The organism is Rhizobium sp. 2YAF20 (assembly GCF_052114685.1).
Classification (GTDB): domain Bacteria; phylum Pseudomonadota; class Alphaproteobacteria; order Rhizobiales; family Rhizobiaceae; genus Rhizobium.
This window is the reverse complement of record NZ_JBFRFF010000046.1, coordinates 1-42,596: the sequence shown is the minus strand read 5'-3', so window position 1 is coordinate 42,596 and position 42,596 is coordinate 1. Positions and strand designations below refer to the sequence as shown.

The 42,596-nt window shown below is 59.3% G+C and carries 38 protein-coding genes and 2 pseudogenes; 17 read left to right on the top strand and 23 right to left on the bottom strand.

Translation table 11 applies throughout. From position 1 onward, the window contains the following. From AB4Z52_RS31240 to AB4Z52_RS31210, 7 genes and pseudogenes are all read right to left on the bottom strand, one after another. On the bottom strand, positions 1-465 hold a 465-nt coding region (locus tag AB4Z52_RS31240; RefSeq protein ID WP_442221745.1), incomplete at its 3' end, for a helix-turn-helix domain-containing protein. 90 nt (positions 466-555) lie between these two features. Next, positions 556-1,641 (bottom strand): hypothetical protein, encoded by a 1,086-nt coding sequence (locus AB4Z52_RS31235; RefSeq protein ID WP_442221749.1) that lies wholly within the window; start codon positions 1,639-1,641, stop codon positions 556-558. Then, entirely contained in the window at positions 1,641-1,943 is a 303-nt protein-coding gene (locus AB4Z52_RS31230; protein ID WP_442221748.1) for a DUF2092 domain-containing protein, read from the bottom strand. The genes AB4Z52_RS31235 and AB4Z52_RS31230 overlap by 1 nt, the downstream gene beginning before the upstream one ends. Positions 1,944-2,055: 112 nt before the next feature. Then, a pseudogene (locus tag AB4Z52_RS31225) lies at positions 2,056-2,292 on the bottom strand (DUF2092 domain-containing protein); the annotation flags it as partial. A 586-nt stretch (positions 2,293-2,878) separates the two neighbouring features. Beyond that, positions 2,879-3,661 carry a 3-hydroxybutyrate dehydrogenase gene (locus AB4Z52_RS31220; protein ID WP_442221744.1) on the bottom strand — a complete coding sequence of 261 codons (783 nt, stop codon included), beginning with the start codon at positions 3,659-3,661 and terminating at the stop codon, positions 2,879-2,881. Positions 3,662-3,687: 26 nt separating this feature from the next. Beyond that, complete coding sequence (locus tag AB4Z52_RS31215) at positions 3,688-4,446, bottom strand: acetoacetate decarboxylase (protein ID WP_442221743.1); 759 nt, start codon at positions 4,444-4,446, stop codon at positions 3,688-3,690. A 27-nt stretch (positions 4,447-4,473) separates the two neighbouring features. Further along, on the bottom strand, positions 4,474-5,622 hold the full coding sequence (locus AB4Z52_RS31210) for a patatin-like phospholipase family protein (RefSeq protein WP_442221742.1): 1,149 nt from the start codon (positions 5,620-5,622) through the stop codon (positions 4,474-4,476). A 157-nt stretch (positions 5,623-5,779) separates the two neighbouring features. Between AB4Z52_RS31210 and AB4Z52_RS31205 the strand changes: the two genes are divergently transcribed. The 8 genes from AB4Z52_RS31205 to AB4Z52_RS31170 all read left to right on the top strand — a co-directional run bounded on the left by AB4Z52_RS31205 (position 5,780) and on the right by AB4Z52_RS31170 (position 13,982). Next, a complete protein-coding gene (locus AB4Z52_RS31205) occupies positions 5,780-6,466 on the top strand; it encodes a TetR/AcrR family transcriptional regulator (RefSeq protein ID WP_442221741.1) in 687 nt (228 codons plus the stop codon). A gap of 107 nt (positions 6,467-6,573) precedes the next feature. After that, on the top strand, positions 6,574-7,020 hold the full coding sequence (locus tag AB4Z52_RS31200; protein ID WP_442221740.1) for a hypothetical protein: 447 nt from the start codon (positions 6,574-6,576) through the stop codon (positions 7,018-7,020). 778 nt (positions 7,021-7,798) lie between these two features. After that, complete coding sequence (locus tag AB4Z52_RS31195; RefSeq protein WP_442221739.1) at positions 7,799-8,521, top strand: FadR/GntR family transcriptional regulator; 723 nt, start codon at positions 7,799-7,801, stop codon at positions 8,519-8,521. Continuing rightward, positions 8,518-9,693: a PLP-dependent transferase gene (locus AB4Z52_RS31190; RefSeq protein WP_442221738.1), complete on the top strand. Its 1,176-nt coding sequence runs from the start codon at positions 8,518-8,520 to the stop codon at positions 9,691-9,693. The genes AB4Z52_RS31195 and AB4Z52_RS31190 overlap by 4 nt, the downstream gene beginning before the upstream one ends. Positions 9,694-9,734: 41 nt before the next feature. Then, entirely contained in the window at positions 9,735-10,997 is a 1,263-nt protein-coding gene (locus AB4Z52_RS31185; protein WP_442221737.1) for an ABC transporter substrate-binding protein, read from the top strand. Between the two features lie 136 nt (positions 10,998-11,133). Next, entirely contained in the window at positions 11,134-12,069 is a 936-nt protein-coding gene (locus AB4Z52_RS31180; RefSeq protein ID WP_442221736.1) for a carbohydrate ABC transporter permease, read from the top strand. A 4-nt stretch (positions 12,070-12,073) separates the two neighbouring features. Further along, a complete protein-coding gene (locus tag AB4Z52_RS31175; protein WP_442221735.1) occupies positions 12,074-12,907 on the top strand; it encodes a carbohydrate ABC transporter permease in 834 nt (277 codons plus the stop codon). 4 nt (positions 12,908-12,911) lie between these two features. Continuing rightward, positions 12,912-13,982 carry an ABC transporter ATP-binding protein gene (locus AB4Z52_RS31170; RefSeq protein WP_442221734.1) on the top strand — a complete coding sequence of 357 codons (1,071 nt, stop codon included), beginning with the start codon at positions 12,912-12,914 and terminating at the stop codon, positions 13,980-13,982. 14 nt (positions 13,983-13,996) lie between these two features. On the opposite strand, the pseudogene AB4Z52_RS31165 reads toward AB4Z52_RS31170, so the two are convergent. Then, positions 13,997-14,946, bottom strand: a pseudogene (locus tag AB4Z52_RS31165) (lactonase family protein). A gap of 417 nt (positions 14,947-15,363) precedes the next feature. On the opposite strand from AB4Z52_RS31165, the gene AB4Z52_RS31160 reads away from it, so the two are divergent. The 4 genes from AB4Z52_RS31160 (at position 15,364) to AB4Z52_RS31145 (ending at position 19,927) form a co-directional block, all read left to right on the top strand. Further along, positions 15,364-16,524 (top strand): CaiB/BaiF CoA transferase family protein, encoded by a 1,161-nt coding sequence (locus tag AB4Z52_RS31160; RefSeq protein WP_442221733.1) that lies wholly within the window; start codon positions 15,364-15,366, stop codon positions 16,522-16,524. Between the two features lie 57 nt (positions 16,525-16,581). Beyond that, entirely contained in the window at positions 16,582-17,037 is a 456-nt protein-coding gene (locus AB4Z52_RS31155) for an ABC transporter permease subunit (protein WP_442221732.1), read from the top strand. A 206-nt stretch (positions 17,038-17,243) separates the two neighbouring features. Then, positions 17,244-18,134 carry a glycosyltransferase family 92 protein gene (locus AB4Z52_RS31150; protein WP_442221731.1) on the top strand — a complete coding sequence of 297 codons (891 nt, stop codon included), beginning with the start codon at positions 17,244-17,246 and terminating at the stop codon, positions 18,132-18,134. A 233-nt stretch (positions 18,135-18,367) separates the two neighbouring features. After that, positions 18,368-19,927, top strand: coding sequence for a DUF4070 domain-containing protein (locus tag AB4Z52_RS31145; RefSeq protein ID WP_442221730.1), 1,560 nt, complete (start codon positions 18,368-18,370; stop codon positions 19,925-19,927). 32 nt (positions 19,928-19,959) lie between these two features. On the opposite strand, the gene AB4Z52_RS31140 is transcribed toward AB4Z52_RS31145, so the two are convergent. The 4 genes from AB4Z52_RS31140 to AB4Z52_RS31125 all read right to left on the bottom strand — a co-directional run bounded on the left by AB4Z52_RS31140 (position 19,960) and on the right by AB4Z52_RS31125 (position 26,179). Beyond that, positions 19,960-22,620: a glycosyltransferase family 39 protein gene (locus AB4Z52_RS31140; protein ID WP_442221729.1), complete on the bottom strand. Its 2,661-nt coding sequence runs from the start codon at positions 22,618-22,620 to the stop codon at positions 19,960-19,962. A gap of 540 nt (positions 22,621-23,160) precedes the next feature. Further along, a complete protein-coding gene (locus AB4Z52_RS31135; protein ID WP_442221728.1) occupies positions 23,161-23,676 on the bottom strand; it encodes a DUF992 domain-containing protein in 516 nt (171 codons plus the stop codon). Positions 23,677-23,909: 233 nt separating this feature from the next. Further along, entirely contained in the window at positions 23,910-25,265 is a 1,356-nt protein-coding gene (locus AB4Z52_RS31130) for an O-antigen ligase family protein (RefSeq protein ID WP_442221727.1), read from the bottom strand. Between the two features lie 215 nt (positions 25,266-25,480). Then, positions 25,481-26,179, bottom strand: coding sequence for an acid phosphatase (locus AB4Z52_RS31125; RefSeq protein WP_442221726.1), 699 nt, complete (start codon positions 26,177-26,179; stop codon positions 25,481-25,483). A gap of 296 nt (positions 26,180-26,475) precedes the next feature. Between AB4Z52_RS31125 and AB4Z52_RS31120 the strand changes: the two genes are divergently transcribed. After that, positions 26,476-27,357 carry a MipA/OmpV family protein gene (locus AB4Z52_RS31120; RefSeq protein WP_442221725.1) on the top strand — a complete coding sequence of 294 codons (882 nt, stop codon included), beginning with the start codon at positions 26,476-26,478 and terminating at the stop codon, positions 27,355-27,357. A gap of 13 nt (positions 27,358-27,370) precedes the next feature. Here AB4Z52_RS31120 and AB4Z52_RS31115 read toward each other — a convergent pair whose 3' ends face one another. From AB4Z52_RS31115 to AB4Z52_RS31065, 11 genes are all read right to left on the bottom strand, one after another. After that, the gene (locus AB4Z52_RS31115) at positions 27,371-28,636 is read right to left on the bottom strand and encodes a class I SAM-dependent methyltransferase (RefSeq protein ID WP_442221724.1); all 1,266 of its coding nucleotides are present in this window, start codon (positions 28,634-28,636) and stop codon (positions 27,371-27,373) included. Continuing rightward, the gene (locus tag AB4Z52_RS31110) at positions 28,636-29,061 is read right to left on the bottom strand and encodes an EamA family transporter (protein ID WP_442221723.1); all 426 of its coding nucleotides are present in this window, start codon (positions 29,059-29,061) and stop codon (positions 28,636-28,638) included. The genes AB4Z52_RS31115 and AB4Z52_RS31110 overlap by 1 nt, the downstream gene beginning before the upstream one ends. Continuing rightward, entirely contained in the window at positions 29,058-30,236 is a 1,179-nt protein-coding gene (locus AB4Z52_RS31105; protein WP_442221722.1) for a GNAT family N-acetyltransferase, read from the bottom strand. The genes AB4Z52_RS31110 and AB4Z52_RS31105 overlap by 4 nt, the downstream gene beginning before the upstream one ends. Continuing rightward, positions 30,217-31,032: an alpha/beta hydrolase gene (locus AB4Z52_RS31100; RefSeq protein WP_442221721.1), complete on the bottom strand. Its 816-nt coding sequence runs from the start codon at positions 31,030-31,032 to the stop codon at positions 30,217-30,219. The genes AB4Z52_RS31105 and AB4Z52_RS31100 overlap by 20 nt, the downstream gene beginning before the upstream one ends. Continuing rightward, positions 31,022-31,894: a fatty acid desaturase family protein gene (locus AB4Z52_RS31095; RefSeq protein WP_442221720.1), complete on the bottom strand. Its 873-nt coding sequence runs from the start codon at positions 31,892-31,894 to the stop codon at positions 31,022-31,024. The genes AB4Z52_RS31100 and AB4Z52_RS31095 overlap by 11 nt, the downstream gene beginning before the upstream one ends. Then, positions 31,891-32,244: a permease gene (locus AB4Z52_RS31090; protein WP_442221719.1), complete on the bottom strand. Its 354-nt coding sequence runs from the start codon at positions 32,242-32,244 to the stop codon at positions 31,891-31,893. The genes AB4Z52_RS31095 and AB4Z52_RS31090 overlap by 4 nt, the downstream gene beginning before the upstream one ends. Next, a complete protein-coding gene (locus tag AB4Z52_RS31085) occupies positions 32,241-33,194 on the bottom strand; it encodes an arginase family protein (RefSeq protein ID WP_442221718.1) in 954 nt (317 codons plus the stop codon). Before AB4Z52_RS31085 ends, AB4Z52_RS31090 begins: the two co-directional genes overlap by 4 nt. Before the next feature lie 4 nt (positions 33,195-33,198). Further along, positions 33,199-34,617: an aspartate aminotransferase family protein gene (locus AB4Z52_RS31080; RefSeq protein ID WP_442221717.1), complete on the bottom strand. Its 1,419-nt coding sequence runs from the start codon at positions 34,615-34,617 to the stop codon at positions 33,199-33,201. 21 nt (positions 34,618-34,638) lie between these two features. After that, positions 34,639-35,319 (bottom strand): MtnX-like HAD-IB family phosphatase, encoded by a 681-nt coding sequence (locus AB4Z52_RS31075; RefSeq protein ID WP_442221716.1) that lies wholly within the window; start codon positions 35,317-35,319, stop codon positions 34,639-34,641. A 201-nt stretch (positions 35,320-35,520) separates the two neighbouring features. Beyond that, entirely contained in the window at positions 35,521-36,981 is a 1,461-nt protein-coding gene (locus tag AB4Z52_RS31070) for an ROK family protein (protein WP_442221715.1), read from the bottom strand. A 15-nt stretch (positions 36,982-36,996) separates the two neighbouring features. After that, positions 36,997-37,914: a tagatose-bisphosphate aldolase gene (locus AB4Z52_RS31065; RefSeq protein ID WP_442221714.1), complete on the bottom strand. Its 918-nt coding sequence runs from the start codon at positions 37,912-37,914 to the stop codon at positions 36,997-36,999. A gap of 232 nt (positions 37,915-38,146) precedes the next feature. On the opposite strand from AB4Z52_RS31065, the gene AB4Z52_RS31060 reads away from it, so the two are divergent. The 4 genes from AB4Z52_RS31060 (at position 38,147) to AB4Z52_RS31045 (ending at position 42,587) form a co-directional block, all read left to right on the top strand. After that, complete coding sequence (locus tag AB4Z52_RS31060; protein WP_442221747.1) at positions 38,147-39,052, top strand: sugar-binding transcriptional regulator; 906 nt, start codon at positions 38,147-38,149, stop codon at positions 39,050-39,052. A 292-nt stretch (positions 39,053-39,344) separates the two neighbouring features. Continuing rightward, on the top strand, positions 39,345-40,337 hold the full coding sequence (locus tag AB4Z52_RS31055; RefSeq protein WP_442221746.1) for an ABC transporter substrate-binding protein: 993 nt from the start codon (positions 39,345-39,347) through the stop codon (positions 40,335-40,337). A 221-nt stretch (positions 40,338-40,558) separates the two neighbouring features. Continuing rightward, on the top strand, positions 40,559-41,743 hold the full coding sequence (locus AB4Z52_RS31050) for an ABC transporter permease subunit (RefSeq protein WP_442221713.1): 1,185 nt from the start codon (positions 40,559-40,561) through the stop codon (positions 41,741-41,743). Continuing rightward, positions 41,736-42,587 carry an ATP-binding cassette domain-containing protein gene (locus AB4Z52_RS31045; RefSeq protein ID WP_442221712.1) on the top strand — a complete coding sequence of 284 codons (852 nt, stop codon included), beginning with the start codon at positions 41,736-41,738 and terminating at the stop codon, positions 42,585-42,587. Before AB4Z52_RS31050 ends, AB4Z52_RS31045 begins: the two co-directional genes overlap by 8 nt. Positions 42,588-42,596 lie beyond the last annotated feature (9 nt).

Below are 42,596 nucleotides of genomic sequence, written 5' to 3'. Positions count from 1 at the left end.
GATTTCCTCCTGGCTCAGAAGCTTGCTCACCGTGCCCTGAACCAGACGGGCCAGACAGGGATGTCCGGCCTCCGGTCCGTGCTCGCGCGCATGGCGGGCCAAAAGCCGCGTCGTCCACAGTTCGTGCGGATAGCCATGGTCCCTGGCCTTGTCGCACGCCAAAGACACCAGCCAGGCTTTCGCCTCCGGCGTGATCACCGGCTCCTTGCCCGGCCGCGGCCGGTCGTCGAGTGCCGCAAGCGGGCCATAGCTCTCAGCCCGCTCAATGCAGCGCTGGACAGTCTGATGATGGACGCCAAGTCTTCGCGCAACGGCAAAGAACGACGGGTTGTCGCGATAGGCCAGCAGCATGGCGGCCCGCGATACTCGGCTCGCCGGCTCGCTTCGAGACCGCGAAAGTGCCGTCAACGTTTCAGTCTCTTGCTCGCTCATCGCCAGCTCGATCACGCGCCGCCTTGGTGCCATGATGAAACTCCTCGGTTGAATAATCTCAAACGAGGAATCCACGAACACACTTCAGGTTCCATCAAAGGCCGCTTTCATGGAATCGATCGTCTAGTTCCCGCCGGGCACGCGGTTGCCATAATTGGACGGCGGAGTCTCGCTGGTGACCAGGATGTTTCCCTGGATCTTGTAGGCGATCCGCAAATTGGCGGCGGCGGCCTGAAGCCAACCGACCGCACCTTCCGAAGTCCATGCCGTGCCATCCGCCGGCAGGCTCTCAAACAGGCCGACAATCAGAGGATTCACAGACGGGGAGCCGCTGTTGCCGCCCTGGTTTGATCCGCCGTCTCCACCGCCAGCGACCGGACCGGAGCCGCTCTGGTTGGAAGAGCCCGGATAGGAGCCGCCAGAAGGGCCGGACGACGTCGCAGGGGCCGAACTCGAAGATGCCGCGCCAGCGGAACTGGCATAGGTCCCGCCCGAAGAACGCGAGGAGGCCGCGTGGGACGAACCCGAGGAAGCAGCGCCAGAGGACCCCATAGCAGTTCCAGACTGTTCCCCGTGGGAAGAATACGTCGTTCCGCTCGTGCTCGATGCGGCTGCCGCACCGGTCGCGACGCCGACCGCATAGCCGCCCAGGATGTAGGCTCCGCGGCGATAATATCCACGGCCGTAGTCTCCGCCGCCATAGTCTCTGCCGCCATATCCTCCCAGGCCGCGGTCTCCACGACCATAATATCCACGGCCAAAGTATCCGTTGCCGTTACCAGAGACTTTGAAGTCGCCGGAATTGTTCACGGTGACGTTGCCTGACCCCTTTACGGCGATATTGCCTCCGGAGTTCATGAAGGCGCGGTTCTGGTTGATGTTTCCGCCAGAGTTCACCGTGTTGCGGATATTTCCGGACAAGTTACTCCCGCCGCGGCCAGGCCCGTCCGCCAAACGCCCCTTTGCGCCACCGAAGTTTGGCGCATGGGTCGGACGGTTCATCGGCGGACGGCCGTGGCTGGCCACCGGTGGACGCGGCACGCCCCCCATCTGCGGACGCGGGAGGCCGCCTGCCGGCAGATGCGGTGGCCCGCCCATCGGCAGACTCGGTAGGCCGCCGGGTGGCGGAGCAAATTGGCCAAAGGCAACATCCGATGCTACGGCCGTTATGCCGAGAAAGGCAATGAAGGTCCGTTTCAATAGGGTCATCACTTGCTCCCTTCCGTTCCCGACGCGACTGTGGGAGTGAGCTCGATCTCTTTTGCATCGGCAGGAGGTTGAAAGGCAAATTCGGAGTCGGAGAGAGAGGGCTGGGTCTTCCAGCTCGTGAATTCCGCGATGAAACTCGGCTGACCTGGGAGCAAGCGGTGGGTGACGATCAGGCGACGTGGCGTCGCCGCACTGTTCTTCTCGACCCACAATTCCAGGTCGACGCCGGATTTCTGGGAGAAAAACAAATGCCGGCACTCGACCCCGTCGACGGTAGCCGTCCCGACCTGCCACGCGGCCATGGCATCGCCCAACAGGATTTGGTCCGGAGAAGCTGCAAAAAAGGGCGCTAAGCGGAAAATCGAGGTCGAGCTTGTTTGTCACCTCGTCCAGCGCAGACGGTATGTCACCCGATGCGGGGATCATCAAGTACTGCTTGCTGTCGGGAAAGAAGACCGAGGCCGCTTTGCCGTCGTAGAACAGATTGTGGTTGCCGTCATCGCCGGTAAACTCGACAGCGATCTGGTCGGGCCGGTGCACGGCGATTTTCATCGTATGGAAGATGTGAAGCGGTTGCCCGAACTCGTCCAGGTAAACACTGATTGTTCTCGCCGTGATCGTCAGGTCCCTGGCAAGGAGAGTGTTGCCCATCTGCGAAACGGCGGTCGCGGCTTGATCGCTGATCGCCGGTTTGACTGGCGGGATCTGCTCATCTGCTCGGGCTGCCGGCAGTGCGACGAATCCTGCGAACACGCCAAGTGCGGCTGCCTGGACGGCACTCCGCAGGATTACACTTATCGGCGCTAGCCGCCGCAAGAACAAGCCCGTTGGCGGCGGCGCGCTGCCGGCCAGCCGTGCGGGTAAAATTTTGGGCGCCGCATGCGAGCACTCGCGTATCGCAGAGCCCTCCTGCCTGCTTGGGCCGATGATAGAAGGATTCGTGGCCAGCGAATGTCGCCGGCCCATCAAGAGGACCGGTTTTGGGCCGGAGCAAACTCTCATGTCATTTCCTGTGCGTTCTAAAGATTTTCGATGAAGGGCCCCGATCGCGGCTCTCCGCACGAATGCTGTTCTGGCTTCTGGAGCGTTCTTATCGTCGAAGACAAAGCCATCAACTCGGCGAGTCGCGTGCTGCTATCGCCCTCAGACCCATGCCGTCAGGCCTAGCGAGCGAGGCTGCGCTGTGGTCGCATGGCGCCGCAAAGTGTGTCGCCCCCATGTCCGCGACCGAGCGACGCTACTGCATGAACCAGCCGTGGCTCACGACCAACGACTGTCCTGTCACGGCATTGGACCTCGCCGCTGCGAAATAGAGAACGGCGTCGGCCACGTCTTCGGTGCTGGTGAACTCACCATCGACTGTGTCCTTGAGCATCACCGTCTTGACCACCTGCTCCTCGCTGATGCCGAGCTCCCGCGCCTGCTCGGGGATCTGCTTGTCGACCAGCGGCGTGCGCACGAAGCCGGGGCAGACCACGTTTGCCGTGACGTTGTGCTCGGCTCCTTCCTTTGCCAGCACCTTGGCCAGTCCGATCAGGCCGTGCTTCGCCGTGACATAAGGGGCCTTCAGCTTCGACGCTTCCTTGGAGTGCACGGAACCCATGTAGATCACCCGGCCGTAATTGGCGGCATACATGTGCTTGAGGCAGGCGCGCGTGGTCAGAAAGGCGCCGTCGAGATGGATCGAAAGCAGCTTTCTCCAGTCGGCGAATGGAAAGTCGACCAGCGGTTTGACGATCTGGATGCCGGCATTGCTGACCAACACGTCGACCTTGCCGAACCTGGCGATCACCTCGCCAACGGCCTTTTCCACTTGCTCCTCATCGGCGACGTTCATTGCCACGGCGAAGGCGTCGCCGCCCTTCTCCTTGATCTCGGCTGCCGTCGCGTTCGCGGCGTCGAGATTGAGGTCGGCGATCACGGGAATGCCGCCTTCGGCTGCGAAGCGAAGCGCGATTTCCTTGCCGATGCCGCTCGCGGCTCCGGTGATAACCGCCACTCTTCCATCAAATCGAGACATGGATAGTTCCTTTCAGTTGCAGGGGATCAGTCGTTTTGGAGATAGTCGAATACGACCTCGCCGAGACCGAGCGTCAGGTCGGCGATGTAATGGCTGGCCGAGGTGACCTCGCGCACGGGTAGACGCGCGACGTCGCACATTGCATGTTCGAACAATTGCAGGGCGGCCGGCCCGGCCCATGCGCCCTTCAGCGTCACATCCTCGAGATAGTAGCGCACAAGTTCGCAAATCCTGGGCGAGCCATCGACGTGCGGGATGACCTTCAGCACGAAGGCGGGCTTCGCCATTGCCTTTGCCAGCGGCTCCAGGGGGAGTTCGCGATGCTTGTAGCCCATGGTCGCCGTCGCACAGAGAACCGGGCCGTAGTGCAGCGTCCCGACCAGCGTTTCCTGCTCGTGCGACAGCTTCGGCGTCGCCAGCTTCTTCGGAAAGCCCCATATCTCACGCCCGCCGGCGATCGGCGAGTTGTCATCCAGATACATGGCGTGCACATAGCTGCCCTCCTGCACCTTGCCTGATGGCGTCGTGAAGCGTACCGGAATGACCTGCCCGGTCTCCGTATAGTCGCCGAAGCCGGTCGAATCCGGCATGCGGATGAATTCATAGGCGACGGTGTCGCCGATCACTTCTAGCGGCTCCGGCACGACGGCACGCAGCGCCTCCGGATCGGTCCTGTAGTTGATGACGACAAATTCGCGGTTGTAGAACTTGTAGGGCGGCCTGGGATAAGCCGGGTTGTTGAGCGGCATCGCAAAGGCATTATCGCGGACTGCGGCGATCTTCATGGTCGTGCTCTTCTCTTTGTTGAAATCTCAATCGAAGTCGAAAATGGCCACGCCGTCGGGCGTGTCGGGCCGCAGCAGCACCTCGGGGTGGCGCAGTGTTCGAAGGGCGTCGTTGTAGCCGGAGGTCCAGTGTTCCTCCATGGTCACGCGGGAGAACTCGTAATCCTTGGAGCTAGCTTCGTAGTTCTTGGCCCGGTAGATGAGCTGGACGATGTTGTAGACCTTCTCGTCGGCCTGCTCGACGAGAAGTTTGATCTCGGGATCGGTTAGCGGCAGGGCCTCTTGCGGGACAAGTTGCACTAGATGGCCGAGGGCGCGACGCAGACGCTGCTGCGTCTTGAATTGGTCGGTCGCCGCGCGCGTGCGGCTTGAGAAGCGGATATCCTTCTGACGAAGTTCGAGACCAAGGAGGTCACGCGGAAACGCGCCTCGCGCGCTCCATAGGTCGACCTGAAAGGCCAGCGTATCCAGGCGCGGCGAGTTATCGAGCACCCATTGCAGGGGCGTGTTGGAGACGAGGCCGCCGTCCCAGTAATATTCGCCGTCGATCCTCGCAGCCGGGAAGCCCGGCGGGAGCGCGCCGCTCGCCATGACGTGTTCGGGGCGGATCTCGTGCGTCGTCGTGTCGAAATACTCGAAATTGCCAGTGCACGCGTTGACGGCGCCAACGCTGAAACGCATGGCTCCTGCATTGATGCGGTCGAAGTCCACCAGCTGCTCCAGCGTCGTCTTGAGCGGCGCGACGTCGTAGAAGCTTTCGGCCTCGATGCTGCCGGGGACGGAAAAAAAGGGCGGCACCGGACGTGGCGTGAAAAAGCCCGGCGCGCCGTCCATGAGGGTGGCGAAGGCGTGTGCCTGATTGAGCAGGCCGTGGGCGAAGTCACCCTTCAGCCCGATCGCGTCCAGCATGGCCGAAAAAAGCGTGGGAATCCCAAGAGCCGGGGCGGTTATCATCTCCCAGAAGCTGCGGAGCACCTCCACCCGTCTTTCGGGCGGATTGCCAGCAATCAAGGCACTATTGATGGCACCGATGGAGATGCCGGCGACCCAGTCCGGATGCAGATCGGCTTCGGCCAAAGCCTGGTAGACGCCCGCCTGATACGAACCGAGCGCGCCTCCGCCTTGTAACAATAGCGCGACGCGCTCGAACGGCGGACGCTCTGTGAAGCGGTGCATCTTGTGACGGGATGCTGAGCTGCCATGCCATGTACCTCTTTTGTTGGGGCGCGCGCCAGATGTTGACAGCGCCCACTTAAAATGTAGAGTGGGCAATGTCAACATCGTTTCGGCAAAAATGTTGACATGAGCAACTTAAGAATCTAAATGGACGAATATGACCCAAGACATTTCCATTACAGAGCAGCGCCCCTACCACCATGGCGACCTGCACACCGCGATCGTCCGTGCCGCACTCGATGTCCTCAGCGAGTCGCAAAGCACAGAGTTTTCGCTTCGCGAGCTCGCCCGTCGAGCGGGCGTCAGTCATAACGCCCCGTACAAGCACTTTTCCGACAAGCGTGAATTGCTGGCGGCCGTCTCGGCGGTAGGGTTCGAGCTCCTGGCAAAGCAGATGACCGACGCGATGAATGAACTCGACAGTCCGCGCGAGCGGCTTGCAGCTATTGCTCGCGCTTATGTTTGCGGCGGCGTCAACAATCCTGCGCTCTACAGATTGATGTTCGGCGGCTATCTTGCCGGTCAGGACAATGGGCGCCCTGCGATCGAAAAATATGCGGCTTACAATATGAAAGCCCTACTGATGGGCGCAATAAGCGACGGCGCTCTCGGGCACCTCATTCCAAACACAACGGCAAACACCCGTAAAATCGATGGCGCCATTCTAATTTTCTGGTCGCAAATGCATGGCCTTACTTTGCTGCTGGTGGACCGCCTCGTCGGCCCCAGCGACAAGATGGAGGAGCTGACCGAGAGCGTCTTGCAAGGCATGCTCGACGGATTGGCAAATTGCATCCCTGCGTTACCAGCAGGCGCGTGGGTAGGTCCTCCGCTTGCCGAGTAGGACGTCTCAAGCTTTGCGCTAGGCGACCTGTCGGCATTTTGACGCGTACACTCGCAATTGGGTTAATTGAGCCACTCGCGCTGCGGCCTTCTGAAAGGAGTAGTCTCTTGAACGCATACATCTCTGCTCTGATGGGTCTCGCCGGCGTCGCAATCGGCAGCCTGGCCTCGTTTGCCACCACTTGGATGATGCACCGCGCAGAGGTGAAGGAAAGGCATCGCCAAGTCGAGGTTGCCAAGCGCGAAAAGCTGTTTTCCGATTTCATCACGGAAGCTACGCGGCTTTACGGTGATGCAATGAGCCACCAGAAGGACGACGTCTCTGACCTCGTGCTGCTTTATGCCTTAGTCGCCCAGATGCGTCTGATCTCATCCCGTCCGGTTGTGGATGCAGCCGAGCTGGCGATGGAAAACATCGTCGAAACCTATCTGAAACCCAACCGCTCTCTCTCTGAGATCCGAGATCTGGCGCGTTCGGGAGCAATGAACTTTCTTTTCGATTTTGGCGAGGCTTGCCGGGTGGAATTGGTGGCAAGGGCACCTGTCTACCGATGATGGGATCTTGTGGAACTCGGTCGTATCCGTCTTGATCAAGGTTTGTGGTCCCCACTACCGTTTTCGCGGATGATCGTGTTTGCGAGCCCGAAATCAATCCTCTTTGACGGGTTGGCCGCAGAGCGAACTTGAAGCGGACACATTCATCCCCTATCCACACTCTTATCGGTCTTGCTCATGAGCGTTCCAAGCGAACGCTCGCAATAGCCGAAGTCGCTTAAATGCTTTTGACCACGGATGTACTGGCACTGGTGTGAAGGGTGACGTTGAGAAGGTCGGTGCGGTTTCGCCCCGGCCTTTTTTGTTGCCTGAATGAAAGTTTCTTGCTTTCACCTTGAGCGTGTCGATGTGCGGATCGGGGACGAAGAGATTGATCCACGGCTCCAGAGGCCCCCGTACATCCGCAGCAGCGTGCCAGCTTTTACCCGGAACGATTTCGCCCCACAACCCGGACCTGGATGCCCTCAATATTCTATCGGGCGATAGCCGAGTGGCCACTTTGATAGCGGTGTAACCATCCAGCGACAAGGAGGCGGAAGCCTCATTCGTCCTGTTTCCTAAGTAGAATCATATATTTAACAGCGATATATGCGCGGGAGGTAAAAAACAGGCCTGTCGATACAGATACATCGAGGCTCATTCGGAAGTGCCAAAGGACATTGCGGAGGAGCGGGTCAACGGCAGACCTTTCCGCACTTGACATCCGCACAGCTGCACATAATGCTAGGATGTCAGACCAATTATCATGTGTCTGCACCAAAGAGAATATCGGGGAACGATGAAGGCGGACCGCATAGACAGGCCGGCGATAATGCCGCTTCCGGCGATGGATCGCGCCCGCCAGGTCACAGAGGCGTTGGCAAGCTATGTCCAGCGCGCGAGCCTCAAGGCCGGCGACCGCCTGCCTGCCGAACGGGAACTGATGACCGCCCTTGCCGTCGGGCGCTCGACAATCCGCGAGGCAATCCGCCACTTCCAGGCGCTCGGCGTCATCGAGACGCGGAAGGGAAGCGGAACCTACCTGCTGAAGCCTGTTTCTTCGGCAACGATCCACATGCCTTTGTCGATCGATCCCGTGCATCTGCGCGACGCCCTGTTGCAGACACTCGAAGTTCGCCGGGGGATAGAGGTCGAGGCGGGCATGGTCGCGGCACGCAAGCGGACCGCCGAGGACCTGGTGATCATCGAGGCAAAGCTCGATGAAATGGAACGGGTGCAGATGCTCAAGGGCGCCGCCGGTCCGGAAGACCTGGCGTTTCATCTTGCCGTCTATGACGCAACCCACAATCCACTGTTCAGGCAATTGCTGGAGCAGATGCGCGAAGCCTTCGAGCGCTTCTGGACCCACCCGTTCAACCGGCTGGATTTTGCCCGACGATCCTTTCCTTTCCACCGCACGCTTTTCAACGCCATCGTCGCCCAGGATCCCGAGGCCGCGCGGCAGGAAACGTTGAACATTCTCGAAATTGTCGAAGAAGACATCAAGGACATGTCCCAATGAGCAACGGCCCAGATCCGTTCGAACTTGCATCTCTCATCGTCGCCCACGACGAAGGCAATGCCTTCGAAGCTGTCGTGCCGCCGATCGTGCAAACCTCTCTTTTCACCTTCACCGATTACGACGACATGATCGCCTCCTATCGGGGTGAGAAAATTCGGCCGATCTACACGCGAGGACTCAATCCGACCGTGCGCATGTTCGAGGAGATGCTTGCAAAGCTCGAAGGCGGTGAGGATGCGCTCGGCTTTGCAAGCGGCATGGCGGCCATCTCTTCGACGGTCCTCAGTTTCGTCGAACCGGGCGACCGCATTGTCGCAGTCAACCATGTCTATCCCGACGCATTCCGGCTTTTCGGCACCATCCTGAAGCGTATGAAGGTGGAGGTCACCTACGTCGATGGCCGCGACGAAGAAGCCGTCGCCCGCGCCCTCCCAGGTGCCAAGCTGTTCTACATGGAAAGCCCGACAAGCTGGGTCATGGATGCCCATGATGTCGGCGCCCTTGCGACACTGGCAAAGGCCCACGGTATCCCGAGCGTCATCGACAATAGCTGGGCAAGCCCGATTTTCCAGCGACCGCTGGCGCTGGGCGTCGATCTTGTGATCCATTCGGCCTCCAAATATCTTGGCGGTCACAGCGATGTCGTCGCCGGTATCGTCACCGGGTCGAAGGCTCTGATCTCCCGGGTCAAAAGCGAGGCCTATCCTTATCTCGGTGGCAAACTGTCGCCGTTCGACGCCTGGCTTTTGATCCGAGGGCTTAGGACGCTGCCGATCCGCATGAAGGCGCATGAGGCGGCCGCGATGACCATCGCCAGACGGCTCCAGCAACTCGATATCGTCGAGACCGTCTGCCATCCAGGCCTTGCCAACCGATTGCCGGCGGGATTGACCGGCACGTCGGGGCTGTTCTCGTTCATCTTCCGCAAAGGCATCGATATCCGCGCCTTTGCCGATCATCTGAAGCTCTTCAAGCTCGGTGTCAGCTGGGGAGGCCACGAAAGCCTGATCGTGCCGGGCGAAGTGGTCCTTCAGCAGAAGGCTCAGCCAAATTCCGCGCATGCCTTTGGCATTCATCCGCGGTCCGTGCGTCTCCATGTCGGCCTGGAAGGAACCGAGGCGCTGTGGAGCGATCTTGAAGCAGCTATGGCCGCTGCTTCGCATTCCGACTGAAACATAGAGACCAGAACCTACTCAAAAAAGGGGGAACTATCATGAAAAGACTGCTGACTGCCGTATTGTTCGCCACGCTGATGTCCGGCACTGCATTTGCAGACACGACGCTCAAGCTGGTGGAAGTGATCACCAGTCCGGAACGCACCGAGACCCTGAAATCGATCGTCGGCAAATTCGAGGCTGCCAACCCGGGCACGAAGGTGGAGATCACGTCGCTGCCCTGGAACGAAGCGTTCCAGAAGTTCGCAACGATGGTGTCGGCGGGCGAAATCCCCGACGTCGTCGAAATGCCGGATACATGGCTTTCCCTTTATGCCAACAACGGCATGCTCGAAAGCCTCGAGCCCTATGTCGCCAAATGGCAATATACCTCGGGCCTGACGGATCGCGCGCTCGAGCTTGGCCGCTACGTCAACAATACCGCCTATATGCTGCCCTATGGATTTTATCTCCGGGCGCTGTTCTACAACAAGAAGCTGCTTGCCGAGGCCGGCGTCACCGAGCCGCCGAAGACGATGGACGAGTTCGTTGCCGATTCTCAAAAGGTCTCCAAGATCCAGGGCAAGTACGGCTACTGCATGCGCGGCGGACCGGGTGGTCTCAACGGCTGGATGATCTTTGCCGCGTCGATGGCCGGCTCCAACAAGTATTTCAACGACGACGGCACATCGACGATGAACAGCCCCGGCTGGGCCAAGGGCATCTCCTGGATGGTGGACCTCTACAAGAAGGGGCTCGCGCCGAAAGACAGCGTCAACTGGGGCTTCAACGAAGTCGTCGCCGGCTTCTATAGCGGCACCTGCGCCTTCCTCGACCAGGATCCGGACGCCCTCATCGCCATCGCCGACCGCATGAAGCCGGAGGACTTCGGCGTGACGCCGCTGCCGAAAGGTCCGGATGGCAAGTCCTTCCCGACTATCGGCTATGCCGGTTGGTCGATGATGACCGCCAGCCAGAACAAGGATCTTTCCTGGAAGCTGATCGCGACGCTGGAAGAACCGGAAGGCAATGTCGAGTGGAACAAGCGGATTGGCGCCCTGCCGATCCACAAGGCGGCGGAAAAGGATCCCTTCTATGCGGGCGCCCAGTTCAAAGGCTGGTTCGAGGAACTTGCCGACAAGAATACCGTGCCCACCGTCATGCCGACCTACCTGGAAGAATTCGCCTACTTCAAGGATTCGCTTGCCATCAAGACCAGCGAGCAGACGCTGCTCGGCGATATCTCGCCTGACGATCTCTCCAATCAATGGGCAGATTACCTGACGAAGGCGCAGCAGAAATATCTTGCCACCAAGAAGTAGCAAGGTCGCAGCAACAACCGGCGAAGCGGCAACTCCGCTTCGCCGCCGTCGGCGGAATATGCGCGCGACTTTCTTCATTTGAACGAACCAGCTGGCAAGCCGCGGCGAGATGCCTGCGAAGGGGAACCTCTGCCTGATGACGATAACTTCCGCTCCGCTCGACACACGTCCAGACCCGCGCCCCTTGAAGCGACGGATCGGCATTGCGATCGAAGCCTATCTGTACAGCGCACCCGCCCTGATCCTGATCGTGGCGGTGATGCTGGTACCCCTGGTCCTCGGCATCTCCTATGCATTTCGCGATATTCAGCTGTTGAAGCCTTTCTCGGGCGGGTTCATCGGCCTTGAGCATTTTCGCGAACTGGCCAAGGACAAGGCCTTCTACGGCGCGCTGCAAAATACCCTGTGGTGGACCGGCGCGTCGGTTTTCCTGCAATTTCTGTTCGGCCTCATTCTGGCCCTCCTGCTCGACAAGCCGTTCTGGGGTCGGGGCGTCATCCAGGCGCTCGTCTTTCTGCCCTGGGCGGTCCCGACCTTTCTAACTGGCCTCAACTGGGCGTGGCTGTTCAATCCGGTCATCGGGCCGATCCCGCACTGGCTCTATGCCCTTGGGCTAATGAGTGAGCCGGGTAACATTCTGTCGGACCCGCACTACGCGATGTGGGGTCCGATCATCGCCAATGTCTGGTGGGGCATTCCGTTCTTCGCAATCACTCTGCTGGCCGCCCTTCAGGCGATCCCGCGCGATCTCTACGAGGCCGCAGCAATCGATGGAGCCGGCGGCTTTCAGCGGTTTCGTTCAATCACCCTGCCATTCCTTGCGCCGACGATTGCCATCACCGTCTTGCTGCGCACCGTCTGGATCGCGAATTTTGCCGATCTGATCGTCGTCATGACCAATGGCGGCCCCGCCGATCGCACCCAGATCGTCGCCAGCTACATCTTCACCCAGGCCTTCAAGCGACTGGACTTCGGATATGCATCCGCAATCGCCCTCGTGCTGCTCATCCTGCTGATGGCCTATTCGATGCTCGTGGTGTTGCTGCGCCAGACGATGCTGAACAAGGATTGATGCCATGAGAGCCAAACCCATTCTCCTGACCGTGGCTCACCGGCTTGCGATCCTTGCCTATGTCGTATTCGCCCTCTTCCCGCTGTTCTGGCTGTTGAAGGTGTCGCTGACGCCGAACGACCTTCTTTATACCGAAGGCGTGAGGATGTGGCCGTCGCGGATCACCTTCGATCACTTCGCCTTCGTACTGAAACACAGCGATTTTCCGATCTTCTTCCGCAATAGCCTGATCGTTGCAGGCTCGACGGCGATCGTGGTGACGATCCTTGCGTCGCTTTCGGGCTACGCGCTCTCGCGCTTCACGTTCCGCGGAAAATACTGGATCGTCGGATTGATGCTGCTGACACAGATGTTTCCGCTGGTCATGCTGGTGGCGCCAATTTTCAAGATCCTGTCGCCGCTCGGACTGACCAATAGCCTGACTGGCCTGGTCATCGTCTACACGGCCTTCAATGTGCCCTTTGCCACTTTCCTGATGCAGTCCTTTTTCGACGGCATCCCCAAGGACCTGGAAGAGGCGGCGATGATCGACGGCGCCACGCAATTTGTTGCCTTTCGCCAGATCATCCTGCCGCTGACCCTGCCGGGAATTGCAGCGACGCTCGGCTTCGTGTTCACCGCCGCCTGGAGCGAGCTGCTGTTTGCCCTGATGCTGATTTCCAGCAACTCGGCCTCGACCTTCCCGGTAGGATTGCTGACTTTCGTGTCGAAATTCTCCGTCGACTTCGGTCAGATGATGGCGGCCGGCGTGCTCGCGCTTATCCCGGCCTGCATCTTCTTCCTTCTCATTCAACGCTATCTCGTCCAGGGCCTGACGGCCGGCGCGGTCAAGGGTTAGACAAATGGCATCGATCGATATCCGGAATATCCGAAAATCCTACGGCAAGGTGCCCGTGCTGCACGGCGTCGACCTCGATATCAAGGATGGCGAATTCGTCGTGCTGGTCGGGCCGTCCGGCTGCGGGAAGTCGACACTGCTGCGCATGATCGCCGGACTCGAGGACGTCACGTCGGGCGAGATCAGGATCGCCGGGCGCAGCGTCAATGGTCTTGCCCCGAAGGATCGCGACATCGCGATGGTTTTCCAGTCCTATGCGCTCTATCCGCACATGAGCGTCGCGGACAATATGAGCTATAGCCTGCGCCTGAAGAAGGCGTCGCGTGAGCGCATCGCCACCGTCGTTGCCGCAGCCGCAGCGAAGCTCGGACTTGGCCCCCTATTGGAGCGGCGGCCGAAGGCACTATCGGGTGGCCAGAGACAGCGTGTGGCCATGGGACGGGCGATCGTCCGTCAGCCGAAGGCATTTCTTTTCGACGAGCCGCTTTCAAACCTTGATGCCCGGCTTCGCGAGCAGATGCGCGCCGAAATCAAGAAGCTGCACGGCGATCTCAAGGCCACCTCGATCTACGTGACGCACGACCAGATCGAAGCCATGACGCTTGCCGACAGGATCGTCGCCATGCATGCCGGCGTCGTGCAGCAGGTGGGCAGTCCGCTCGACCTCTACGATCGTCCGGCAAACCTGTTTGTCGCCGGTTTCATCGGCTCGCCGGGCATGAATTTTCTGGAGGCAACCTACGAGATATCTGGCGAAAATGCCGGGATTAGGCTCAAGGACGGAACGCTCGTCGCGCTTAGAGGGCCTGCGCCGCTGGCGAATGGGGCACCCGTGACACTCGGCATCAGGCCGGAGCACGTCGTGATGACCAAGGATGGAACAGGCATGACGGCCGAGGTCGAATTGATCGAGCCGACCGGCTTTGGCATTATCCTGCACCTCAAGGTCCACAATCTGCCGTTCAAGATCTTCACGCTCGATCGCGAGGCACTAAAGGCGGGATCGTCGATCCATGTTTCCTTCCCGCAGCAATATCTGCATGTCTTTGACGATATCGGGAACAGGGTCGGTTAGTCGTTTATGCCAGTTCATGTGTCAAATTCCATCACCTGATCAGCGCACGATGCGCACGCTATCGGCGTGCCGATTTCGATCGCCACGTCGGTGTTCATCAGGGCGCCGGTCTGAACGTTCCGCTCGAAGATCGAGATCCGGTCGCTATTCTGGTTGGCGCAGAAGAGGTGCCGGCCCGAGGGCGTGAACGCCAGATTGCGCGGTGTTGCACCGCCGCATGGAAAGAAACCCACATGAGACAGCCTGCCACTTGTGGGGTCGGTTTCAAATAAAACGATGCTGTCGTGACCCCGGTTGGAGCCATAAAGGAAGCGGCCGTCCGGCGAGATCTGAATGTCGGCGCAGTGGTTTTCCGCGCGGTTTTCCTCAGGCACCGCAGGCTGCTCGTCGATGGCCGTCAGCTTGCCGGTATGGCTGTCGATCGCAAAGCTTGAGATCGTCGAATTCAATTCGTTCATCACGAAGAGGAATTCCCCGTTCGGATGAACGGCAATAGGACGCGGCCCGGCACCTGGCGCAGTCTTGGCAACGGCCAGTGGCTGCAGCGCGCCCTGTCGGACAGCCGATACGATAGAAGGTTATCGGTACCAAGGTCGGCGACAACGACGACATTGCCCGCAAGTTCGGTGCCGCTATGCGCATGGCTGCGCTCCTGGCGACCCTCGTTTGGGCCGGTCCCCTCCTGAGCCACACTGGAGATCGGCGGCGTCAACCCGCCATCGTCCCTGATACCGTAGACGACGACCGCCTGGTCCGGACCACCGCCGCCCATGCCGTAATTTGCGACCAATAGCTTGCGGTTGTCGCGCGCAACCGCATTGTGGGCGGTGATGCTGCCGAGCGTCGGCTGCATGTTGAGATAGATCAGCAGTTGCGCCTCACGATCGAAGCGGAACGCAGTGACAAGGCCTTCCTTCCAGCCGAAGATTTCCGAATTGGCATAGATCAGCGTGCCACCCGGCATCGACGGACAGAAAGGTCGGGTTTTCAATTTCAGGCGCCTCGTCCAGCTTCTGGACCTCAAGCGTGTCCTCATCGAAGCTGTAGACGACAAGGCCCCTGCCACGCGCGCCCTGGAAATAGGGCGCTTCGCGATTGAGCGTGCCGACGAATGCGAGATATTGAGAGCCCATGATTTCCTCCAATAGCTGTATTTGTTGCGGCAGCGCTAGCGATACTTGCGGCCCATAGCGGCATCCCTAGGCGATGGCGGTATAGGCAGCGACTTCTGATAACACTTGCAAAGATAATCCATATGTGAAAATATTCTTCACATAAGAAGATATTGGGGAGGATGAAATGCGAAATGCGGGTCGCCATCGTCGCACCCTCGTTCGCCTGCCTGTTGGCTCCCGCAGCAGTGCGATAGGAGATGACTGTCATGACTGCGCACGATGACCTGCCGCTGGCGGGCCTTGTCGTCATCGACATGAGCCAGTTTCTTTCCGGTCCCTATTGCACCTTGCGCCTGATGGATCTTGGCGCTCGTATCATCAAAATCGAGCGGCCGGATGGTGGCGATCTTTCCCGCCGACTTTACCTCAGCGATGGAGAGAGCGGCGATTCGACGATCTTTCATTCGATCAACCGAGGCAAAGAGAGCCTTGCGATCGACTTGAAGAACGAACGCGACATGCACGCGCTGAAGACGCTGATCGGCAAGGCCGACATCCTCGTCCAGAACTTCCGGCCGGCGGTGATCGAGCGTCTGGGGCTCGATTATAAAGCCGTGCAGGTGCTCAATCCGCTCCTGATCTATTGCTCGATCAGCGGCTACGGCGACAAGGGTCCGTTGGTCGCGCGTCCCGGCCAGGACCTGTTGGCGCAGGCGCGCTCCGGCGTCATGTGGCTTAACGGCGACGAAGGCCAGGGGCCAGTACCATTCGGGCTAGCGATCGGTGACATGCTTGCCGGCGCCGACGCTTGCCAGGGCATCCTTGCCGCCTTGGTGCGAAGAGGCATCACCGGCAAAGGCAGCCTGGTGGAAACCAGCCTGTTCGAAGCGTTGATCGATTTCCAGGTCGAAGTGCTGACCGTGCATATGAACAGCGGCCATAAGCTGCCGAAGCGTTCCTCTGTCCAGAGCGCGCATGCCTATCTCTCGGCGCCCTATGGCGTCTATCAGGCGACCGATGGCTTCATCGCGATCGCGATGACACCGATCGGCAAGCTCGCCGACCTTCTGAAGATGCCGGAGCTTGCGCCATATCGCGACAATCCGAAGAGCTGGTTTACGGCGCGCGATGAGATCAAGGCACTGATTGCCGAGCGCATCGCGACCGCAACCGCCGACCATTGGCTGTCCATTCTCGAACCGGCCGATATCTGGTGCGCGCGCGTCCTCAACTGGAACGAGCTGCTTGCCAGCGAGGCGTTCCTGATGCTCGACATGCTGCAGACCGTCAAGCGCGAGGACGGCGTCTCAATCACCACGACGCGCTCGCCGATCCGCATCAACGGGACACGGGCGAAATTCGACCGTGCAGCACCGCGGGTCGGTGAACACAATGCGGCGATTTGCAGCGAATTCGGGCTCGATTGACATGCCGGCTCGGGAGAGGGCCGATCAACCAAATGAAGGCTGCCGGTTCCGTGGCTGGTGCCCAGCCTTGTCGTTCTCTCAGCCTTCATTCTCGTTCTTTCCCGTTCGCCCTATGGCCGCAGGCTTTACGCGCTCGGCAGCAACCCGGGCGCGGCACCTCTGCCTTTGATCGACCCCGTGCGGATGTGGGCCGCCACATTTGCCGTCAGCGCATTTTTTGCGGCGCTCGCCGGCGTGCTGCTACTTGGCTTTACCGGTTCGGCCTATGGCGACGTCGGCCAACCCTATCTGTTTCAGACGATTGCCGCTGTCGTTGTCGGCGGAGCAGCGCTCGTCGGCGGAGGCGGAGGCTTTCTCGGCACGCTTGCCGGCGTACTGGTGCTGACAGAAATCAACACCCTTCTGATCGGCATAGGCTTCCAGCCGGCAGCGGTGCAGGCAGCTCTTGGCTTGATTATTGTTCTCCTCGTCTCGCTCTACGGTCGCGAGCGCCACGTCAGCGCAGCGATCTGAGGACATTTCGCTCGGTGCCAAGCTCTTCATCCTCACCTCATCACACCGGTTTATATTGCGCAAACCTCCAGGGAAGACTCGTCGTCCTCCGTGGATTTCTTTGCGCAGTGGTGGTTTTGATGCAGGCATGGACCGCGTTTAGGGCGGCACTTCGAGATCGCAGACGACGTCGGTTTCAGGAATCGGTTCTCAATGAGCCAGTATGGTTGCCGGAACTCCTGCCCTCCCCCCGGCGAAATTACCTGACCTGCACGACCGTCATCAAAAACGACGCGAGATATCTGGACGAATGGCTCCAGTTTCATCTGCTCATGGGCGTTGAGCATTTTTACATCTATGAAAACGGCTCGACGGATCACTCGCTGTCGATCCTGCTCCCCTATCAGGAAGCGGGCTTCGTCACCCTTGTGCCCTGGCAACATTTCAGCGTTTGGTCAAACACCCAGCGCCTGGCCAACGCTCACGCCATCGCCAATTTCGGCATGAGCACGACCTGGATGGCTTTCTTCGACGTCGATGAGTTCGTCTTGCCAACCGATGCTTTGTCCCTGACGGCGATTTTGAAAGAGCGTGAACATCTGCACGGCATCGGCGTGGCTGGGATAAATTTCGGGACAAACGGGCACCGCGCAATCCCTGGCGGTCTGGTGACGGAGAATTTCCGTCAGGCCGTACCGATGATGACGCAACGCAACCACGACGACCTCCTCAACGTCAAGTCGATCGTACAGCCGGGTCGCGTCTCATCGATTGAAAGCGCACATTGGTTCAACTATAGGGACAGTTCCGACGTTGGCTATAATGAGGATGGGGAACCGCTTGTTCGCTATCCCAGGCGACAGCCGCAAAAACTGAAGACCGACGTCATTCGCTACAACCACTATTATACGCGCTCGCTCGAGGAGTTTTCCGCGAAGGTCAACGGCTCCAACGTGCGAGGCACGCAGCTCGGTGTTCCAGCAGACAAGCGGTGGGCTTCCTTCAGGAAGATAGAGGAACTCGGCGTGCGGGATGATACCATCCAGCGGTTCCTTCCCGCCCTCAAGGCAAAAATCTTTGCCTGGCAAAATACCGGACCAAGACGTGTGAGTTCGTAGAGCACTATTTCCGGCAGTCGGTCAGCGGTGCGGGCCGGATTGCCTGCCGCGATAATTTAATGAAAACTAATATTGCGCTCATATAGAGTTGCTAGACATGGACCGACTGTTTCTGCAAAGGGCGCGCCAATCAGGTGCTGCGTAGGCGATCGCTCGCCCTTTAATGTCAGTGATTGAGAGCAGGCCTATCAGGATCACCGGACTTAAACTTCGCAACCACGGAGCGGTAGAAATTGGCCCATATCGTCATCATCAATCCGCGTTTCGAAACCTCCTATTGGGGGCTTGAACACGCACTTCCCCTTTTTGACGCGAAGGCAAATCTTCCTGTCGCCTGTCTTCCCCTTCTGGCGGCACTCACGCCGCCCGACCACCAAGTCACCTTGATCGATGAAAACGTCGAGCCCATCGACTACGATCTTTGTGCCAAGGCGGATATTGTCGGCCTGACCGGCATGATCGTTCAGCGCGCCGGCATGCTGGCAATCCTGAAGGAGTTGAGGAAGCGCGATTGCTTCGTCGTTGTCGGAGGCCCCTGGGTGACCGTCCAGGAGGACTATTTCGACGGGCTTACCGATGTGATTTTCGTCGGCGAGGCGGAACAGACCTGGCCGCAGTTCCTGCTCGAATGGCAGGAAGGTCGTCATTCCACGCGCTATGAGCAAACCGAAAAGACCGACATGAGCACTGTGCCGGTTCCGCGATTCGACCTTCTCAAGATGGACGACTACGCCGTCGGCAGCATCCAGTTCTCCCGAGGCTGTCCGTTTACCTGCGAGTTTTGCGATATCATTGTGGTGTTCGGTCGAAAGCCACGGATCAAGACAAGCCCGCAGATCCTTGCTGAGATTGAGGCGTTGCTTGCCGTCGGCATGGATACGGCGTTCATCGTCGACGACAATCTCATCGGCAATAAGAAGGCAATAAAGGACGTTCTGCGTGACGTGGTGGCCTGGCAGGAAAGCCATCACTACCCGATGACGTTTTTGACCGAAGCTTCGATCGACCTGGCCGACGATGCCGAGCTCATGCAATTGATGGTCGACGCCAATATACGCGTCGTATTCATCGGCGTCGAAACTCCCAACGAAGCTGCCCTGAAGGAGACAAAGAAGCTTCAGAACCTGCGGAAAGGGGGGACGATGCTCGAGAAGATACACACGATCCAGCAAACAGGGATGGAGGTGTGGTGTGGCATGATTCTCGGCTTTGACAGCGACGACGCCACGATATTCGACGCGCAGCGCACATTCATAAAGGACGCACGGATCGTAAACGCCATGGTCGGCATGCTGACCGCCATCCCAAAAACGCCGCTCTACACCCGTCTTTCCAAGGAAGGCCGGCTTGATCTCGACGATCCGCCCGCCTTTGGCACGAATGTCATCCCGCTGAACCTCAGCCGTGAAATCCTGCGCGACGGATATGTCTCTGTCATGAGCGACCTTCACAGCCCGTCGGCTTATTTTGACCGGCTTGACTCGCTCTATATCGACGCACGAATTCAACCGGAACGGACGCGGTTGCGATACCTGCGTCGCCATCCGTTCCGGCTATTGGCACTGAACAGCATGTGGGCTCTGGAAGCAGCCGGCATCTTCTTCAGACTGATGCGTCTGGTGCGAGAAGCCCCGTTACGGCAAATCTATCGCCAGCGCCTATTGAAGCTGCTCTTGCGGCGACCATCTCCCCTGGTGCTGCAGATCTACGCAATCAAATGCGCCATGCATTATCACGCGCATCTCATGGTCGGGAAAATGAGATCCGGGGGCGAAATCGTCAATTCATTCTGACGCTTTTGACGACTCCGGGGAATGAGACAGCCTCACTCCCCCTGACAGGCCACCGCTGATGTCGAGGCGACGAGCGGCAGACAGCTACGGAAATCATATCCGATCCGGTAGAAAAAGCTGCCGACCGGCGCGCCGTTCTTCGTGACCTTCTGCTCAATGATGTCGGTCAGGCGGGCAAAATGCCCGGCGATGGTGTCCTGGTCGAGATCGTTCCTCTTCAGCCCGTAGAGAATAACGGTCCGTCCTTTCATGTCGGCAGGTTTGAACCAGTAATCATACATCAGACCATCTTCGCCGAAGGGGCCGCGACCAACGGAGGTGCGCACGGTATCCTGGTCCTGCCGATTGTAAAAAGCGATCTCGCTCGCGACGAAATACTTGTCCATTCCGGCAAGCAGCACTTCCTTGCCGGTCGCCTGCTCGACGGTCCGTTCGATCAACCCAGCCTGCTGGCCGAACTCCTCCCACGCGACCGGCAGCGTGCGGATATTGCCGAAATACCCGACCATCGGAAAACCGAGAACAAGGTAATGCAGGGCAAGTCCGTAGAATACCAGCGTGATCGTCACGGTTGGAACCCACAGCCGCCGCATGAAACCGTCAAACCTCGACATATTGCCAAGGGCTGCAACGATCGTTGCGGAAATCGCCGGGAGAACGGCAAGCCACAGCGGTCCCGTCCAATTCGGCTTGATCTCATGAAACAAGCTGAATGCTACGAAAACGGACAATGGGACGATGGTATAGATCTTGATAAACAGGGACTTGCGGGACGCATCGCCGTCCACTTTTCCCATGAACATCTGGCCGCTTCTCGACACCAGGACGCCAATGGCCGCCATCAGACCTATCGGCGTCAACAGGATCAGAGCACTCGTGACCAGAGCTGGAAACGAGAAATTGACCGAGCTTTCCAGGCGCTGCGATGTCTGGAAGGAAAACGACGCCCAGCCATGGGTCGCATTCCAGTAAACCACCGGAGAGAAGAGGATCGCGGCGCCGACGGCGGCAAGATAAGGCTCCGGCCGCAGCAACCAACGCCGCGCCTTCGGGTCCAGAAGAATGAAGAGGAGCGTGGCGGGGCCGAGCAGCGCGATCGTATATTTTGACAGCATGCCGAAACCCAGCGCTATGCCCACACCCCACCAGGCCCGGCGATTGTCGGCGATCAGCGCCCGCTCCAGATAATAGAGCATGGCCGCCCACGCAGCAGTCAGAGGCACGTCCGGCATCATCATGAAGCCGGAGGAAAAGAAAAATGGCAGCAGCGCTACAAGAAGGACGCTGACAAAAGCCGGCGATTTTCCAAAGAGATTGCGCGAAAACCGAAACGCGAAATAGGCAGTGACCATCCACAGGAGATAGGCACCGATACGAACGCCAAACTCCGTATTGCCGAAGAGGCTTGTTCCCGCCCAGATCAGCCAGGCGACCATCGGGGGATGGTCGAGATATCCGATGTCGAGATGCTGGGAATAGTTCCAGTAGTAGGTTTCCTCCGGCACGAGGTCCACAAGACCGAGAAAGACCAACCTAAGTGCCAGCACGTAACACAAGACGCCGATCGCCGCGACGCGCCACCGGACGTCGGACGGCATGCGCACATTCGCAGCCGGGAATACGAAGAAGGCGTTGCCGAAATAGTTGATGACGGCAGCAACTGCGACGCCAAGGAGGATCGCCGCCTGTGGCGGCCATCCGAGCAATTCGACGGCACCTGCAAGCACCCCACCTCGCAACGAAAAAGCAAGGATGCAGATCGCCATGAAGCGCATGTAGCGCGGCCAGTCCCGCTCCGCTGGAGCCGGCCCGTCATTTGCGAACGCCCATCTGGAATTCAGGAAATAGTTGGAGACAGTGGCAACAACGAAGCTTACGACATGGGCCGTCACCAGCCTGAAGCCCATTCCAAACAATATCTGGAAGATCAGAATATCGAGGGCAAGGCCAATGAGGCCGACTGCTGCGAAGCGAGCCGCGTTTCCAAGCGAAACCGAACCTCCCGCCAGGACCAGAACGCGGCGGGCATAGGCAGCCATCTGCGCCCATCCGATCTTCGTTTGTCCCCGTACTCTGTCGTGGAAGACAATAGGAATCTCCGTCAGCCGAAGCGCATCACCGCCTTCGGCAATGATCTCAAGGCCGATCTTGAAGCCGGCCGCGGTCGGATCAACGGCCAGAAGCCGCTCCTTGCGCACGGCGAAGAACCCGGACATCGGATCTTCCAGGTCGGTCAACGGCCAGGCCAAGGCTCCCCCGAGCCGAGACAGGAGCCGACGGCCCCGCGGCCAATCGGGCGTGGAACCGCCCGGCACATACCGGCTGCCGACCACCATATCGCTTGTGCCTTCGATGATGGGCCGCACGAGGTTGTGCAGTTCTTCTGCCGGATGGCTGAGATCAGCGTCCATCACAACGACGATATCGCTGGTTGCAGATCTTGCCGCCGCAAGCACGTCGCCTGCCAATCCACGTTTGCCGCCGCCGCTCACAAGCCTGACAGGGGCCTTGGCTTCCCACGCGCGGACGCGCTCGACGGTGCCATCGGTCGATCCGCCGTCGGCCACCAAGACTTCGAGGGCTATATCGCCGCCTGATTGCGCCAGCAAGACCGACAGAAGAACGTCGATATTGTCAGTCTCGTTGAGGGTCGGAACAACAACCGAAATCAGTTGCTGGATTTTGGTGGTCATAGGGGATGTTGTACTCTGATGCAACGTAGCTACCTCGGTCGACTTTCGTGACCGACCCGAAAGAGTGTGGGAGGACCTCACGACCGTCTAACCGCCACGGACATAGAGCTGGAGCGTGAGGACACCCGAGCGGTTGTAAGCTGGTGCAGCCAGATATGAATGCCTGCGTAAATCGCGATCTGCACCCGCTTCATTTATGACAGTATCCTTTTTTAGCCAAGCGGTAACTATCGCCAACGAAGCTGACAGTCACCTGAAGGCTACCTTCCCCACCCGGCGCCGCGCCGGCGAAGAACGGCCATCAGGAGGAAAGAGCGCTAAGTGCAACAAGGACGATGAAAGGGAAATAGTGGCCGAAGCTGCATGATCGGGCGGTCGTTGCGCATCGACGCGGGGATTTCGCCTCAGGGGCCTGCGACAGCTATTGCACCGTCGGCGGAGCCATAAGGAAACGGCCAGGTGGCCGTTTCCAGCGCGCCTACGCACGCTAAGGAGAGCGAATTGAGATGATCAATCCACAACCACGTGCACTTGAAGAGCTCAGTTTAAGGCGTTCAACGTCATCGACGTGCCGCTGGCCGCGATATTCAGCCCCAACTGCCCCGTTACGCTGACCGTCTGGAGATGGATGGAGCCCGATGTGCCGCCAAACAATATGTTCGCACCGACCCCGGCGCCAATGGTGGCCTCGGCGGTAGCACCTTGGTAAAGGCCGCTCAACGAACCACGATGGTAACCGGCGGTTGGCGCGAACACTGCCCATACAAGCCGGCTGCGCGTGGTAAATCCAAGATCGACACCGAATTTCCTGACGGCGCCGCTATAATGGTCGGACAGTGCGCCTGATGACGAAGAATGGAAAACGCAGTCGATTTCCTTGGCGGAGCCAAGAACATAGCCGACGCCTCCGCCGATGTCACAGGTGAGATAGCCGATCTTCACGCGGTTGCGCTCGTCCTGCTCCGGGTAGTTGGTGATCAGGTCGGCAGCACTTGCCGCCGTCGCACCAGCCAAAGTCAAAATCGTCGAGAGAAGTGCCAGAGCAGGCTTATTCATGATCATATCCTTCCAAAATCGGTGACGAAAATGCAGCGGACGCATTGCACGCCGCTCTCTAAGTGACGATTTCCGCAACTAAAACGTAAGCCATTGCGGAATGATCTCAAGGGGGTAATGCGAGACAAAGGCTTTAAAAAGACAAACGCGCCCCAATGGCTTTTTGTTCGACCGCCGCTCACGCGGCTCGAACAAACCGCATCGCCTGCCAATATTTCACCGCCTCCCTTGCCTCAGGTCAGTTGCAGTGCCTGAGGTCGAGCCGCTACGACCGAATTGGCGGATCGAAGCTTCAACTGACATGCCAGCGCAACGGCAGCGCTGAGGATCGCCAGACTTTCGCCAATCGCCAGCCGGTTGTTCGAGTTGCTGAGAAGGGTGAATGCGAAGAAAAGCAGGATGAGGAAATATGCGTGCAAGGCGGCACGCGGGATGATGGCCGCAGACGCTGCCTGATAGACGGAACGGCAAAAAACGAAAAGCATAACCGAGAGAAATGCGGCACCGGCCAGACCGTATCGCACCAGAATTTCCAGGTAGCCGTTATGCGTCAGCGTATAGTTGACGCCTGTGTAGTGCGAATGGCGCCAACGAACGATCCACTCGTTTCCCCAGCCAAATATCGGGGCTGTCGAATACACCTCCCAGGCATTGGCCCATAGTTGCAATCGTTCGTCCATCGACAGGGGCGTGCTGTGATCATCGATCGTCTGCGACACTGCTGCGTCGAGCGTCTTGCCGGTCTTGACATCCTCCAGCATGAAGAACGTCGAAGCCACGGTCTGGCCGGCCGTCCGTTCAAGATTTCCGCGGACGGCGTAAACGCCAAAGGCAAGGATGACCGCGACGCCGGCAATGATGAGCATACCCATCCGCGGTCTCAGATCGCGCAGGATGACGAAGGCGATGGCGGGCGATGTCAGACCGAGGGCCAGCCAGACGCCCTTGGATTTGGCGCCGTAGATGCCAATAAGGCAAAGAATGATCAGCGGCGGCGTTATCAGTGCTGAAAGCAGCTTGAGCGTCTTGTCTGCGTTCGGCGTGGTCCGGTAGTGAAGCATCCAGCAGGTCGCGGCAATCAAAATGATGCCGCAGCAAACCGCCCCGTGAATCTGGTTATGTTGAATGAGCGGGCGGACGGTCTCGCCCGCGAAAATGAGCTGATAGTGCGTCGTGGTGGCAATGGTGAGGAGCGCAATTCCAAAATAGACCGCTACAATGCGTTCCATGTCCTGCCAGCACAGAAAGAAAATGAACGCAATCAGCGGAAATGCCAGGGGAATGCCGAATAGCAGCTCGCGATCGCCGGCTGGATGATCGGGTAGCAGATAAAACTCGATTAAAAAACGGCCCAATGCATAGACGCCCCAGGCAACGCACAGCCAGCCGCGCCAGTCCATCGGCAGATGGGGCGCCGTTTTCATGTACTGATAAAGTGCGATCAGGGCCAACACGGCGCCGGCATAGCGGTAGGCATAACTCTCAACCAGGGTGGCCGATGCCATGAGAAGCCAGAGGCAGCTCGTGACCGCAACCCACCCCGTTTCCGAGGATGACCGTGAGGCTGAAAGCCGGCTGACTGAATTCATCGCTTAACACCCTTGACCGTGGCCACTCTCGGGTCAGAGCGAATATTCGACCCTGACAACTGCGAATTATTGCAAATCTGTATCCCAGGATTATGAGCTCAGAATGAGCTTCCGACTTGCGATCTGTTGGCGGCCGCGGCGGAAAGACAAAAAATGCGCCGGGCCTGCTTCAGGCCCGGAGCATCTCGCTTTCGTCGTTGGTGTGGTTGGCGCCCTTATAGACTGAGGGCGGTCCGCAGCTCCGCTTTGGCCGCTTCATATTCGCTCTTGTAGTCGTCGTGGGTCGTTATCGTCTGTGCGATAACAGTGCCTGCGATGCGGCCGGCTTCGATATCAGACGCGTAGTGAATCCCGCCAACAAGACGATTGTGACCGTATTCCCAGGCGCGAGCCATGATCGGCGCCTTCTTTTCCGGCACCATGTTTGCAAGAACGATGCCCATCAAAGTTCCGACAGTCGTGTGGCCTGAAGGATATGCGCCGGACTTCGACAGCGGGACAATCGGCTTGACCAGATCGCTATAGAGATGCGGCCGAGGGCGCTTCCAGACATCCTTTGCCGGATCGACGACCGCACCTTCAGTTTCGACTATCCGGTCGAAAAAGGCGGAAAACTTCGGAAGGTTCTCCTTGGTGAATTTCGGGTTGTCGATGACATCGGCGAAGCGCCAGACATTTTCTTCAGCATCGGCGACTGCGCGAGCAGACATTTCAGGCGTACGCGTAACCTGAAGCGTGAGAATTTCCGCCAATTCGGCCTTCATCTGGGCCGAATCGTTGGCAGGCGGCGTTGGCAGGAGCGTGAGGAGATTGATTTCCTTGGCATCGGAGAATGGCTTTGCATCCTGGCCAGCAGCAGGAAGGGCAAAACCGATTGCGAGAATGACCGCGAATATCTTGATGAGATGGCGCATGTTTGGGGTCCTTCAACTCAGTGACCGCCGAACGTAGCAATCGATGGTCTTAACTTTGTGACAACGCATAGCCCACGACAACGAGGCGACAAGTTTCATGTCTTGACCGCGGGCAAAGCAAATCGCGGGGGACTTGCAGACAGAAGGCGACTTGCGTATTGGTTGCCATGAGTAATTCAGGCCTGTGTCAGCCTGGCCCCGTAGGCTCGTGTCGAAAAGGTTGCTTCGCAACCGGGCGGCGTTGTAGATAGGGGACCGGCGCCAATTGCCTGTGAAGCGAGATCGACAAGGTCATCATGGCATCAGTGGGGCGTACCATGCAGGCAAGTCAGCCGTCATTTCGAAAAGGCGGCACGGTCTTTTCAGTGGCACGTGTAGCCGCGATTGTGGCATTGTTTTCAATTGCCGCGACAACCGTCAGGGCCGACGACGCTTCCTCTCCGGCATCGGATAAGAAGAGTTCGTGGATCATAACATTGGGCGGCAGCGTCGAATATGGTCCGTCCTATGCCGGATCTAAACATTCCTCTTTCAGCGCCATGCCGTCCTTCGATTTTCGCCGGCTTGGCGAGCCGGCTGGCTACAGCGCGCCGGACGACGACATCGATTACACCCTCATCGATTTCAATGGCATCGAGATCGGTCCGGTGGTAGGTATCCGCGAAAGCCGCTCCGCCTCGGACGACCATCGCCTGTCCGGTCTTGAGAAGATCCATTGGGGCCTGGATGCGGGCGCCTTTGTCCAATATTGGCCAATTGAGGATCGGCTGAGGGTCCGCGTGGAAGCCCGCCAGGCGCTTCGCGCCGGCGATGGTCTCGTGGCTGACCTTTCGCTCGACTGGTTTCAGCCGGTTACCGATAGTCTCGTTCTATCTGCCGGGCCTCGACTATCCCTCGGAAACAATACCTACATGCGTCGCAACTTTGGAATTTCCCAAAGAGAGTCAGCCGCCAATGGCGTGCTGCCGGCGTTTGACGCACAAGGCGGCGTCAAGTCGGTCGGGCTGATGGTTGCCGCGACCTACACCATCTCGCCGGCGTGGAGCGTCCAGGTTTACGACAGGTATGATCGCCTGACAGCCGACGCGGCCAGCAGCCCGATCACCTCTGATATCGGCACCAACAATCAGAACATAGTCGGCTTTGCGATCAACCATTCATTCCAGATCGACTTTTAAGCCCACCGGCAGATCAGGCTTCAACCAGGTAATCACGGGTCGTCGGGACGATGTCGTTGCGCTTGGTGATCTGGATCTGGAACACGACGAGGTCCTCATGGCGAAAAGCGGCCTCAGCTGTCGAAAGATAGTATTCCCACATCCGGCAGAATCGCTCGTCGTACAGCCTGGCCGCATCCGCCCAGCGCGCCATGAAACGATCGCGCCAGTGGCTTAGCGTCCACGCGTAGTGAAGGCGCAGCACCTCGACGTCGTTTATGGCAAGACCCGCACGCTCGACCTGCGGAACGATTTCGGACAGTGCCGGGATATAGCCGCCGGGGAAGATGTATTTGTCCAGCCAAGGCGTGGTGAAACCCGGCGTCGCGGAACATCCGATGGTGTGGAGCACCATGACCCCATCATCGTTCAGAAGTGATGCGCACTTGCTGAAAAACGCGCCATAGGAGGCCAGTCCGACGTGCTCGAACATGCCGACGGAGACAATTCGGTCAAAACGGCCCTCAAGACTGCGATAATCCTGCAGGGCAAAATCGACTTTAGCCGCTTCCTTGCCACGCTCGTGCTCGCGTTTCGACGCATAGGCGAGCTGTTCTTCGGACAGGGTAATCCCGAGGACACGGCCACCCGGAGCGTCGGTGGAAAGATGCAGCGCCAGACCGCCCCACCCGCAGCCGATGTCGAGGACGCTGTTTCCGGGCTGGACCAACAGCTTGGCAGCAAGGTGTTTCTTCTTTGCCAGCTGTGCCTCTTCCAGACTTTGGCCGGAGTGCTCGAAATAGGCGCAGGAATATTGGCGATCCGCATCCAGAAACAGATCGTAAAGCTTGGCGTCAAGATCGTAATGGTGGGCGACGTTGCGCTTGGATCTTGCCGGCAGATTGCGGTGACGAAAAGTCCGCAGGCGTGTCCGTGCATTGTCAATCAGGCGCGCGACCAGGGGATGGGTGGAATTCTGCGCCTCGCGAAGCATCATCGCGACGAAATCATATAGCGTCCCCTGCTCGACGATGAAACGGCCGTCCATGTAGAGTTCGCCGAGCCTGAGATCAGCATCGATGAGGAAGGCCCATTGCGCCCGAACATCGGCAAAGCGGACGCCAACGGGTTCGCCGCTGCCGTCACCGAAAAAGAGGACGCGGCCGGCCGCCGTAAGAACGGTCAACGAACCACGTGTCACGATATGGGAAAGTGCTGTCTTCAAAGCATAGTCGGAAAGCGAGTTGAACCCGATCCGGCGGGTCGCCAGCGGACTATCTTCCGTTCCGGTACGGGCCATCAGTGTCTCCTCCCGGCACCGGCCAGTTCCGATGTCCGTTCGGAGGGCGCATGACCCTCCTGCGTGTTGCTCGAACCGGCGATCAACCAGACGCCGAAAAGGATGAGACCGCTGCCGACAAGCTGCAACGCGACCACTGGTTCGCCAAACACGAACCACCCTGTCGCGATAACCAGCACATAGCTGATGCCGGAGAGCGGAAACGCTTTGCCGAGATCAAGCTCGGCAAGAACAGTCATCCAGATCGCGAAGCAGACGATCTCCACGACGATCGCCGCCAGTATCCAATGGGAGACAAGCGCCTGCGGCAGCCAGTCACGCCAGGCGGCGGAAGGATCCAATTGCGCTGCTGCGCGCTTGATGAAGACCTGAAACAGGGTGTTCAACACTGGAACCGCAAACCAGGAAAGTCGCATCGAGGTCATTGGCGCTGCCCACTTGCCTCATCGGCGGAAAACAGCGGCGACACCAATCGCAGGACCGCCTGAACAAGCCTGTTGCGATGGCGGAAGAACATCGAGTTCGGGGTCAGCTTGCTGCCGAGCCGCACTTTGTTTTCATAATAGGCCTGGCCGCTCTGGTAGCGATTGAGGCCGCGGTCGAGGCAGTAGCGCAGATTGGTGAACCAGCTGAGGAAATAGAGATTATAGGGCCGCCCCTCCTCGCCATCCATGCAAAAGAACTTGTCGATCAGCGTTTCCTCGTTGTGAACAAGCAGATTGGCGGCGAGAAGCCGGTCGCCGACGAAATAGAAGCAGCAGAACGAACGCCCCTTCATGTGGTTAAGGATGCCCGAGAAATATTCTGCTGTCAGCTCTTCGAACTGCCATTCGCTGCGGTCGCGCGTATTGGCATAGAGCTCCATGACCCGCGGCAGCAGATCGCCGAAATCGGTCCTGATCTCCACTCGAACGTCACCGAAAGACTTGAGCTTGCGACGCATATCCTTGCGAGTCCCGCCCGAAAGGCGCGCCATATAGGCATCGATACTGTCAAAATCGATGTCGAGCCACGCCGTTGGCAAGCCGCCGATTGCGGCATAGCCACGCTCCGAAAGCAGCGCAACGAGTTCGGGCGCTGTCTGGCCGGCGATATCCTTGGCCCCTATCAGCGAGCAGCCCTCTGTAGCGGCATGGGCTTCGAAGGCGTCGAGCAAGCGGGCAAATAGAACCGCCCGGAGATAGTCGGGAACGTCTGGATGAAATCCTGCAACCCCGGTCTCCGTGCAGGGCGACCCAAGGCAGGCAAGCTTGAGCGTGAGGAAGCCCGGGAAAATCTGCTTGATCCGATGGATGGTCCGCCGGATGGAGCCGGCTTCCAATGTGGTATCAAGCGAATAGGGGCAGAGAAAAGCCGGCATTGCTGCAACGACCCTATCGTCCGCCAGAACGGTGATATAGCGCCAGGTGAAACCCTCGATTCCAGCTTGCTCGATGGCAAGCAGGCAATCAAAATCCTCGACTTGCCCGGGATAGCAGGCATTCCAGGCATCGCGGCCTATGTCGCGGATACTGCTGGCGACCTGGGACACCAGAAGACCGGGCGCTGCCGGTTGCGAGCCCGGCACTGGCTGGAAACGGTCAGGCGCGATTTGCAGCATGGCTTGCCTCGAAGAACTCAGCGGTGAAGTCGGCAACCTGCCGGTGCTGCCGATCGACATGGATCATATGGTAGCTGTCCTCGATCCATTTCAGCTCGTGCGGACCGCCGAGATGTTCGGCGATGTAGCGCGCATGCTTCGGGCTGCTGAGGTCGTCTTCGACAGCGTGTAGGATCAGCGTCGGGGTGTGGATTTGCGACAATCTGCTCTTCAGGGCATTGCCGAGCTTGTACATCTCGACCAGTCCCTTTCCAGGGAACTTCTCGAGAATGCCATTGCTGGCCATGCCCTCGATCATCCGCCGCATGCGCTGGTCCTTGATGCCAAGCGAGGCCGTCTCGCTGAAATTGATCCGGTCCAGGAAAGGTATCCGCGACAGCCAGCCGACCTGCGACGAAAGCAGCGGATAGTAGAAAGGCACATCCCAGCCATCGTAGCGAAAACAGGGCGAATAGATCGCAACCGCATTGATCACCCCGGGAGCGCGGTCGGCGGCAAGCATCGACAGCTTTCCGCCGACGCAGATGCCTGCAGAATAGACCTCCTGCACGCGGGTCGCCATCAATTCGGACGCCTGCAGCACACTTTCGAGCCAATCCTTCCAGTTCGACTGGCGAAGTGCTGCCACCGTGCCGCCATGGCCGGCCAGAAGCGGCACATAGACGCTGTAGCCCTTACGGTTCAGCTGGCGTGCCACAAGTTTCATTTCGGCAGGCGCGCCGGTCAGGCCATGGATCAGCACCACGCCCTTGCCGTTCGTTCCCTCGATATAAAAACTGAGATCGTCAGAACTCATCAGCGAACTCCGCCTGGCGATTTTCCTTCGCCATGAAGCCGAGCGCGTGGCAGGTGCTGATCACGTGAACACCCGCCTCTTCCTGCTCGTCCTTGATCTGTTCATGAAGAACCCGCAGCTTCGTCCAGTGCGTGCGCGGACGATAGTGATGTTCCGCATGGTAGCCATTGCCAAACCACAGCCAGTTGTAGAACGACTTGTGGCTGCTGACACCCCATGCGATCGGTTCGTCCGGGTCGCCATGCAGGTGCTCGTAATAGCCGTTGAGCGACGAAAGGCAGTTGCCGAGATAGTAGAACGGCACGAAGAACAGCACGGCTCTCCAGTCATAGACCAGCGCCAGCGCTACCGCACCGAGGAAGAACACAAGTTCGAAACGACCCCATTTCGCCTCGAACGGCCGCTTGCTGGCGATCGAGGCGTGGATATCTCCGAGGTCGTCGCGAAAGAAGCTCAGAAATGTGTAGGACCACACATTCTCGGGCTCGCCGTCCCGGCCGTGGCGATAGATCGACAGCAGATCGACCGTGTCACCCTTGTCGTCAGGCCGGTCGCTGTTGCCGGAGTGGTGGCGCATATGCACCCAGTGATAATAGGTCTGGGAAAATCCGATCGTCACCGATTCCAGCAGGCTGAAAGCACGGTTCATCCAGCGCACGCTGAAATAGGGCGTGTGGATGAAATTGTGCGATATGCTGTTGATGTTCCAGGAGATCGACACGGCGTAGAGCGCGCCCAGAACGGCCGATACCCAAAGCGGCCGGCTTTCGAAGCCGGCGATCAGGTAGATATTGAAAGCGAGATGCGCGACTGCGGCCAAAACAGGCGCTAGATCCCATCTGGTGTGAGCAAAAACTTTCATAGTCCGGTTACTCCGACACAGGCCACACCGGCGGTCACGAAGAACACGCCTGCCGCATGGCGCAGATTGATACGTTCCTTGAAGATCAAGACGCCAGCCAGCGCGATCGCGACATAGCTGAGCGCCATAAGTGGGAAAGCGATGGTGAGCGGAACCCGCGTCAGCACCGCCGTCCAAGCGACGAGTTCCACCGCCCAGAAGGCAATTCCAAGCCACGTCAACGGCTTTGCGACCGCAGCAAGCACGCTGCCCGACTGGGCCGATTGCTTGAAGCAGATCTCGCGGGCCATTTCCGTCAACACGCAGAAAAGGATGAGGCCCAGCATCGGCAATGTCAGGGTGCCGCTCATGTCATGTGCTCCGCCAAAACTTCGAGCAGTGCATGATTGGCAGCACTGTTGATGTTTCGCCTCGTTTCCGGCTGGCTATGCACCCGTGGCTGGTCGATGAGGATCTCGATCTTCTTCGACACGCGCGTGATGAGATTGCCGGCATAGCTTGGCGCCGAGTAGTCTCCGATTACATCGGCGCCGATGATCCGGTGCCGGCTGCCGATTTCGGTGATCAGCGACAGCAGGTAGGGAAGCCGCATCTTGCCCTGATCCCAATTCGTCACCGCGTCGTCGGAGGCAAGAACATCCTTGTCGATGGTGATATAGACCGCTTCTGACGGGATGCGGCTAAGCAGATGGCCGACAAAGTTGCCCTCGCCAATCGTGGCAATCGACTTCCAGTGCAATGCGCCGTCTTCCTGGATGTAGCTGGCGCCGCTTCCATAGTCGGCAACGACCCTGCTTGGCGGATGTTCGTAAGGATAGAGTTCCAGCTTTCCCTGCTTCAACCAGTGAAGATCGGCACCTTTCCATTCGGGGCTGCGAAGATCCTTGCTGCAGACGCCGACTGTGATGACCTTCTGGATGTTGCTGTTTGACAGAGCACTGTTCACCCAGGAGCCGCAATGCAGGCCGCCGTCGAACTTCACCCAGTCGGGATGATTGTCGAAATGGATCAGCGTGGTTGGAACCTGATGCCGCTCCAGAACCTCGGAAAGTAGCAATGAGGTGATGTGGTGGAAATCGCCCGAACCCATGAAGCAGAGCTGGGCGCCTCGGCCGGCGCCCGCCATATTTCTAGCGATGCTCCGGCCGAGCTGGTCCAGAGCTTTTTGCTTGCTCCAGAGCCTGACTGTCCGGCCGCTGTCTTTATCACTCAGTTGCTCCGCCCCGGCCTGGACGCAGGCGCGCACGAAGTCCGGCTGTAACTCCAACGCATCATCGAGATGAAGAAGAAGGAGCTTCAACGTTTCATCTCCGGGCCGCGCGGATCAAGAGCTGGTCAAGCAGAGCAAGCGCGAGATCGATCTCCTCATGCGAGATCAGCAGATTCGGCGCCAAGGTGATGACGTTCTTGTGGTAACCGCCGACGTCAAGGACGAGCCCGTACATCTTGGTTCCAACCTGCAGATCGCCTTTCATGCCTTCGTCGCAAAGCCAATCCATCGTGGCCTTGTCGGGCGTATAGCCATCCTCCTTGCAAATCTCGACGCGCAGCGCCAAACCAAGGCCATCGACATCGCCGATGATGGCATGACGCTTCTGCAACTGCTTCAGCCCATCGAGGAAATAGGCCCCCTTGGCCATAACAGTTGCGCCGAAATCCTGCTCGTTGACCATTTTCATTGTCTCAAGCGCCACGGCGGTCCCCATCGGATTGCTCGCGAAGGTCGAATGCGTCGACCCCGGCGGGAAAATGACTGGATTGATCATTTCTTCCTTGGCCCAGACACCCGAGAGCGGATTGAGCCCGTTGGTAATGGCCTTTCCGAAGACGAGAACGTCGGGCGAGACGCCGAAATGCTCGATCGACCAGAGCTTGCCCGTGCGATAGACCCCCATCTGGATCTCGTCGACCACCATCAGGATGCCGTACTGATCCAGCACCTTCTTCAGTTCGATAAAGAAATTCATGGGCGGAATGACATAGCCGCCAGTGCCCTGAATAGGCTCGACGTAGAAGGCGGCATATTCGGCAATCCCGGTCTTCGGGTCCCAGACGCCGTTATATTCGCTTTCAAACAGGCGGGCGAACTTGCGCACGCAATGATCGCCGTACTCTTCCTTCGACATGCCCTTCGGGCCGCGGAAATGATAAGGGAACTCGATGAACTGAGCGCGGTCGCCAAAATGACCGTAGCGTCGGCGATAGCGATAGCTCGACGTGATCGCCGATGCACCAAGCGTACGCCCGTGATAACCGCCCTCGAAGGCGAACATCAGGCTCTTGCCGCCGGTGAAGTTGCGCACGAGCTTCAATGAATCTTCTACCGCCTGCGAACCGCCGACGTTGAAATGGACCCTGCCCTTGTGCCCGAACTTCCGCTCCGCATCCTGGGCGATCATGGCGGCCAATTCGACCTTTTCACGATGCAGATATTGCGAGGCAACCTGCGGCAACCGATCGAGCTGGCTGTGCGCGGCGGCATTCAGGCGTTCGTTTCGATAGCCGAAATTGATCGCCGAGTACCACATCTGCAGATCGAGAAATGGCGTCCCCTTGGCATCAAAGACATAGGAGCCTTCGCATGCGTCAAAGAATTTTGGGTTCGCGGAATAGTGAACGGTGTCGCCATGGGAGCAGTAGGTTTCTTCCAGGGCGCGCAGTTCCGCTTCCGTCCTGATCGGCTGGATATCTTCGTTCAGGATTTCCGCAACGTTCGTTCTCATTGAATGCCTCTCGGTCTGTTTTTATGCGATGATTGCATTGCTTAGTCGGCGATGCCGGGCCAGCTCCGGCAACATGACCCTCATCTCTTGAAGAAGGTCGGTGAAATCAGAAAATTGAATGAAGGGGATGCTCTGCTCGCCACAAAATTCGGCCAGCCCGTCCTTTGCAAAAACAATCTCCGGCTTGTCGGACACGCAGAAATCACTGCGGCCATCGCCGATATATATCCGCTGATCCGGGCTGTTGACGGCGATGCATTTGCACACGCCAGCACCTGAGGCACAATCCGGATCGCTAAAGGGCGATGAAAGCACATATTCATGTCTTCCATCGACAACGTGATCGGTCAGTCTGTTGGCGACTATCGGCAAGTGACCAATATTGTGGTTGGCGAGGATTCGGCGAATGAAATAGTCCACGCCGTCGCTGATGATCGTCACCAGGATGCCCTGCTGGCTGCAGAAGCTCAGGAAATTCTTGAAACCTGCGTCGATTGCAACCATGTCCAGCACAGCATCAAGTTCCGCGCGGCTTGCCTGAATGAGCCCGATCTGGCGTCTCATGCATTCAGCAGAACCAATCAGTCCCTGCTTCCACTCGTCCTCGATACTCTCCCATTCCGAACTTGCTAATCTAGAAAGTACAAAATCCGTCGCGTCTTCGACGGATATCGTGCCGTCGAAATCACAATATACCTGCATGGATACCCCACTTAAAATTCAGGCAGGGTTTACCATCCGTTTATGAGGCGGGGATGAAGGCGCAACCTGCGAACGTGCGACACGCGGCACCATCTGCCGGGCAGAAATGGCGCATTAAAGTTGGACGTCAAGTGCGGGAGCTTCCTTCAGCGGACCATCTGTCTTGGCACATCCGCTATATGCGGCAGGGCACGCAATGCCTTAGCCTTTCGGGTGCTCCTCGAGCGCGGGCATCACCCATCGCAACACGGCTTCGAAATCGGCCGGCTGCGTCGTATCGACGGAACATAGCGGCCCGAAGTGCGTCGGCTCCGCCCGTTTGGCGAGTTCGATAAGCTCCGGAATATAGGACGCGTCCGGGTGACCGGGCAGTCGCTCTCCCAGTCTGGCGGAATAGCGCTCAGCCACGACCTCTGCCGGCGCATGGCACCATATCTCCGCCACATGGTCCACGCCGGCCATGGTCATGTGCTGGCGCAGCAGCGCCAATGGCTGAAAACCGAACCATGCATCGACGATGAAAGTCGATCCCTCGGGAGCCGCCTGGATGACGGACCATATGGCTTGGTAGCTTGCCTTGCCGAGCGTGCGGTTAAATTCCCGGTCGGCTCCGCCCAAGTGTTCGAGAAACGGGTTCTTTATGATGTCGAGACCCAGCACCGGCCACCCTGTCCTTTGCGAAAGACCAAGCGACACGCGGCTCTTGCCGGAGGCCGGTATGCCGTTGACGAGTACCGCTCTCTTGCCGAGATGAGGCGGCTTTGCCGACGGGGTGACGCTTGGCGATACCCTGCCGGCGAGCGCCGCAAGCCCAGCGCCGATCACGCCGGCATCGTCACCGAGCGATGCCGCAACCACCGGCGGCTGAAACCAGGCAGCCCTTGCGGGTGCTGCTGCAACCGCTCGTGCTGCCCCCTCTCCCAAACCGCCGCCAAGCAGCACCAGATCGGGATCAAGCGTTGCAGAGACTGTATCGATCGCCGCTCTTAGCGGAACCGCCCAATCGTGAAGCACCCTTCGAGCGCGGTCATCGCCTTGTTCTTCTAGCGTGAAGAGCGCATCGGCCGACGTCGCCGGCGGCAAGCCGGCCTCGACGATATGCCGCCGCAACGCAGTGCCGGAGCTTTCCGTTTCGACGCAGCCTCGACGGCCGCAAACGCAATCCCGACCCTCGTGATCGACGGTGATGTGGCCAAGCTGCCCGGCCAGCCGGGCACCGCGGACAATCTCGCCATTTTCGGCAATTGCGCCGCCGATGCCGGTTCCGATGGTAAACATCACCACATTGGATCGTCCCGCTGCGGCGCCGATCGCAATCTCAGCGACGAGCGCCATGTTGCAATCATTGTCGACAACGACCGGCTTGCCGATCGACGTCTCGACGGTCTCGGCCATAGCTATCCTGGAAAGATCGAGATATCCGCCTGATAGGACCGCGCGCGTGCGGCCATCCACTCGGCCCGGCACCCCGATGCCGATCGCAACGACATCAGGCCCATCAAGCCGCTTGATCATTTCGATGATGCGCGCCAAGGCGATCTCGGGATCATTGTTGCTTTTTTCCGAAATCCTTTCGAGAATTTCGCCCTGTCGGGAAATGCGGGCAGCCCTGATGTTGGTGCCGCCGATATCGACGCCGATTGTGCTCGTATTGTCAGGCATGGGTCACTCGCTCGCTCAGGCTGCCTTGGTCTTCCCGCCATTCTGGTAACGTGCGATCACGGCCTGGATTTCTCGCAGGCGCTTGACCGCAATCGTTTCCAATTTGTGGCGGGTTATTTCGCGATCCAGCGAAATGCAGTCCTTCCACAATGATCGGCCGGCAATCACACCCGAGGCACCGTTCATCATAGCAATCTCTACCTGACTGAGGAAGGTTTCATGATCGACACCTGCCGACAGTACGGCCCAGGGAACATCGGCCGAAATCTTCGTGACGGCCGCGCAGGCCTCAGGCGATCCTGGATAGGGAATCTTCAAAAGCTTGGCACCGCACCCAAGCGACATGCGGCATCCCTCCGTTATGAGTTCCGGCAGCTTGGCGGCATATTCCTCGGCACTTTCGCCTTCAAGCCGATAGGTAAGGAATTCGACCACCAGCAGAAGGTCCTCTTTTGCGAAGTCTTCGATGCACCGGTGCAGGGTGGCGATGTTGCGTGTGTTTGCATCCGGTCTGTCACTTCTAAGGTAGACCATGATCTTGCCGCCGGTGGCGCCAAGTTCTCGCACCTTCCGCGCGGTAATATCGGGAACCAGTGTCGACAGCCTGTATCCCTCGGGCGACGTTTCCCAACCAGATGCATCGAGCCCGATCAGCAAAGCCGTGTCCCGGGCGATCACCCCGTCATTGACGAGATGCGGGACCGCGCAAATCGGATCGACCAACACGCAGGACGCCTTGCTTGCCAGGTATCTCGTGATATCGGCTTTGGTGTTGCCCAGTACATCATTTCCGATTTTGGCCTGCTCGTCCGGCTCGGATGCAAGCAGGCTGCGCATGCCGCCGCGTTGATCGCAGGCAATCACCATCATCGCGCCATCGGGCCCGCAAATCTGTTGATACCCACGTAGTTCTGCCGTTGTCATCCGTGTCATATCTGTCTTCCTTTAAGCTTCGCCTTCCGGGCAAGTCATGAGACGTTTCGCAGTTCTTCCCGGTTCTCGCGGACACACGTCAGCGGCCACGGCCGGGTCCAGACCGTCCGAGATTGCGAATTCGGGAAATTTGGGCGATAACACCTCACCTGGAACTAGAATGTAACACATTGCAGAAAGGAATTGCAAGATGTCAGTTCCGCCGATTCAAGAGAGCGCGGCTTCGCGAACCATGTTGCACATGGTCGCCAAGCTTCACTACGAGACGGAGATGTCGCAGGTCGATATCGCCAGGCGTCTCGGCGTTTCGACGGCAACGATATCGCGCATGCTGCATAGAGCCCGCGCCGAAGGTATCGTCCGCATCGAGGTGATCGGTCTGATCTCGCCGGAGGAAATCACCGCCGAACTCGTCAAGCGACTGGGGCTTAAGACGGCGGCCGTCATCGATACGCCGAACTCCGGCGTGCTCGGCGCCCTGGCGACGCCGCTCGGCTCCTTGTTGAAGGAGGCGGGCCTGCGCGCAAATTCGGTGCTTGGCATCGGCTGGGGGCGGGCGATCCGAGAGGTCATACTTGCTGGCCTGCCCCGAATTCCCGGCATCGTTACCGTCCCGATGACGGGCGGAATGCAGCAGCCGGCTCCGCATTTCCAGATCAACGAGTTCGTCCGACAGGCGGCCGAACAACTCGGCGGCACGCCGCATTTCCTCCACGCGCCCTACCTTTCCTCGCCGGAGCTGCGCGATGCGTTTCTCAACGATCCGACGGTAACGGAAACCGTTGCCATGTGGGACCGGATGGATGTCGCGATCGTCGGCATCGGCCTGCCACATGCGATCAACCCGCCGGAAGCCAGCGCCGCGACGCCGAACGAGCAGGCGCTCCATCAGGTCGCCGGGGATGTCATCCGCCACTACTTCGACGGAACGGGGGAAATATTGCACTGGGATGGCGAAGATCGCATGATTGCCGCATCGCCCGTGCAATTGGCTGCAACCCCACTGGTGATCGGCGTCGCCGCCGGCGCAGAAAAGGCGCTTGGCATAGTCGGGGCCGTGCGCTCAAAGATGATCAATGCTCTGGTGACGGACACCAAGACCGCTCAAGCAATTCTCGATAGTCTCTCCTCCGTCTGACTGTCCGTCGGTTTTACATATTCGCCGCCATATCGGCCCTTCCGAGCCCGCGACGACCATCGGCATGGTTCGCATCGCGAGTGACCTGCGAGCCCTGGAATGGCGTCTTTTCCGCAAGCCCGTCCTTCCCGCAAACCACACAAAAACTGACCTCGAAACTTAAGAAATTAATTGCAGGAAAAAATTTCATTGACGAAGTCGCAACCTCACGAGATGATGTGACGACCCGCCGCTTTGAGGAGATCGTGTGGGTTTTGTGATTTTTGTGAACAGCTCGATCAGGGAGGACACCATGGAGCGTCGTTCGTTTTTCAAGGCCACTGCGGCACTGGCTGCGGTATCGGCGGTTGGGTTTTCGGGGGCAGGCGCTGAGGCGGCGGACAAGAAGTTCACCATCGCGCTTRTTCCGGGCCTGACCACGGATGCCTTCTACATCACCATGCGCAAGGGGGCGGAGGCAGCCGCCAAGGCGGTGGGGGCGACGCTGGTGTTCCAGGGCGCGCCGGATTTCAATCCGGTGACGCAGGTGCCGGTGCTTGACGCCGTCATTGCCAAGAAGCCGGATGCCATCCTGATTGCGCCGACCGACAAGGACCAGCTGATCCAGCCGCTGAAGAAGGCGGCCGATGCCGGCATTCCCGTSATCACCGTCGACACCTTCATCGGCAACGGCGTTTACCAGTCGGGCGCGGGTGCTGCCGATTTCCCGCTTGCCTACATCGCCTCGGACAACGTGCTTGGCGGCGAGATCGCCGCCAGGGCGCTGGCCAAGGCCGTCGGCGACAAGGGCAAGGTCTATGTCTCCAACGTCAAGCCGGGCATCTCCACMACCGACCAGCGCGAGGAGGGCTTCAAGAAGGAGATGAAGGACAACCATCCCGGCATCCAGGTKCTCGAGACCCAGTTCAACGATGACGACGCCAACAAGGCGGCCTCGCAGCTGCAGGCGGTSTTTGCCCGCAATCCCGATCTCGTCGGCGTCTTCGGCGCCAATCTGTTTTCGGCGCTCGGGGCGGCAAACGGCGTCCAGCAGGCCGGCCAGACCGGCAAGGTGCGCGTCGTCGCCTTCGATGCGCCGACCAGCATCGTCGACAACATCAATGCCGGCCTCGTCGACCTGGCGATCGCCCAGCATCCGGCCGAGATCGGCTATTTCGGGGTGATGGCGGCCTATGCCCACCTGACCGGCAATTCGATCCCGACTTCGATCGGCACCGGCTTTACCGTCATCGACAAGACCAACGTCACCGACCCGAAGGTCGCCAAGTACATCTAYTCCAACTGATCGCACCCGCCCCGGCGCCTCTGCAAAGGGCGCCGGGCAAAAACGGCGCCCGACAAAGGCGCGCCTCGATGTTTGGACAGCCGCGTGGCGGCGCAGCGCGCGCCATCCCAATCGCGCSCCATSCCAATCGCGCCCCATGCCAGTCGCGCCCCATGCCAGTCGCGCCATGCCAATCGCGCCAAGACAGTCGCGCCATGCCAGTGCAGTTAGGTATTATCGCCATGACAACCACAACCACCACATCAGGGCCGTCCCAGGCGGGCGCCCAAACAAACGGAGCCCAGCCAGGCGGGGTTCAGCCAGAGGCCGCGCCCGCGTCCCAAGTCGCGTCCCAAGCCGCCCCCCAAGCCGCTTCCCAAGTCGCTTCCCAAGTCGCGCCGCATGTCGCGCCGCAGGCCGAYCATGCCGACCAGGCCAAGACCATCGTCACCTATATCGCCCAGCTGCGCGCCTGGCTGTTCCTCGCCGCCCTGATCGTCATCTTCGAGGCCTGGGCCCGCATCGCCTTTGACGGCACTTTCGTCGGATCGCCGTTCAACTGGCAGTCGATCGCCATCTTTGCCGTCGCACCCCTGCTTCTGGCCGTCGGCCARACCTTCGTGATCATTTCCGGCGGCATCGACCTGTCGACCGGCTTCATCATGGGCCTTGCCGCCGTCATCGCCGCCCATGTCACCAATCTGTCCGGCCTCTATCTGCCGCTGCCGCTTGCCATGCTGGTCGGCATCGCCGCCGCCGTCCTGTCGGCCACCATCCCCGGCCTCATCAACGGCCTGTTGATCTCGCGGCTGCGCATTCCCCCCTTCATCGGCACGCTCGGCATGTTCGGCGTCGCCCGCGGCACCGCCTTTCTTCTGGCCGGCGGCACCACCGTGCCGGTACGCAACGACTATTTCGCCATGCTCGGCAACGGCCGCTTCTATGGCGTTCCCTATCTCGTCATCGTCTCGGCCGTCTTCGTCCTCGTCATGCATTATCTGCTCAGCCAGACCCGCTTTGGCCAGCACAACTACGCCATCGGCGCCAACGCCCAGGCCGCAAGGCGCGCCGGCATCGACATCAAGGGCCATATCCTCAGGCTCTACATGCTGTCGGCCATGTGTGCCGGCCTTGGCGGCGCGCTCTATGCCGCCCGCTTCACCGCCGGCGCTGCCCAGGCCGGCGAGCCGCTGCTGCTCGACAGTGTCGCTGCCGTCGTCATCGGCGGCGCCAGCCTGTTCGGCGGCTCCGGCTCGATCCTCGGCACCATTGCCGGCTCGCTGGTCATCGCCGTCATCCAGTACGGCCTCGTCTTCGTCGACGTCGAACCCTTCTGGCAGTTCATCGCCGTCGGTATCGTCATCATCATTTCCGTTCTCATCGACCAGGCACAACGCCGCTTCAGCGGAGCAAAGCAAGATGAATAGCACCACGCCGCTCCCCTCAGAGCCGCTCTCGGCCACCCCGACGTCCCAAACCCCGCCGTCCCAAACCCAGCCGTCCCAGACCCMGMCGTCCCAGACCCAGCCGTCCTCCACGCCGCTGCTCGAGGTGCGCAATCTGTCCAGGCATTTCGGGGCCGTGCGCGCCCTCGACAATTGCTCGCTCTGCGTCTATCCCGGCGAAGTCGTGGCGCTGGCCGGCGACAACGGCGCCGGCAAGACGACCATGATCAAGGTGATCTCCGGCGTCTATCCGCCCACATCCGGCGAGATCCTCATCGACGGCAAGCCGATGCACTTCTCCTCGCCGCAGGACGCCCGCAACAAGGGCATGGAGACGATCTACCAGGACCTGGCGCTCGCCGACAACCTGACCATCGGCGGCAATATCTTCCTTGGCCGAGAGCCGATGCGCAAGGCCTTCGGCTTCCTGCCGGTCATCGACCGCAAGGCGATGGCCGAGGCTGCCAGAAAGACCATGGCCACCCTCGACTTCCACGTCAAACGCCTCGACGCCCCCGTCTCCAACTTCTCCGGCGGCCAGCGCCAGGCCGTCGCCATCGGCCGCGCCGTCTACTGGAACGCCAAAATCCTCATCATGGACGAACCAACCGCCGCCCTCGGCGTCCCCGAACAGCGCAAGGTCGTCGCCCTCATCAAATCGCTCAAAGCACAGGGCCGCGGCGTCGTCTTCATCTCCCACAATCTCCAGGACATCTTCGCCGTCTCAGACCGCATCATCGTCCTGCGCCGCGGCATCGTCGCCGGACAACGAAACATCAAGGACACAAACCACGACGAAGTCGTCAAACTCATGATCGGTGGGTAAGGCAAGGCG

Excerpts from the sequence above, each read along its gene's own strand:
- AB4Z52_RS31235 (WP_442221749.1), bottom strand. The coding sequence starts at position 1,641 with ATGACCCTATTGAAACGGACCTTCATTGCCTTTCTCGGCATAACGGCC.
- AB4Z52_RS31230 (WP_442221748.1), bottom strand. The coding sequence starts at position 1,943 with ATGGCCGCGTGGCAGGTCGGGACGGCTACCGTCGACGGGGTCGAGTGC.
- AB4Z52_RS31220 (WP_442221744.1), bottom strand. The coding sequence starts at position 3,661 with ATGTCTCGATTTGATGGAAGAGTGGCGGTTATCACCGGAGCCGCGAGC.
- AB4Z52_RS31215 (WP_442221743.1), bottom strand. The coding sequence starts at position 4,446 with ATGAAGATCGCCGCAGTCCGCGATAATGCCTTTGCGATGCCGCTCAAC.
- AB4Z52_RS31210 (WP_442221742.1), bottom strand. The coding sequence starts at position 5,622 with ATGCACCGCTTCACAGAGCGTCCGCCGTTCGAGCGCGTCGCGCTATTG.
- AB4Z52_RS31205 (WP_442221741.1), top strand. The coding sequence starts at position 5,780 with ATGACCCAAGACATTTCCATTACAGAGCAGCGCCCCTACCACCATGGC.
- AB4Z52_RS31195 (WP_442221739.1), top strand. The coding sequence starts at position 7,799 with ATGAAGGCGGACCGCATAGACAGGCCGGCGATAATGCCGCTTCCGGCG.
- AB4Z52_RS31190 (WP_442221738.1), top strand. The coding sequence starts at position 8,518 with ATGAGCAACGGCCCAGATCCGTTCGAACTTGCATCTCTCATCGTCGCC.
- AB4Z52_RS31185 (WP_442221737.1), top strand. The coding sequence starts at position 9,735 with ATGAAAAGACTGCTGACTGCCGTATTGTTCGCCACGCTGATGTCCGGC.
- AB4Z52_RS31180 (WP_442221736.1), top strand. The coding sequence starts at position 11,134 with ATGACGATAACTTCCGCTCCGCTCGACACACGTCCAGACCCGCGCCCC.
- AB4Z52_RS31175 (WP_442221735.1), top strand. The coding sequence starts at position 12,074 with ATGAGAGCCAAACCCATTCTCCTGACCGTGGCTCACCGGCTTGCGATC.
- AB4Z52_RS31170 (WP_442221734.1), top strand. The coding sequence starts at position 12,912 with ATGGCATCGATCGATATCCGGAATATCCGAAAATCCTACGGCAAGGTG.
- AB4Z52_RS31160 (WP_442221733.1), top strand. The coding sequence starts at position 15,364 with ATGACTGCGCACGATGACCTGCCGCTGGCGGGCCTTGTCGTCATCGAC.
- AB4Z52_RS31140 (WP_442221729.1), bottom strand. The coding sequence starts at position 22,620 with ATGACCACCAAAATCCAGCAACTGATTTCGGTTGTTGTTCCGACCCTC.
- AB4Z52_RS31135 (WP_442221728.1), bottom strand. The coding sequence starts at position 23,676 with ATGAATAAGCCTGCTCTGGCACTTCTCTCGACGATTTTGACTTTGGCT.
- AB4Z52_RS31130 (WP_442221727.1), bottom strand. The coding sequence starts at position 25,265 with ATGAATTCAGTCAGCCGGCTTTCAGCCTCACGGTCATCCTCGGAAACG.
- AB4Z52_RS31125 (WP_442221726.1), bottom strand. The coding sequence starts at position 26,179 with ATGCGCCATCTCATCAAGATATTCGCGGTCATTCTCGCAATCGGTTTT.
- AB4Z52_RS31120 (WP_442221725.1), top strand. The coding sequence starts at position 26,476 with ATGGCATCAGTGGGGCGTACCATGCAGGCAAGTCAGCCGTCATTTCGA.
- AB4Z52_RS31115 (WP_442221724.1), bottom strand. The coding sequence starts at position 28,636 with ATGGCCCGTACCGGAACGGAAGATAGTCCGCTGGCGACCCGCCGGATC.
- AB4Z52_RS31110 (WP_442221723.1), bottom strand. The coding sequence starts at position 29,061 with ATGACCTCGATGCGACTTTCCTGGTTTGCGGTTCCAGTGTTGAACACC.
- AB4Z52_RS31105 (WP_442221722.1), bottom strand. The coding sequence starts at position 30,236 with ATGCTGCAAATCGCGCCTGACCGTTTCCAGCCAGTGCCGGGCTCGCAA.
- AB4Z52_RS31100 (WP_442221721.1), bottom strand. The coding sequence starts at position 31,032 with ATGAGTTCTGACGATCTCAGTTTTTATATCGAGGGAACGAACGGCAAG.
- AB4Z52_RS31095 (WP_442221720.1), bottom strand. The coding sequence starts at position 31,894 with ATGAAAGTTTTTGCTCACACCAGATGGGATCTAGCGCCTGTTTTGGCC.
- AB4Z52_RS31090 (WP_442221719.1), bottom strand. The coding sequence starts at position 32,244 with ATGAGCGGCACCCTGACATTGCCGATGCTGGGCCTCATCCTTTTCTGC.
- AB4Z52_RS31080 (WP_442221717.1), bottom strand. The coding sequence starts at position 34,617 with ATGAGAACGAACGTTGCGGAAATCCTGAACGAAGATATCCAGCCGATC.
- AB4Z52_RS31075 (WP_442221716.1), bottom strand. The coding sequence starts at position 35,319 with ATGCAGGTATATTGTGATTTCGACGGCACGATATCCGTCGAAGACGCG.
- AB4Z52_RS31070 (WP_442221715.1), bottom strand. The coding sequence starts at position 36,981 with ATGCCTGACAATACGAGCACAATCGGCGTCGATATCGGCGGCACCAAC.
- AB4Z52_RS31065 (WP_442221714.1), bottom strand. The coding sequence starts at position 37,914 with ATGACACGGATGACAACGGCAGAACTACGTGGGTATCAACAGATTTGC.
- AB4Z52_RS31060 (WP_442221747.1), top strand. The coding sequence starts at position 38,147 with ATGTTGCACATGGTCGCCAAGCTTCACTACGAGACGGAGATGTCGCAG.